This window comes from Staphylococcus sp. HMSC072E01 (genome assembly GCF_001814125.1).
Classification (GTDB): Bacteria; Bacillota; Bacilli; order Staphylococcales; family Staphylococcaceae; genus Staphylococcus; species Staphylococcus hominis.
Genome location: NZ_KV814987.1, coordinates 1 through 47,021, shown reverse-complemented (window position 1 = coordinate 47,021; position 47,021 = coordinate 1). Strand labels below are relative to the sequence as shown.

Sequence of the window (47,021 nt, the reverse complement as noted above, 5' to 3'; positions counted from 1 at the left end):
AGTGCATCTAGTCATGATGCCTTTCTTTTGGAAATCTTCAGCTAAATAATATCCAATTGAGGTACGTTTATTAACTAAGTCTAAATAATGTAATCCAATAACACCAATAAGTTTTTTATCACTCCATATTCCACAATGAAACCCATTACCATCGATAAATTGTTGTAAAGCTGAATGGATAAAGTGTTTACTATCTTCCACCCGCTTTGTATGTTCGACAAAAGGTAAAAATTCCGCTAGATATTTGCGGTTACTATCTACTAATTTAAATAATGGTTCCGCTTCTCGTTCTTCTAATATTTTTAATTTTAAGTGGTCATTAATTTGGTATCCAAACATAATTAAAACCTCCTGTATTTTTCAAAATATTCAATAAATTATAAATATAGTAACATAATTATATACATTAAAAACATAAAATTATTAAATATTTGTAAAATTTTAAAATCAATCATTATTCTTTTAACTATATATGTTAACCTTTTATACATCTGTTTTATTAAATTTGAAAGGAGTTAAATACATGGAAAACAAATCTAAACAGTTTTCAAATGTATTTATTTTTGCTTCAGTTATTGTAGGGTTACTGGTAATTATTGGAGCCATCTTCCCTAATCAATTTGGTTCAATTTCTGGAGCAATCGGAAGTTTTATTACAGAAACGTTTGGTTGGTACTATATGCTACTTATTAGCATTATTCTGATATTTTGTATCACACTTATTTTTCATCCAATTGGAAAGCTTAAGTTAGGAAAACCTGATGACAAACCAGAATTTAATACCATTTCATGGTTAACAATGCTATTTAGTGCAGGTATGGGTATTGGACTTGTATTCTATGGATCTTCTGAGCCCATTTCACATTATCTATCGCCGCCAACAGCGAATAAAGAAACAGAAGCTGCTCTAGCTGAAGCCATGCGTTCAAGTTTCTTACATTATGGACTACATCCTTGGGCAGTTTACGGTATTGTTGCATTGGCTCTTGCATATACACAGTTTAGAAAAAATGACTTAGGACTCATTTCTCGTACATTACGTCCTATTTTCGGAAATAAAGTAGAAGGTCCATTAGGTACTGTTATAGATGTTCTAGCCGTTTTTGCTACTATTATTGGGGTTGCAGTGTCACTTGGTGTTGGCGCCATGCAAATTAACGGTGGTTTAAATTATTTATTTGGAGTGCCAAACAATAAACTTATTCAAGGCATTATTATTCTTATTGTTACAGTTTTATTCTTAATTAGTGCTTGGAGTGGCTTAAGCAAAGGTATTCAGTATTTAAGTAATTTAAATATGCTTTTAGCTGCGATGTTATTTATTATTATTCTTATTGTAGGCCCTACAATTTTAATTATGAATATGTTTACATTCTCAATTGGTGAATATTTGAATACTCTTATTTTTAATAGCTTTGATGTTGCTCCACTTAACTCACAAAAACATGAATGGTTACAGTCATGGACGATTTATTATTGGGGCTGGTGGATGAGTTGGTCACCATTTGTAGGTATCTTCATTGCACGTATTTCAAAAGGTCGTTCGATCCGTGAATTCGTTATCGCAGTATTAGGTGTTCCTACAATTATTAGTATGCTATGGTTTACAGCCTTCGGTATTACAGGTATTGAAATTGGTAAGCAATCTAAACATATCTTTAGTATGCCACCTGAAACACAATTATTTGGTATATTCAATGAAATGCCTATGGGTACAATTTTGTCATTTATCGCTATTATCTTAGTAGGCTCATTCTTTATTACATCCGCAGACTCAGCTACATTTGTATTAGGCATGCAAACATCATTTGGTCGTTTAAATCCATCCGGTTTTGTTAAAATTGTCTGGGGCGTGATGTTATCAGCGATTGCCTATGTACTTTTATTATCTGGTGGATCGACAGGTCTAGATGCGCTGCAATCTGCTGCTATTATTTCAGCATTACCATTTAGTTTTGTTGTTATTTTAATGATGATTTCATTTTTCAAAGATGCAAATCAAGAAAGAAAATTCTTAGGTTTAACCTTACAACCTGATCATCAACGTAAAAAGGACTATATTAAAAATAACACAAATCAACAATCTAAAATTAAATAGGACAGAACTTGAGACATCATTAAACGTCTCAGGCTTTATATATTGATGGTAGTCGATGATTGAATTAAAAATGTATTTGTCTCAAGCTTTTTTCAATTTTAGTCCTCTTTTTTGGGGACGACACATTCAAAATGAATTCTATCTACTCTTGTAGTTTGTATAAGATATCTTCTAAAACTCTACTATAAAATAAAAGGTCACAGCGAATTGAAGACATTCGTTGTGACTTTATTTTTAAAATGTTCCTGGATTGAAGTTAGTTTTCCATTCATTAAATGGCCAATATCTCCAAACAACTTTACCTACAAGTTGTTTTTTATCTACTAGACCTACAACATCGAATCGGCTATCTATACTATTTTGTCTATTATCTCCTAAAACTAAATATTTATCTTTAGGAAGTTTCATTTCACCATTTGAACCTTTAATTTGACTTGATTTAAATGAGCCTGTTAAATATTGACCTTGTTTATGTTTCTTATTGTAATCTAAATACGGTTCAGACACTTTTTTATTATTTACATACAATTGGTCTCCCTTATATTCTACTGTATCCCCTGGTGTACCAATCACACGTTTAATAAAATCACGTTTTGAATCTTCATGAAATACAACGACATCACCATTATCAATGTGATTCATAGATTTAGAAATTTTACTTATAATCACTTTATTGCGATCTTGAAACGTTGGATACATCGAAGACCCAGATACTGTATAGGATTCGCCAATAAACTTTGTTACTACAATAACAACCAGTAGCCCCACTACAATGGATATAACCCACTCCATGATTTCTCGTTTCACATTTCATCCCGCCTATCATTTTTCTTATTCTCGATTACTTCTACTCTATCATACATACTTTTCAAACACGTTTCATTCTTCTTACGACTGATTTTTATTTGAATCTTTCACATTCGTAAGATATCCCTCTTACTTTGTAAGGTTAGATAAAGGCACCGCTTCATTCACCCTTTTAAAATAAGAAGTGTAATAGAGATAAGGAGTGATGAGATTGAAATTATTATTAAGAATCATATTAACTATTCTTGTCATTATTGTAGTCATTATAGGTAGTTTATTTGGATTAAACGCATATTCAGACCAACATCCTAACAATCGTTCTATCAATGATTGGAATAAATTAAATCCCTTAGCACCAACACATGAGTATTATGTTAAGACTCAAAAACCATCAAAAGTGGAAGTCGTTGATAAGGAAAAAGACTTCTATATCTACCATTACAATCAAACAGGTTACACCAAAGATGGTAAAGCTAAAAACATTGATTACACAGCGTCTAAAAAATTAAAACAACATCATTACTTAGTTGTAAGCGAAAAATCTCACACCATTACATCATATAAAGAAGTAAAACAATCAGACATTCCAATTAAAGCGAAAGAAAAATTATAAAACTTACAAGGAGTATGAAAATCATGCCTATTTTAAACGTTAATCATGTATCAAAAATTTATGGAACGAAACAAAAATTTAAAGCACTACACGATATTAACTTTTCAGTCGATAAAGGAGAATTCGTTGCCATTATGGGACCATCTGGTTCAGGTAAGACAACCCTTCTTAATGTTATCAGTTCGATTGATAGCATTTCAGACGGTACTGTAGAAATCAGTGGCAATGAGATAAACCAGTTGTCTAATAAAAAATTAGCACAATTTCGTAAGAGAGAACTTGGTTTTATTTTCCAAGATTATAGCGTTTTACCTACATTAACAGTTAAAGAAAATATTATGTTGCCATTATCTGTCCAAAAAATGAAAAAAGATGAAATGGAAAAAAACTATCAAGATGTCACAGAGGCACTTGATATTTATGATTTAAGTGATAAATATCCTAGTGAAATTTCTGGAGGTCAACAACAACGTACAGCTGCTGCACGTGCTTTTGTACATCAACCATCCATCATTTTTGCAGATGAACCCACAGGTGCACTGGATTCGAAAAGTGCACAAGATTTACTTCATCGCTTAGAAGATATGAACAAACAATTTAATAGTACGATTATTATGGTTACTCATGATCCTTCAGCAGCAAGTTTTGCACAACGTGTCATTATGTTAAAAGATGGCGATATTCATTCAGACATTCATCAACAAAGTAAAACAAAATCTAAATTTTATAATGAAATCATTCAATTACAATCAGCCCTAGGTGGTGTGGCAAATGACGTTTAATCAAATTACATTAAAGAATTTAAAAGGTAATATCAAACATTATATATTATATCTTTTTTCATTAATCTTAAGTATCATCTTATATTTTAGTTTTGTCACATTACAATACACACATAGCTTAAATAATGGTTCATCAAAAATAATCAATCAAGGTGCAAAAGTTGGTTCAGTTTTTTTATTCATTACGATTATCATTTTCTTAATGTATGCGAACCATCTATTTATTAAACGTCGCACACGCGAATTTGCATTATTCGAACTCATTGGACTAACACGTGGTAACATTCTTAGAATGCTTGCTATCGAACAAATCACTTTATTTATTAGTACAGGCATTATTGGCGTTATTATTGGTATTTTAGGTTCAAAATTATTGCTTTCAATATTAATAAAACTGATGCATTTACACATTCATGCATCTATAGGATTTGAAGTAGCTGCTTTAATTCAAACAATGATCATGCTAATGTTAGCGTTTATTTTAATTATGTTAGAAAATGCGATCTTTTTAAAACGAAGAACCATACTTTCTATGATGAAAGACAGTATGAAAACAGAGGCAGTAAAAGCGAAAATCACCATGCCAGAATGTATTGCTGGTATTCTTGGACTCATAATGATGATGTTAGGTTATTATATGTCTACAGAAATGTTTGGTAAATTTCAAGAATTAACGATGGCCTTATTAACACCGTTTATTATTTTATTCTTAACTGTAGCAGGCGCATATTTGTTTTTCAGAAGTTCAGTTTCAATTATTTTTAAATCTTTAAAAAAATCAAAACAGGGTCGTGTCTCTATCACTGATGTCGTCTTTACATCTTCGATTATGTATAGAATGAAGAAAAATGCGATGTCTTTAACTATTATTACAGTCATTTCAGCAGTTACAGTAACAATATTGTGTTTCGGAGCAATTAGTAAAGCAAATGCTGACTTTAATATTCAATCATCGTCACCTCAAGATATTAACTTTACTAAAGTAAAGGTGGCCCAACAATTTGAACATCAACTTAACCAACACGGTATACCCTATACAAAAAAAACGTATGAAAATGCCAATACCCATATTATTGAAAATGATGTCATTAAAAGTAAAACGGGTAATGCAATGCAAAATGAAAGTATATCGATTATGGCTGATCCTCATATCAAAGGTCATCACGCTACAATTACAAATTTACAAGGTCCACTTTCAATGATGTTTAATGTTCAAATTCATAAAGATTTAAAACTAAAAGGACAACAAGTAAAGACATTTTATGTAGATAAAAAAGATTTAAATGAAATCATTCCAATGGATGCTTCACTGGGTGGACCAGTACTTAAAATCAGTGTAGACAACTATAATGCTTTAAAAACAAAAAATCAACTTACACATCATTATGGTTTTAATATTAAGCATCATAGTGATCTTTCAAAAGCTGAAACATTAGCTAAAAAAGGAAACCAAAATGTAGTTTTAAAAAGTGAAAACAAAAAAGCAATTGATGAAAGTAATGGCATTCTTATATTTGTCACTTCTTTCTTAGGTCTTGCATTTTTAGTAGCAGCTGGTTGCATTATTTATATTAAACAAATGGATGAAACTGAAGATGAAATAAACAATTATCGTATTCTGCGACGTATTGGTTTTACGAATACAGATATGATAAAAGGATTAACTTTAAAAATTATATTCAATTTCGGTTTACCATTAGTTGTTTCTTTACTCCATGCCTTTTTTGCAGCAAACGCATTTATGATCTTAATAGGCAATTATACATTGACACCTATCTTCATTGTCATGGTTATCTATTCACTTGTATATCTGATATTTGCAGTTATTTCGTTCATTCATTCAGAACGCATCATTAAAGACGCCATTTAAATAATAGATTGAAAGGACATGTTAAAATGACTATTAAAGAAATGATTCAACACGCATATGACGATTTATTAAGTTTAAAAGTAAATTGGTTTAATGGTATCATGTTAGCTCTGATAGTATTAGTTGCTAGTAGTATTACAACGCCATTTATTGGTGTGCCGGTAGGCTTACTTGGCGGTGGCTATATTTTGAAAAGATACGAAAAAAATAACCATTAGAATAAAAAAAGAAGCTCAAAATGAATTGAGCTTCTCTTTCATTAATATTTTAAAAATATCTCTGTTAAATATATACTCAAATAACACATACATAAAAATAAACCCACTATAAAAATAAAAGATAATATACTAGTAAATATATTCCTTTTTTCACTAGATTTTACTTCGTTTGGATCTTTACCATTCATAAAAGCTACTATTCTATCGTAGTTATCTAAATTATATTTATACTTAATTTTATCAATTTGAGTACCACTATAAAAGCTAATTAAAAAAAGAATAGCAATTATTATAAATCCCCATGAATTAAAATAATATAAGAGAGGACCTATAAGTATAGAAGACAAAGTAAATCCAATAATCATAACTAACGACCAAATGTTCATTTTTCTTTTTATAGATTCTTGTTTATTTGAATTTAAATCTCCTCTAACTAAATCATCTAGTGAGATATCAAACAACTCACACATTACTAGTAAATTATGAATATCTGGATAACTCTTTTCATTTTCCCAATTTGATATTGTCTGTCTAGAAACATATAATTTTTCCGCTAAGTATTCTTGAGAATATTCATCTCTTTCTCGATATTTTCTTATTTGTTGACCGATATCCATTCATTCACCTCGTTATAAATTAAACTATTTTTATTTAATTTTTAAAATCATAATACTATATTTATAAAAGCGTTTTTTCTAATAAAAAGCTATCAATTTTCTTTTACATTATCTTAGTTTTAGTGTAAAAAATGTTTTACATTTTAGTATATCGCAATATTTTAAGATCTTTAGAACAAATATAAGCAAAGTATTGGTAATGAAACTCCTAAAGGGGTAGGACAAATTAAAGATTGAGACCTTAATCATAAATAAACATGAAAAGACTTTGAGTTGACATAAACTGAAACTATCCCCTAGGAAAGCGAAATCGTATAATACTGATTATTAATAAAAAACCCATAGATTAAAATCATCTACGGGTTATATAAGAATAAGAATTATACTCTAATTTCTTATAGTTTCAATATTTTTACTATTCAACATTATATGCATCTAAAATTACTTTTAATAACTTTTTAATATAAGTTTCATTAAGGACGTGAGGTTTAATCAATATATTAAAATAAATCGGTGAAAAAATTAAATCAATAAATAAATCTTGGTCCGCTTCGTCAATATATTTAGAAATAATAGTCTTCAATATTTTACGATTGCTATCAAAATAACCTTTCATAAATATGTCACGTGCTTCAGATGGTTGATAACTAATTAATATTTCAATCACAGCACGACCTAAATGAGTTTGATAAATATTCATAATTCTTATTAGAAAATGATACAATTCCTCGTACATCGTTTTATAATCATTTTCAAAAACGTGGATTCGACTGACAAACATATCGACAATAATAGATGATTTATCTTTCCAACGTCTATAAATTGTCGCTTTAGAAACACCTGTATTTTCAGAAATTTGATCTATTGTTATATCTCTAAAATAAGTCGTTTCTAATAACTGATCAATTTCTTTAAATATTTTTTCATTGATTGTTGGATCTTTCGGTCTTCCAGCCATCTTTTCTCCTTCTTAAACGTGAAATAAATTCTACAATTTCAAAGATAATTACTGCACTAATAAACCATACAACAAAACCAACCAAAATACTAAGTAACCACTCATGTGTAGAATATAACATTGCCCATGTTGCTAAGATACTACATAATACACCTGTCATACCAAAAACTGCACCTCTACTAACATGTTTGGCAACGACATCCCCATGTTGCATACCAGTAATAAATAAAGAAACAAGAAATACTGCAGGTAATGTGGCAAAAACGCCACCTAATTCTTTCCAAGGTAGAATAACTGAAATAATATAACTTAACATAACGGCTAAACCACCCACGAGAAATTTGATAAAAGTTAATTTCATTAAAAAATCCTCCAAATATTAAGAAATGTGTCGTACCGCAAAAATAGCAATTGAAATGACTAACCAACAAATAAATGCAAACGCTGTACCTTTTTTATAATCTCGTTTACTTATATAAATCGACGTAATAAATACTGTAATAATGCAAGAAATAATACCTATTATAGCTCCTGAACTAAGATGTATCGACATTTGAATCAGCCGTTCTCCTCGATGATCTATGGCTAAAGCAATAATAGCTGCTAGGTAGACTGCCGGCATAGTCGCAATAATGCCACCCATTTTCCCTCCTACTTTCTCAGCCATAATCGATGCAAAGGCAACAGCGATACCTCCAATCACAAAATGAAGTATCGCACTTGAAATTGATATTCCGAACACATGAAACCCTTCTTACCTTAATTATTAAACGATACGTTTCGTTTATTAATATTGTAATTCTATTTTCAAACTATGTAAATATGAAATAAAAAATCCATTATTATAAAATAATTGATAAAAAAAGAACAGGATGCTGAATGCAACATTCATTCTACCTGTTCTTTTAGTCATTAACGTTTATATAGTTTTATTTTAATTTCATAATAATCATCGTGATCTTTATCACGATGTTCAACATGAATACCTGAGTCTTCAATGGCTTGAATACTCTTACCAACTTCATCACGTGCTTGTGTCAAATCTTTAGCAAATTGGAATGTTTTTGCTTTTACTTTTTCAGGGCCTAATTTTTGTTTCACACGAGCTTCTGTCTGTTTAACATTCAATTTTTGAGCAATAACTTGTTCAATCAATTGTTCTTGATCCGCTTCTTTTAAGGATAATACTGCGCGTGCATGGCGTTCTGTAATTTTACCTTCACGTAATCGTACAATTACTTTTGGTGCTAATTTAAGTAGGCGTAATTTATTAGCAATAAAACTTTGGCTTTTTCCAAGACTTTGCGCTAACTCACTTTGAGTGGTTTGTCCAATGTCAAGTAACTTTTTATACGCTTCGGCTTCTTCTATTGCAGATAAATTTTCACGTTGGATATTCTCAATAAGGGCGACTACAGCAGTTTCTTCATCATTCATATGACGAATAATGACGTCTGCTTTAGATTGATGCAAGGATTGTAATGCTCTAAATCGTCGTTCACCAGCAATAATTTCATACATATTCTCTTCTATAGGTCGAACGACAATGGGTTGTAATAACCCATGTTCTTCTATCGACTCAGCAAGTTCTGTAATTTTACTTGAATCAAACACTTGGCGCGGTTGATAACGGTTAGGTACGATACGCTCTATTTGAATGGATTCCACACTTGAATGACGATTTTCTTCAATATAATCAACGATGTCTTCTTTATTTTTTAAACCAAATAGTTTAGAAAAAGGTTTTTTCATTGTCCATTCACTCCTCTTAAAATCAATTTTAACATGAGTAACCGAAAAATTGATTAATTTTCTAATAAAGGAGCTTTATTAGGCGTACCAGGTTTTCTAGGATATTTTTTAGGTGTTTGACGGCGCTTATCAACTATAATCATTTGTCGTTCACCTGCATCTTCTGGTAAATCAAACGTGTAAGAATCACTAAACGCTCCACCTAAGATGCTTATACCAAATTGTGCTTCTGCTAATTCTTCTTCACCTTTTGCAGACTTTAATGCAATAAACTGGCCGCCTTTTTTAACTAACGGCAAACACAACTCACTTAGAACAGTAAGTCTTGCCACTGCACGTGCTGTTACCACATCATATGTTTCTCTATTGACACCTTTACCAAATGTTTCTGCTCGATCATGAACAAAACTTACTTGGGTTAATCCAAGTTCAACTGCTAAATGATTTAAAAACTGAATACGTTTATTTAATGAATCGACAATGGTAACTTTCAATTCTGGAAAAACAATTTTTAAAGGAATGCTTGGAAATCCAGCGCCAGCCCCTACATCACAAAGTGTTAATGGCTGATTAAAATCATAGTAAAATCCAGCTGTAATAGAATCATAGAAATGTTTCAAGTAAACTTCATGCTCATCAGTAATACTTGTTAAATTCATTTTTTCATTCCATTCAACAAGCAAACGATAATAGGTTTGAAATTGTTGTTGTTGTTGATCTGTTAATTCAATACCTTGCTCACTTAACGCTTTTGTTAACCATTCGATGCCACTCATTAATTTTTCACCCTTTGTAATTTACCTTGTTCTAAATATACAAGTAAGATAGAAATATCTGCAGGATTAACACCTGAAATACGTGATGCTTGCGCAATATTTAATGGTTTAACCTCTGATAATTTTTCTCGTGCTTCAGTAGCTAAACTATCCACTTTACTATAATCTAAGTCTTCTGGAATTTTCTTTTCTTCCATACGTTTAACTTTTTCAACTTGTTGTAATGATTTATTGATGTAACCTTCATATTTCGTTTGAATTTCAACTTGTTCTTCTACCGCTTCTGGTAACTGATGCGTTTCTTCTAATATCTCTAAAATTGTATTATACGTCATTTCAGGACGGCGCAATAAATCAATGGCTAAGATACCATCTTTTAAGCGAGAACCACCATGAGCTTCAATCACAGATTGCGTATGTTCATTCGGTTTAATACGGATATTTGATAAACGGTCAATTTCATCTTGAATTTGTTGACGTTTATCATTAAAACGTGCATAACGTTCTTCAGAAATCATGCCTAAGTCATAACCAATATCAGTTAAACGTAAGTCGGCATTATCATGACGTAATAATAAGCGATATTCAGCACGAGAAGTCAATAAACGATAAGGCTCATTCGTTCCTTTTGTTACTAAATCATCAATTAAGACACCAATATAAGCATCTGAACGACTTAGAATTTTTTCGCCTGTACCTAATACGTTACCTGCAGCATTAATACCTGCCATAATGCCTTGGCCTGCTGCTTCTTCATAACCAGATGTACCATTAATTTGCCCTGCAGTGTATAAGTTTTTAATCATTTTAGTTTCTAATGTTGGCCATAATTGTGTTGGCACAATCGCATCATATTCAATCGCGTAACCTGCACGCATCATATCTGCTTTTTCAAGACCTGGAATAGTAGCCAACATTTGGCGTTGAACATGTTCAGGAAGACTGGTTGATAAGCCTTGCACATAAACTTCATTCGTATTACGTCCTTCAGGTTCTAAGAAAAGTTGATGACGTGGTTTGTCGTTGAAACGTACAAATTTATCTTCAATAGATGGACAATAACGTGGACCTGTACCTTTAATCATACCTGAATACATGGCTGATAAATGTAAATTATCATCAATGACTTTATGTGTACGATCATTTGTATACGTGAGCCAACAAGGTAGTTGGTCTAAAATATATTCGGTAGTTTCAAAACTAAACGCACGACCAACGTCATCACCAGGTTGAATCTCAGTTTTAGAATAGTCGATTGTTTTAGAATTCACACGTGGCGGTGTACCTGTTTTAAAACGCACAACTTCAAACCCAAGTTCTCTTAAGTTATCAGCTAATGAAATAGATGGAAGTTGATGGTTTGGACCACTTGAATATTTCATATTACCTAAAATGATTTCTCCACGTAAAAATGTACCTGTCGTGATGACAACAGCTTTCGCATGATACTCTGTACCTATATTCGTACGTACACCTTTAACTTCATCATTTTCAATCAATAATTCGTCTACCATGCCTTGCATGATATCTAAGTTATCTTCATCTTCAATGACACGTTTCATTTCTTGTTGATAAAGCACTTTATCAGCTTGAGCACGTAATGCACGAACTGCTGGACCTTTACCAGTATTAAGCATACGCATTTGAATATGTGTTTTATCAATGGCTTTAGCCATTTGGCCACCTAATGCGTCGATTTCACGTACTACTATTCCTTTTGCTGGGCCACCGACTGATGGGTTACATGGCATAAAGGCGATATTATCTAAGTTAATGGTTAACATTAACGTTTTAGCACCACGTCTTGCTGAAGCTAATCCCGCTTCAATTCCAGCGTGACCGGCACCAATAACAATTACGTCATATTCTTGAACCATTGAATTGACCTCCCTATTTTTCCTTAATTATTATTATTCATTTTAGACTACTGACCGTCTTAATTTTTATTATTTACCTAAACAGAACTGACTAAATAGCTGATTAATTAATTCATCACTTGCTGATTCTCCAATAATTTCTCCTAATAATTCCCATGTACGAGTTAAATCAATTTGAACCATATCCATAGGAATACCAGCTTCAGCTGCATCAATAGCATCTTGAATTGTTTGTCTTGCTTGTTTTAAAAGTGAGATATGTCTAGAGTTTGAAACATAAGTCATATCTTGATTTTGTACTTCTCCACCAAAGAACAAATCTCTGATTTGTAATTCTAATTCGTCGACACCTTCTTGTTTTAACATTGATGTTTGAATAAGTGGTGTGTCCCCTATCATAGTTTTAACTTCTTCAATATCTAATCGACGATCTAAATCTGTTTTATTAACGATAACAATCGCATCTTCATTTTTTATGACTTCATATAATGTACGATCTTCTTCAGTTAAAGGCTCGTTGTTATTTAATACAAAAAGGATTAAATCCGCTTCACTTAATGCTTTACGTGAGCGCTCTACGCCTATTTTTTCTACAATATCTTCAGTATCACGAATACCTGCTGTATCAACAAGTCTTAATGGGACACCACGTACATTAACGTATTCTTCTAATACATCTCGAGTTGTTCCAGCTACTTCAGTGACAATGGCTTTATTATCTTGAATAAGATTATTTAACATTGAAGATTTACCTACATTCGGTTTACCGACAATCACTGTAGATAATCCTTCTCTCATAATCTTACCTTGAGTACCCGTTTCTAATAATTGATCAATTTCATTTTTAATTTTTTTAGACTGCGCAAGTAAAAATTCCGTTGTGGCATCTTCAACATCATCATATTCTGGATAATCAATGTTCACTTCAACTTGGGCAAGAATTTCCAATATCGATTGACGTTGTCGTTTAATTAAATCACTCAAACGACCTTCAATTTGATTCATTGCAACTTTAGAGGCTCTATCCGTTTTAGAACGAATGAAGTCCATGACTGCTTCTGCTTGAGATAAGTCAATTCGGCCATTTAAAAACGCACGCTTAGTATATTCGCCAGGTTCCGCCATTCTAGCGCCATGTGTCATGGTAAGTTCTAGTATACGATTAATTGTCAAAATACCCCCATGACAATTAATTTCAATAATATCTTCACGTGTAAAGGTCTTTGGTGCACGTAAAACTGAAATCATCACTTCTTCTACAACTTCATCTGTCTCAGGATCTATAATATGGCCGTAATTAATAGTGTGTGATGGAACATCTTTTAATTGTTTCTTTCCTTTATATAACTTATCACCTATTTCAACCGCTTCTGGACCAGACAACCGTACAATACCAATTGCACCTTCTCCCATTGGAGTTGAAATACTTGTAATTGTATCAAAATCCATTATCCATTCTCGCCTCCCTAGTTAAGTAAAATTTCAATATAATATTGTAATAAGTTTCTAATTAAATTGCGAATATATTGTTTTATAATCTACTGGTTAGTCTTCGGTTTGTCTAACATTAGACTTCCGCCAGTCTAACTTTATTTAATTCTCTTATTAAATACCTTTGCTATTTTCAATACATGTTCTAAACTGCCTTGAATCTCTAAAGTTGACATATTTTTAGCAGGTTGTCTCGCTATTACAATAATATCTTTTGAAATCATATCTTGCTTATGCACTTTAAAGTTTTCTCTAATGGCACGCTTAATACGATTTCGAGTTACAGCATTTCCGATTTTCTTAGAAACACTAATGCCTAAACGAAAATGTTCATACTCATTTTTTAATGTATACACAACAAATTGTCTATTGGCTACAGATTTTCCCTTCTTATAGATTTTTTGGAAATCACTGTTCTTTTTTATACGATAAGCTTTCTCCATGCTTAAATCACTCGCTTACATTGTTCTTATGTTACATTGATCTATTAAAATGTATTTGTTTAAAACGAAAAAAAAGACCACTGAGAAGTCAGTGATCTTATGCTGATAAAACTTTACGGCCTTTACGACGACGACGCGCTAAAACTTTACGGCCATTTTTAGTGCTCATACGTTTTCTGAAACCATGAACTTTACTATGTTTACGTTTATTTGGTTGATAAGTACGTTTTACCATGCAAAACACCTCCATCTACATATTATATCGCGTTCACTACATCTACTTCTAATGAACCTGACTATTTTAATAGATAAATGATAATTTTTAATATCAAATAATTTCGATTTAATTCGATTTTATCTAGTCATAATTCAAGCAACTACTACAATATAACAAATTACCATTTATAAAGCAAGCAGCTTTTGAAACCAATTAATGATTTTCAAGAATGTCTTTTAGTTATATCATTTTCATTTTTAATATTTATACATTTCATTGATTCAGTAGCTTCTCAATTTTATACATATTTAATACACGTTTATAAATTATTTCCCAAACCTGTTATAGTACATTGAATTATGGTATCATTTTTTATCCACTTATTCACATATAGTATTTAATTTTTTGTGGATAATCAATAGCATATTCACAGATTTATACCAAATTTACAAACATATTCACAGCCATTTGACATCTATTGCAGTTAAAAAGTATAATTGTGTGGATAAGTCGTCTGAATCATTTATCTTATAGGATTTTTTTATAAATTCTATACGTGTTTTTACTGTGTATAAATCATAGCATATATAAAGTTATCCACCGAATGTGATTAACTTGTGGATAATTATTAACATGCTGTGATTATTTTTATCCACGCTTATAAAAACTGTGTATAAGTCTTAAATTTATAGAAAGATGGAGTTTATATATGTCGGAACAAGAAATTTGGAAAAAGGTATTAGAAGTAGCTGAGTCAGAGATTTCGAAAACAACGTTTAATACGTTTTTAAAAGACACTGAACTTAAAGAAATTCGCGACAATGTTGCTTACATCTTTGTTATTCATGAGTTTTACGCTGATTGGTTAAACTCAAATTATAAAGATGTAATTCAAACAATTATGAAAGACATCATTGGTTATGAAGTTGATCCAAAATTTTACACTGCTGAACAACTTGCTGAACTTGACGAAACGAGCCGTAAACAATCAAATACTGCAAAAAAAACCTCTGCCATTGATGATAGTCATGATGATATGGATCAATTTAATATGCATAATACGTTTGATACATTTGTGATTGGGCCTGGCAACCGCTTCCCACATGCAGCAAGCTTAGCTGTAGCTGAAGCACCTGCACAAGCTTATAATCCATTATTTATCTATGGGGGCGTAGGATTAGGGAAAACGCATTTAATGCATGCCATTGGTCATCACGTACTAAGTAATAAACCGAATGCCAAAGTGCTGTATACTTCAAGCGAAAAGTTTACAAATGATTTTATTAAATCCATTCGTAACAATGAACCTGAAGCATTTAGAGAAAAATATAGAAATATCGATGTATTATTAATTGATGATATTCAATTCATTCAAAATAAAGAACAAACACAAGAAGAATTTTTCCATACATTTAATGAATTACATCAAAATAAAAAGCAAATTGTTATTTCAAGTGATCGTCCGCCTAAAGAAATAGCAAAACTTGAAGATCGCTTACGTTCTCGATTTGAATGGGGTCTCATTGTTGATATCACACCGCCAGATTATGAAACACGCATGGCCATCTTGCAGAAAAAAATCGAAGAAGAGAACTTAGAAATTCCAGCAGAAGCATTGAATTATATTGCAAATCAAATTCAATCAAATATTCGTGAACTTGAAGGAGCTTTAACACGTTTACTTGCTTATTCAAAATTACAAGGTAAACCGATTACAACAGAGCTTGCTGCTGAAGCATTAAAAGATATCATTCAAGTTCCTAAATCTAAAAAAATCTCGATTCAAGATATTCAAAAAGTAGTTGGACATTATTACAATGTACGCATCGAAGATTTTAGCGCTAAGAAAAGAACAAAATCGATTGCCTATCCACGACAAATCGCAATGTATCTATCTAGAGAATTAACTGATTTTTCATTACCAAAAATTGGTGAGGAATTTGGAGGACGCGATCATACTACAGTTATTCACGCACACGAAAAAATTTCGAATGATATTAAGGCGGATTCAATTTTCAAGCAAGAAGTCGAAGATTTAGAAAAGGAAATACGTAAACAGTAATAGGAAATATGAATCTGTTATATAACAGTATTGCTAAAATATGACATTCAATATCAAAGATGACTGTTCTTCTAAAAAATTTTATAAATAGAGCAAGAATCTAGGAAGTGTTAAATTGTGGATAATGTGAAAAAGTAATACACATCATTAACAACTTATCCACATGTGTATAACTTTGATATAAAAGGCGTTTCATGAGATATCCACTAATCCACAAGCCCTACTACTATTACTATGATTTTAAAACCTATATAATTTAAGTATAAACGACTGGAAGGAGTTTAAATTAATAATGGAATTTACAATAAAAAGAGATTACTTTATTACGCAATTGAATGATACATTAAAGGCAATCTCACCAAGAACAACTTTACCAATTTTAACAGGTATCAAGATTGATGCTAAAGATAATAACGTTATCTTAACTGGTTCTGACTCAGAAATTTCAATTGAAATCACAATTCCTAAACAAGTAGATGGAGAAAATATTGTTGACATTACTGAAACTGGATCAGTGGTTCTTCCTGGTCGTTTCTTTGTCGACATCATTAAAAAATTACCAGGCAAAGACGTTAAATTATCAACAAATGAACAGTTCCAAACGCTTATCACATCAGGACATTCAGAATTTAATTTAAGTGGTTTAGATCCTGAACAATATCCATTGTTACCACAAGTATCACGTGATGATGCCATTCAATTATCTGTAAAAGTACTTAAAAACATCATTGCGCAAACAAACTTTGCAGTGTCCACCTCAGAAACACGCCCAGTTTTAACTGGTGTGAACTGGCTTATACAAGATAATGAATTAATATGCACCGCTACTGATTCACATCGTTTGGCTGTAAGAAAATTAAAGCTTGAAGATGAATCGGAAAACAAAAATGTTATTATTCCAGGTAAAGCATTATCTGAATTAAATAAAATTATGAGTGATAACGATGAAGACATTGATATCTTCTTTGCCTCTAATCAAGTATTGTTCAAGGTCGGTAACGTGAACTTTATTTCACGTTTATTAGAAGGTCACTATCCTGATACAACACGTCTTTTCCCTGAAAACTATGAAATCAAATTAGGATTAGATAACGGTGAATTCTATCATGCGATAGATCGTGCGTCATTACTTGCACGTGAAGGTGGAAATAACGTAATTAAATTAAGTACTGGAAATGAGGTTATAGAATTATCATCTACATCCCCAGAAATCGGTACAGTCAAAGAAGAAGTTACAGCAACTGATGTTGAAGGTGGCAATTTGAAAATTTCATTCAACTCAAAATATATGATGGACGCATTAAAAGCAATTGATAATGAGGAAGTTGAAGTAGAATTCTTTGGTACGATGAAACCATTTATCTTAAAACCAAAAGCAGATGATTCAGTCACTCAACTCATTTTACCAATTAGAACATACTAGTGATTAAAGATTAATTAAAAAGTTAAAGTAGAACAGAATTCTTATTGAATTGCTGTTCTATTTTTTTAATTCATTAAAACATTGATTTTAAACTATCTCAGAGGTTCATAATGAAGCTAAATTAAGTAAAACGATGTTTTTTATCCACGACTCATTATATTCGCTAAAATAGGCCTTAAAATTAAAAATTGAGATATTATCTCTGATTACTTTTGTCATAATTTCAAAAAATGATCTATTTTTTACATAACAAATTAAAATAACAAAAACTTATTTAAAAGTAAACGGTTTCATACTTCATTTTAAATGAAATTTATTCTTAAAAAAGGTATAATATAGTAATGATATATAAAGAAATGGAGTGATTATTTTGGTTCAAGAAGTAACAGTTGAAGGCGAGATTACGTTAGGTCAATTTCTTAAAACAGAAGGGATTATTGAATCAGGTGGACAAGCAAAATGGTTCTTACAAGATTACGACGTTTTATTAAATGGCGAACGTGAAACACGTCGTGGAAAAAAGTTAGCTGACCAAGATCGTATCGACTTCCCTGATATTCCAGATATCGATTCATTTATTATTATTCATCAAGGTGAGCAATGAAGCTTAAAACACTCCAATTAGAAAACTATCGCAACTATGAAGCGGTTACGTTAAATTGTCATCCTGAAGTGAATATTCTTATTGGAGAAAATGCACAGGGAAAGACAAATTTACTTGAATCAATTTACGTCCTTGCTTTAGCTAAAAGTCACCGAACCTCCAATGACAAGGAATTTATACGGTTTAACTCTGAGTATGCTAAAATAGAGGGTGAGTTAAGTTATAGACACGGAATCATGCCATTAACGATGTATATAACTAAAAAAGGTAAACAAGTTAAAGTGAACCACTTGGAACAAAGTCGACTAACACAGTATGTTGGACATCTAAATGTGGTTCTTTTTGCACCTGAAGATTTAAATATTGTTAAAGGTTCTCCTCAAATTAGAAGACGATTTATAGATATGGAATTAGGGCAAATTTCTGCAATATATCTTAACGATTTAGCTCAATATCAACGTATTCTCAAACAAAAAAATAATTATCTTAAGCAGTTACAACTTGGTCAAAAAACAGATAAAACGATGCTAGAGGTTTTAAATCAACAATTTGCACAATATGCACTTAATGTCACTTTAAGACGTGAGCAATTTATTGAAGAATTAGAGACTTTAGCGCAACCTATCCACGCTGGTATTACGAACCAACGTGAAACATTATCTCTAAAATATTTACCAAGTATTAAACTTAGCGATACAAGTAAAAATAAAAGTGAATTATTAGATGAAGTCATCACGTTATTGAATGAATATCAACAACGTGAAATGGATAGAGCAGTATGTTTATATGGTCCACATAGAGATGACTTAGGATTTAATGTGAATGACATGGATGCCCAAACATATGGATCTCAAGGTCAACAAAGAACAACCGCTTTATCAATTAAACTAGCAGAAATAGAATTAATGAACATTGAAGTCGGAGAATATCCGATTTTATTATTAGATGATGTCTTAAGTGAACTTGATGATTCTCGTCAGACGCATTTACTCAGTACAATTCAACATAAAGTACAAACATTCGTAACAACTACATCGGTAGACGGTATTGATCATGAAATCATGAATAATGCGAAACTTTACCGAATTAATCAAGGTGAAATTATTAAGTAATAGAAAGTGATGGTGAATACATTGTCAGATGTAAACAACACAGATAATTATGGTGCTGGACAAATACAGGTATTAGAAGGACTTGAAGCGGTACGTAAACGTCCTGGTATGTATATTGGCTCAACTTCAGAAAGAGGTTTGCATCATTTGGTATGGGAAATCGTTGATAACAGTATTGACGAAGCGCTAGCTGGATATGCGAATCAAATTGAAGTAGTGATTGAGAATGACAACTGGATTAAAGTGACTGACAATGGTCGTGGTATTCCTGTAGATATTCAAGAAAAAATGGGACGTCCCGCAGTAGAAGTTATTCTTACTGTGCTTCATGCCGGAGGTAAATTCGGTGGTGGCGGATACAAAGTATCTGGTGGACTACATGGTGTAGGTTCATCTGTAGTAAATGCGTTATCACAAGATTTAGAAGTGTATGTACACCGTAATGAAACAATTTATCATCAAGCATACAAAAAAGGCGTGCCTCAATTTGATCTTAAAGAAATAGGCAGTACGGATAAAACAGGTACAGTGATTCGCTTTAAAGCAGATAGTGAAATCTTTTCAGAAACAACAGTTTATAATTATGAAACACTTCAAAAACGTATTAGAGAATTAGCATTCTTAAATAAAGGTATTTCAATTACACTAAGAGACGAACGTGAAGATGAAGAACAACGTGAAGACACATATCATTATGAAGGTGGTATTAAATCTTACGTTGAATTACTGAACGAAAATAAAGAACCTATTCATGACGAACCTATTTATATTCATCAGTCAAAAGATGATATCGAAGTAGAAATTGCAATACAATACAATAGCGGTTATGCTACAAACTTATTATCCTATGCGAATAATATCCACACATATGAAGGTGGTACACATGAAGATGGCTTTAAACGTGCACTTACACGTGTCTTAAACAGTTATGGGACTCAAAGTAAGATTATTAAAGATGATAAAGAACGACTTTCAGGTGAAGATACACGTGAAGGTTTAACAGCAGTCGTCTCTGTAAAACATGGTAATCCACAATTCGAAGGTCAAACGAAGACGAAATTAGGTAACTCTGAAGTACGTCAAATCGTTGATCGATTATTTTCAGAACACTTTGAACGCTTTTTATATGAGAATCCAAATGTTGCAAGAATCATTGTTGAAAAAGGAATCATGGCGTCAAGAGCACGTGTAGCAGCTAAAAAAGCGCGTGAAGTGACACGACGTAAATCAGCATTAGAAATTTCAAGTTTACCGGGTAAACTGGCAGACTGTTCAAGTAAAAATCCTGACGAAAGTGAAATCTTCTTAGTTGAGGGTGACTCTGCCGGGGGGTCTACAAAAGAAGGTCGTGACTCAAAAACACAAGCGATTTTACCGTTGAGAGGTAAAATATTAAATGTGGAAAAAGCACGTTTAGATCGTATTTTAAATAACAATGAAATCCGTCAAATGATTACAGCATTTGGTACAGGCATAGGTGGCGAGTTTGATATTTCTAAAGCCCGTTATCATAAGATTGTTATCATGACAGATGCTGATGTAGATGGTGCGCATATTCGTACATTATTACTTACATTCTTCTACAGATTTATGCGTCCATTAATTGAGGCTGGGTATGTATACATCGCTCAACCACCATTGTATAAGCTAACACAAGGTAAACAAAAATATTACGTCTTTAACGATCGTGAATTGGATAAATTAAAAGTTGAACTAAATCCTACTCCAAAATGGCAAATTTCTCGTTACAAAGGTTTAGGTGAAATGAATGCCGATCAATTATGGGAAACAACAATGAATCCTGAAAATCGTATGATGTTACAAGTAAAACTTGAAGATGCAGTAGAAGCGGATCAAACATTTGAAATGTTAATGGGTGACGTTGTTGAAAATCGTAGACAATTTATCGAAGATAATGCAGTTTATGCTAATTTAGATTTCTAATTTAACTTAATGTGAACTGACTATAAAAGGAGGATATCTTGATGGCTGATTCTCTACCACAATCAAGAATTAATGAAAGAAATATAACCAATGAAATGCGCGAATCATTTTTAGACTATGCGATGAGCGTTATCGTTTCACGTGCATTACCAGATGTACGTGATGGTTTAAAACCTGTACATCGTCGTATTTTATATGGTCTAAATGAACAAGGAATGACTCCAGACAAACCTTATAAAAAATCAGCACGTATTGTTGGGGACGTTATGGGGAAATATCATCCACACGGCGACTCTTCAATTTATGATGCTATGGTAAGAATGGCACAAACCTTTAGCTATCGTTATCCTCTTGTTGATGGTCAAGGTAACTTTGGTTCAATGGATGGTGACGGTGCTGCGGCAATGCGTTATACCGAAGCAAAAATGACCAAAATCACATTAGAACTGTTACGTGATATCAATAAAGATACTATTGATTTCTTAGATAACTATGATGGTACAGAAAGAGAGCCCGAAGTCTTACCTTCTCGTTTCCCTAACCTTTTAGTGAATGGCGCTTCAGGTATTGCAGTTGGTATGGCTACAAATATTCCGCCACATAATTTAACAGAAGTCATTGACGGCGTCTTACGTTTAAGTCAAAATCCTGATGTCACAATCTCAGAATTGATGGAAGACATTCAAGGTCCTGATTTTCCAACTTCTGGCTTAATTTTAGGTAAAAGTGGCATTAGACGTGCCTATGAAACTGGTCGTGGATCGATTCAAATGCGAGCACGTGCATCAATAGAAGAACGTGGCGGTGGCCGTCAGCGTATTGTTGTGACTGAAATTCCATATCAAGTGAATAAAGCAAGAATGATTGAGAAAATTGCAGAATTAGCGCGTGAGAAAAGAATTGAAGGTATCACAGATCTTCGTGACGAAACAAGTTTACGTACAGGGGTAAGAGTTGTTATTGATGTACGTAAAGATGCCAATGCAAATGTTATTTTAAATAATTTATATAAACATACACCATTACAAACATCATTTGGTGTAAATATGATTGCCCTTGTGAATGGTCGACCTAAATTAATTAACTTAAAAGAAGCGCTTGTTGAATATTTAGAACATCAAAAAACAGTTGTACGTCGTCGTACAGAATACAATTTGAAAAAAGCGAAAGATCGTGCACATATCTTAGAAGGTTTAAGAATTGCGCTGGATCATATTGATGAAATTATTTCTATTATTCGTGAGTCTGACACAGATAAAGTGGCGATGGAAACATTGCAAGAACGTTTTAAATTGTCTGAACGTCAAGCTCAAGCCATTTTAGATATGCGTTTACGTCGTTTAACTGGGTTAGAGCGCGATAAAATTGAAAATGAGTATAATGAATTATTAAGTTATATTGCAGAATTAGAAGAGATCTTAGCAAATGAAGATGTATTACTTCAACTGGTTCGTGATGAACTTACAGAAATTAAAGAACGTTTCGGTGATGAACGTCGTACTGAAATTCAATTGGGCGGTTTAGATCACTTAGAAGATGAAGACTTAATCCCTGAAGAACAAATCGTCATCACTTTAAGTCATAACAACTATATTAAACGTTTACCTGTATCTACATATCGTTCACAAAACAGAGGTGGACGAGGTGTACAAGGGATGAATACCTTAGAAGAAGACTTTGTCAGTCAACTTGTAACATTAAGTACACATGATAATGTTTTATTCTTTACGAATAAAGGCCGTGTTTATAAGTTGAAAGGATACGAAGTACCTGAATTATCTCGTCAATCTAAAGGTATTCCAGTCATTAATGCGATTGAGCTTGAAAATGATGAAGTGATTAGTACGATGATTGCCGTAAGAGATTTAGAAGATGAGAACAGTTTCTTAGTCTTTGCTACTAAAAAAGGTATTGTTAAACGTTCTGCATTAAGTAACTTCTCTCATATTAATAAGAATGGTAAAATTGCGATTGGCTTTAAAGAAGATGATGAATTGATCGCAGTTCGTCTTACTGATGGTAAACAAGATATTTTACTTGGTACAGCACATGCCTCATTAATTCGATTCCCTGAAAATAGTTTACGCCCACTAGGTCGTACCGCTTCAGGTGTGAGAGGTATTTCTCTAAGAGAAAATGATGTAGTCGTAGGTTTAGACGTAGCCTATGCTGAAAGTGAAGATGAAGTTCTAGTTGTTACTGAAAAAGGTTATGGTAAACGGACACCTGTAAGTGAATATCGTTTATCTAATCGTGGCGGTAAAGGTATAAAAACAGCTAAAATTACAGAACGTAATGGTAATGTTGTATGTATTACAACAGTAAGCGGTCAAGAAGATTTAATGATTGTAACGGATGGTGGCATTATTATTCGACTACAAGTTGAAGATATTTCTCAAAATGGCCGTGCCACACAAGGTGTGCGATTAATGAAATTAGGCGATAATCAAGCCGTATCAACTGTTGCGAAAGTCATTGATAAAACTGAAGATGAAGCTGCAACTGAATCGGCACAACAAACAGAACATGCGAGTGCCCAAACGACAGAAAGTGCAAATGAACAAGTGATAGATGATACGACACCTGGTAACGCTTTGCATACTGAATCTGATGAAGATGATGAACGCATTGAAGTAAGACAAGATTTCATGGATCGTGTAAATGAAGATATTGAGAATGATTCAGATCAGAATTAAATATAAAAATAAGACTTCCCACATATAGGGAAGTCTTATTTTTATTATTTATCTTTCTAATTCTTTCATTACATAAGGAATTTGATTAATTAATTTTGAAGGGGGCACGACGTACATTTTTTCAGAAAGTTTTTCACCAATATAACTGTGAATATAAGTTGCGCTCGTAACGGCATCTTGTAAGCTATTAAATTGACCTACAAAACTTGTAATCATACCAGCTAATGTATCACCCATACCACCTGTAGCCATTGCAGGTGTGCCAATTGGTAATTTGTATTCTTTATCTTTAAAGAAGATTTCTGTACCGTGTTTTTTTAGTACTACAGTAGCGCCTAATTTATCCACAGCTTCTCTATTTCTTTCATACGTTTGTTCTTCAATAGGAATACCACTTAGACGTTCCCATTCTTTTTGATGTGGTGTAAAGATAACACGACATGTAGGAATATCAGGTTTAAGTTTACAAAATATTGTAATTGCATCACCATCTACAATTAAGTTTTGATGAGGTTGAATATTTTGTAGTAAGAAAGTAATCGCATTATTTCCTTTGAAATCAACGCCAAGACCTGGTCCAATTAAAATACTATCTGTATTCTCAATCATTTTTGTTAACATTTTAGTATCATTAATATCTATTACCATTGCTTCAGGACAACGTGAATGAATGGCTGCATGATTAGTAGGATGTGTGGCTACAGTAATTAAACCACTTCCACTAAAAAGACATGCACGTGCAGCTAACATGATTGCTCCGCCTAAATTTGCACTACCACCAATTAAAAGAATTTTTCCATAATCACCTTTATGCGTTTCGTCATTACGTTTAGGAATTGTCACATTAGTTAATGTTTCCATATGATGAATCCTCCCTATTTAGATTCGAAAGTCATAACTTCTATATATTAAATCAATGAAATGATGAGTTATTAAGACAAGCGAAAATATCATGTGCGTTTTAAGTACAATAGAAAATATTATACCTGCTTAAGCGTTTCGTCAACACTATTTTAAATAAATTTATAAATGCTAAAATTGATAGATATTAACGTATATAGTTTGTTATATTTGGAAAAGGTAACTGCTTGAAAATTATATATGACTTTGCTATATTAAAATTAAGTTAATAAAGTATTGTTCGTAGGCTAAGTAACATAAGGGTATTAATTTCAGAGAGCTTGTGGTGAGTGTAAACAAGTAATTAATTTTTATGCGAATCTACCTACTTATATTGAACAATCGGTTTTAACCGTTATCGATAGTGGAGTGCAATTTAGTTTATTTAATTAAATTGTTAAATAGGGTGGCAACGCGTAGACCACGTCCCTTGTATGGGGATGTGGTCTTTTTTTATTTTAAATCGCTATGGTCACTCAATATAAATTTTTTGGAAGGATGAATATGATATGTTAGACATCAAGCAATTCAGAGACGAAACGGACAAAGTTAAGAGCAAAATTGAATTACGAGGAGATGATTCAAAGGTCGTTGATGAAGTATTAGAATTAGATAATCAACGTCGTGATTTAATTGGTAAAACAGAAGAAATGAAAGCACGTCGTAACAAAGTAAGTGATCAAATTGCTGAAAAAAAACGTAACAAAGAAGATGCTGATGACGTCATTAAAGAAATGCGTGAATTAGGCGATGAAATTAAAGAAAATGATGCAAAATTAAATGAAGTAGATAATAAAATTCGTGATATCTTAATTCGTATTCCAAATTTAATTGCAGATGACGTACCACAAGGTGCTGACGATACTGAAAATGTTGAATTAAAAAAATGGGGCACGCCTCGTGAATTTGATTTTGAACCAAAAGCACACTGGGATTTAGTAGAAGAATTAAAAATGGCTGATTTCGAACGTGCTGCAAAAGTATCAGGTGCGCGCTTCGTTTATTTAACTAAAGACGGTGCTTTATTAGAACGTGCATTAATGAACTATATGTTAACCAAACATACAACACAACATGGTTATACAGAAATGATGACACCTCAATTGGTAAATGCAGATACAATGTTTGGTACAGGCCAATTACCTAAATTTGAAGAAGATTTATTCAAAGTTGAAAAAGAAGGCTTATATACAATTCCAACTGCAGAAGTGCCATTAACAAACTTCTATAGAAATGAAATTATCCAACCGGATGTGTTACCAGAAAAATTCACTGGTCAAACTGCATGTTTCCGTAGTGAAGCGGGATCAGCTGGTAGAGATACAAGAGGTTTAATTCGTTTACATCAATTCGATAAAGTTGAAATGGTGCGTTTTGAAAAACCTGAAGATTCTTGGGATGCATTAGAAGATATGACTCAAAATGCCGAAGCAATTTTAGAAGAATTAAAATTACCATATCGTCGCGTGAACTTATGTACTGGAGATATTGGTTTCAGCGCAAGTAAAACATATGACTTAGAAGTATGGTTACCAAGTTACAATGACTACAAAGAAATTAGTTCTTGCTCAAACTGTACTGATTTCCAAGCTCGTCGTGCTAACATTCGTTTCAAACGTGATGCTTCTTCTAAACCAGAATTAGTACACACATTAAATGGTAGTGGACTTGCAGTAGGTCGTACATTTGCAGCTATCGTAGAAAACTACCAAAACGAAGATGGTTCAATTACAATTCCAGAAGCACTTGTACCATTTATGGGCGGCAAAACAGAAATACGTCCAGTCAACGAATAATTAAATAGAATTCAACTCATAAAGTGATAGAGTGACGTAGTCCTCTATCGCTTTATTTATTTTTATATTAAATAAGACTGCCCTAAGAAAGGTAACTTTCAAAATATCAAAAATTTCTGATATTTTGAAAGTATTGAAGTTTCAATATTTTAAAACACCCTTCTCTCTAACCTCACTCAAACGGACGTCTAAAGATATTGAAGCGTCTCTTAGATTATATTAGACTGAATTTAATTATATTATATAGTCAATTTGAAAATACATATATAAAGGGGGAGCTAACATGACATCACATGTAACATTTCAACAAGGGGTCAAAGAATGTATTCCAACACTACTAGGATACATCGGTATAGGACTATCATTTGGCATCGTGGCAGCTTCTCAAGATTTTAGTGTTCTAGAAATTCTTCTGTTATGTTTACTGGTTTATGCAGGCGCAGCACAATTTATTATTTGTGCTTTAGTCATTACTGGTACACCTATATCAGCAATCGTGTTAACAACGTTAATTGTGAATTCCCGCTTCTTTTTATTGTCTATGACATTATCACCTAATTATAAAGATTACGGTATATGGAATCGTTTAGCTTTGTCTTCTATTCTTACTGACGAGACATTTGGCGTTGCTATAACGCCACACTTAAAAGGGGAAACAATTAATGACCGATGGTTACATGGATTAAATATTACTGCTTATTCATTTTGGGCAATAGCTTGTGTGTTAGGAGCAGTCTTTGGGAAATACATCTCTCATCCTGAAATGTTAGGGTTAGACTTTGCGATTACAGCCATGTTTATTTTCTTGGCTATGGCTCAATTTGAAACGATTACACGTTCCAAAGTAAGTATATATATCGTATTAATTGCGTTCGTTATTGTAATGATGTTCATTTTAAGTTGGTTGATGCCCTCTTATGTGGCCATTCTTGTTACATCAATTTGTGCTGCAACACTTGGGGTGGTGATGGATCGATGACGATAACAGGACATATGCTTTTACTCATCGTTTTATGTGGATTAGTGACATTAATTGTGCGTGTTGTCCCATTTTTAATGATTTCACGTATTCAACTGTCAGAAACAGTCATCAAATGGCTGTCGTTTATTCCCATTTCATTATTCACTGCGCTAGTTATTGATAGTTTTATCGTTCAACATAAAGGTATGCAAGGCTTTGAATTAAATATTCCATTCATTGTAGCAACCATTCCTACAGTCATTATCGCAGTTGTGACGCGTAGTCTAACCATCACTATTATTGTAGGTATTGTATTCATTGCAGGTATACAATGGTTCTTTTAATCCATTTATTTACTGCGCATTGAAGTTAACCAGACAATTGTATTAAAATAAATTTAAATTAAACCATTCAATCAATATATAGATACTCTTATTTTGAGAAGTAGAGGGAATTGGCCCTATGAAGCTTCAGCAACCGACAAATCATTTGTACGGTGCTACAACCAACGAGATACTCGAATGATAAGTACTAAAGTATTATCGCTTCATACTTTTAAAATTAAGAGTAGAAGCGATTTTTTTATTCTAAGGAGGCATAGCATGACAAATTATACAGTAGATACATTACATTTAGGTGCTTTTACAACAGAATCAGGTGAAACGATTGAGAATCTAAAATTGCGTTATGAGCACGTAGGTTATTCGGGACAGCCGCTTGTTGTGGTTTGTCATGCTCTGACTGGGAATCATTTAACTTATGGTACAGATGAACATCCTGGATGGTGGCGCGAAATCATCGATGGTGGTTATATGCCGATCTATGATTATCAGTTTCTTACTTTTAATGTTATTGGAAGTCCTTTTGGTTCAAGCTCCCCTTTAAACGATGCTCATTTTCCTAAAACCATCACATTAAGAGATATCGTTAAGGCAATTGAATTGGGAATCAAGGCTCTTGGATTTACTAAAATTGATATTTTAATTGGTGGCAGTTTAGGTGGCATGCAAGTAATGGAATTATTATATAATCATCGATTCGAAGTAGATAAAGCAGTCATCTTAGCAGCTACAGATAAAACCTCTTCATACAGTCGTGCCTTCAATGAAATTGCACGTGAAGCGATTCATATTGGAGGTAAAGAGGGACTTAGTATTGCAAGACAACTTGGATTCTTAACATATCGTTCTTCAAAAAGTTATGACGCGCGTTTCACACCAGATGAAGTAGTCAATTATCAACGTTATCAAGGTAATAAGTTTAAAGAATCCTACGATTTATCGTGTTACTTAACGATGTTGAATGTCTTAGATAGTCATCATCTTGATCGTCAGCGCAATGATGTGGATGAGGTCTTCCAATCTTTAAATACAAAAGTACTAACGATGGGCTTTACAGATGATTTGTTATATCCAGATGATCAAGTCAGAGCAGTAGGAGAACGTTTTAAATATCATCGTCACTTTTTTGTTCCAGACAACGTAGGCCATGATGGTTTTTTACTTAATTTTAATGACTGGGCGCCTAACTTGTATCATTTTTTAAAAGTTTCGAAATTCAAACGAAAATAATAGATAAGAGAACAGTTAACACATTTGTTTAATTTGAATATAGAAGGTAAAATAGACCTTATAGTCAAAAAAGTATAGGAGTGGCGAATGTGTTTTCAAAAGTACATCCTAAAGCAATGATTATAGGAACTATCGTGCTTGTAGCAGTTGCTTTAGTTACGTATGTATTGCCAATAATTGGTCTGATTCTATGTTTATTCGCTACCATTCCAGGGATTATCATGTGGCATAAATCAATTGCTACATTTGGAATTGGAGCTTTACTCACTGTAGTCATCACGACCTTATTAGGGAATACCTTTGTATTAAGTGCCATGATTCTAGTTTTATTACTAAGTTTTGTAATTGGCCAATTATTAAAAGAACGTACATCTAAAGAACGCATTTTATATATTACAACAATGTATATAAGTATTGTGACGTTAATTGCATTTATGTTATTACAAGCGTTCAAAAAGATTCCAAATACTGAAGTATTGATTAAACCAGCAAAAGACGCAATGAACAATGCGATTGTAAATTCAGGCGTTGAATCAGATTATAAGGTCATCTTAGAAGAAGGATTTCGTCAAATGGCTGTTCAACTTCCAAGTTACATCATTATTATTGTTTTTCTTTTAGTTTTAATGAATATCATCATTACATTTCCAATTTTACGCAAATTCAAAGTAGCAACACCTATGTTTAGACCTTTATTTGCTTGGCAGATGAATCGCACATTATTATGGATTTACATGATTGTGCTAGTATGTGTGATGTTTGCGATGAAACCAAGTATATTCCAAAGTATCGTATTGAATTTCGAAGTTGTGTTATCATTATTAATGTATATCCAAGGATTGAGTTTGATTCATTTCTTTGGAAAGGCTAAACGATTACCTGATGCGGTATCCATATTATTAATGGTCGTGGGGACAGTGATTTCACCCTTTACGCATATCGTATCATTACTTGGCGTACTTGATTTAGGAATTAACTTAAAACGAATGATAAAAAAATGACTTTAAAAAGTGAATAGAGGTGGAAGAATGAACCGTCAATCCACTAAAAAAGCATTGCTTATTCCTTATATTTTGATGGTGCTTACGGCAATTACAATTGTTATTGTAGGGTTTATATTTAAACCTTTAATGGCAACGTTTACGGCGATTGCTTTAATCATTATGATTGTCATTAGTGCGGTATTGATTAAACAAGCATTATCAAAAATGGATCATTATGTGGATAATCTGAGTGGTCATATTTCAGCAGGAAGTAATAAAGCAATTAAACGCATGCCAATTGGTTTAGTTGTGATTGATGCTGACGATCACATTGAATGGATTAACCAATATATGTCTGAACATCTAGAAACGAATGTCATCTCAGAACCAGTCAATGAAGTTTTTCCGAATATTCTTAAGCAACTTGAAAGAATACAAGAAATAGAAATCGAACATGGTCAGTACCATTATCATGTGCGTTATTCTGAAGAAGAACGTTGTTTATATTTCTTCGATATTACAGAAGAAGTACAGACAAATGAATTATATGAAGAATCAAAGCCTATCATTGCAACGTTGTTTTTAGATAACTACGATGAAATTACCCAAAATATGAATGACACACAACGTTCTGAAATCAATTCAATGGTGACACGTATTATTAGTCGATGGGCAACTGAATATAACATTTATTTTAAACGTTATAGTTCAGATCAATTCGTAGCTTATTTAAACCAAAAAATCTTAGCAGAAATAGAAGATTCTAATTTTGACATTCTAAGTCAGTTACGTGAAAAAAGTGTAGGCTACCGTGCACAATTGACATTAAGTATTGGTGTTGGTGAAGGTACCGAAGATTTAATTGAACTTGGTGAATTATCTCAATCAGGACTTGATTTAGCCTTAGGTCGTGGAGGAGACCAAGTTGCAATTAAAAACATGAATGGTAATGTTCGTTTTTACGGAGGTAAGACTGACCCGATGGAAAAACGAACACGTGTTAGAGCACGTGTTATCTCTCACGCATTGAAAGATATCTTAACTGAAGGCGACAAAGTGATTATTATGGGACATAAACGTCCTGACTTAGATGCGGTTGGCGCAGCTATTGGAGTATCTCGATTTGCGTCAATGAATAATTTAGAAGCATATGTGGTACTTAATGAAGAAGATATCGATCCAACATTAAGTCGTGTGATGGAAGAAATTGATAAAAAACCTGAATTAAAAGAACGATTTGTGACATCTGATGAGGCTTGGGATATGATGACGTCAAAAACAACGGTTGTTGTGGTAGACACACATAAACCTGAAATGGTATTAGATGAAAATATTCTAAATAAAGCGAATCGTAAAGTAGTCATTGATCATCATAGACGTGGAGAAAGCTTTATTTCAAATCCATTACTCGTTTATATGGAACCTTATGCAAGTTCAACTGCAGAACTTGTCACAGAGTTATTAGAATATCAGCCAACAGAACAACGGTTATCACGTTTAGAATCTACAATTATGTATGCAGGTATTATTGTTGATACACGTAATTTTACATTACGAACAGGGTCAAGAACGTTTGATGCGGCAAGTTATTTACGTGCGCATGGTGCGGATACAATCTTAACGCAACAATTCCTTAAAGATGATGTTGATACGTATATTAATCGTTCTGAATTGATACGCACAGTGGAAGTGCAAGATAACGGTGTCGCAATTGCTCACGGTTCTAATGATAAAATCTATCATCCTGTAACAGTTGCACAAGCTGCGGATGAATTGTTAAGTTTAGAAGGCATTGAAGCTTCTTACGTTGTAGCGAAACGTGAAGATAATCTTATTGGTATTTCAGCACGTTCATTAGGCGGTATTAATGTTCAATTAACAATGGAAGCCTTAGGTGGCGGAGGTCACTTAACAAATGCTGCAACGCAAATAAAAGGTGTCACTATAGAAGAAGCAATCGAGCAATTACAACAAGCAATTACTGAACAAATGAGTAGGAGTGAAGATACATGAAAGTAATATTTACACAAGATGTTAAAGGTAAAGGTAAAAAAGGTGAAGTTAAAGACGTGCCAGTAGGTTACGCAAATAACTTTTTATTAAAAAATAAATATGCTGTTGAAGCAACACCAGGTAATTTAAAACAATTAGAACAACAAAATAGACGTGCTGAAGCGGATAGACAACAAGAAATCAATGATGCTAAAGCATTAAAAGCAAAATTAGAAGATATCGAAGTTGAAGTAAGTGCTAAAACTGGTGAAGGCGGTAAATTGTTTGGTTCTATTAGTACAAAACAAATTGCTGACGCTTTAAAAAATCAACACGATATTAAAATTGATAAACGTAAAATGGATTTACCACACGGTATTCACGCGTTAGGTTATACTAATGTACCTGTTAAATTAGACAAAGAAGTTGAAGGTACAATTCGCGTACACACTGTAGAAAAATAAAAAAATTTGGGACACACATAGGTAGTCCACTCTTTTAAAAACAATTCATAGAAATAGATATAATGTTGCACTAGCATGTCGAAAATTTTAAGATGGATGGGTGTAATGATTGATGGATAATATGTATGATCAAAGACAAATGCCCCATAACAATGAAGCTGAACAGTCTGTCTTAGGTGCAATTATTTTAGATCCAGAATTAATAGGTTCGACTCAGGAGGTATTACTTCCTGAGTCGTTTTATAGAGGTGCACACCAACATATCTTTAGAGCAATGATGAACTTAAACGAAGATGCTCATGAGATTGATGTAGTCACGTTAATGGAACAATTAACGAAAGAAGGTACATTAAGTGAGGCTGGTGGCCCTCAATATTTAGCTGAATTATCGAATAATGTACCGACGACACGTAATATTGAATACTATAGAAATATAGTTGCTAATCTTGCGCTTAAACGTCGATTAATTCAAACAGCTGATAGCATTGCGAATGATGGGTATAATAATGAGCTTGAATTAGATGCTATTTTAAGTGATGCTGAAAAACGTATTCTTGAACTCTCAGCAAACCGTCAAAGTGATGGATTTAAAGATATTAGAGATGTCTTAGGTCAAGTATATGAGACTGCAGAGGAACTTGATCAAAATAGTGGGCAAACGCCGGGTATTCCTACTGGATATCGCGATTTAGACCAGATGACTGCGGGCTTTAATAGAAATGATTTAATTATTTTAGCAGCCCGTCCTTCTGTAGGTAAGACTGCCTTCGCACTTAATATCGCTCAAAAAGTAGCCACTCATGAAGATAACTATACAGTAGGTATTTTCTCACTTGAAATGGGTGCCGATCAACTTGCGACACGTATGATTTGTAGTTCAGGAAATGTAGATTCTAACCGTTTAAGAACAGGGACAATGACAGAAGAAGACTGGAATCGATTTACGATTGCAGTAGGTAAATTATCGAGAACAAAGATTTTTATTGATGATACACCAGGAATTCGTATTACAGATTTACGATCAAAGTGTCGTCGTCTTAAACAAGAACATGGTCTTGATATGATTGTCATTGACTATCTACAACTTATTCAAGGGAGTGGCTCACGCTTTTCAGATAATAGACAACAAGAAGTCTCTGAAATCTCACGTACGTTAAAAGCCATCGCTCGTGAATTAGAATGTCCCGTTATCGCACTGAGTCAGTTATCTCGTGGCGTAGAACAACGTCAAGATAAACGACCAATGATGAGTGATATTCGTGAATCAGGATCAATTGAGCAAGACGCAGATATTGTTGCGTTCTTGTATCGTGATGATTATTATAATCGAGGCGATGGGGAAGAAGATGACGATAGTACGCAGTTCGAACCTCAATCCAATGACGATAATGGTGAGATTGAAATTATTATTGCAAAACAACGTAACGGCCCTACAGGTACAGTGAAGTTACACTTTATGAAACAATATAATAAATTTACAGACATTGATTATGCACATGCAGACATGTCATAAAAATATTTTTACCGTACATTATTATTATTTTTAATATAAATGTACGGTTTTTATTTTATTTTTGAAAAATAAAGTTAAGTGAAGTATGTGTATTAAACATTTGTAAAACTGCTTTGAAATACTGGTAAATTAACAATATTAAAGGTTTTTTAATAAAATATACGTATTGATTCGACTGATGTGAATGCTATTTTTAATGTTCGATTTTTATTTGCATTATATGAAACGTATTGATAGAATACTTAGTGGTTAATTGAGAAAACTTTGGAGGTGCTCACATGTCATCAATCGTAGTAGTTGGGACACAATGGGGAGACGAAGGTAAAGGTAAAATTACAGATTTCTTAGCAGAACAAGCAGATGTGATTGCGCGTTTTTCAGGTGGAAATAACGCAGGTCATACCATTCAATTTGGTGGAGAAACATACAAATTACATTTAGTACCATCAGGTATTTTTTATAAAGATAAATTAGCAGTGATTGGTAATGGTGTGGTTGTAGATCCTGTTGCATTATTAAAAGAATTAGACGCTTTAAATGAACGTGGTATTTCTACAGATAATCTACGTATTTCAAACCGTGCGCAAGTCATCTTACCGTATCACTTAGCACAAGATGAATATGAAGAACGTCGTCGCGGCGATAATAAAATCGGTACAACGAAAAAAGGTATTGGACCAGCTTACGTAGATAAAGCACAACGTATTGGTATTCGTATGGCTGATCTATTAGAAAAAGATACATTTGAAAGACGTTTAAAAGAAAATATTGAAATTAAGAATGCCTATTTCAAAGGGATGTTTAATGAAACGTGCCCACACTTTGATGAAATATTCGATGAATACTATGCCGCTGGTCAACGTTTAAAAGAATTCGTTACAGATACAGCTAAAATTTTAGATGACGCTTTCGTAGCTGATGAAAAAGTTTTATTTGAAGGTGCACAAGGAGTTATGTTAGATATCGACCATGGTACATATCCTTTTGTAACGTCAAGTAATCCTGTCGCAGGTAACGTGACAGTAGGAACTGGCGTGGGTCCAACCTTCGTATCTAAAGTGATTGGGGTATGTAAATCCTATACCTCTCGTGTAGGTGATGGCCCATTCCCTACTGAATTATTCGACGAAGATGGTCATCATATTAGAGAAGTAGGTCGTGAATATGGAACGACAACAGGACGTCCTCGTCGTGTAGGTTGGTTCGACTCAGTTGTATTACGTCACTCTCGTCGTGTAAGTGGGATTACAGACTTATCTATTAACTCAATTGACGTGTTAACAGGTTTAGATACGGTTAAAATCTGTACAGCATATGAGTTAGATGGTGAAACAATCACAGAATATCCAGCAAACTTAGACCAATTACGTCGTTGTAAACCAATTTTCGAAGAGTTACCTGGTTGGACGGAAGACATTACAGGTTGTCGTACATTAGAAGAGTTACCTGAAAACGCACGTAAATACTTAGAACGTATTTCTGAATTATGTGGTGTTCATATTTCAATCTTCTCTGTAGGCCCTGACCGTGAGCAAACAAATCTATTAGAAAAATTATGGTAAGAAAAGCGTATAAACATAGAGCAATAACGTGCTAAGAGCGAAAATCGGCTTTTGATTTTAAGATGAGCATACGATTGACGAGCGGGTTGCTTTTCGAAGCCCATTAATAATAAAGCATTTAATGGTATACATTTAACGTTGTTAAAGTCACTTACTTTAGCAACGTTTTTTATATACATAAAATAAGATAATGATAACCGTATCATTTAAATCTGAATTAATAATGTAAAAGTAAATAAAAAAAGTATATTGTTATGTAATATACCTTCAAAACAACTCTTTTTTTCTAAAAATTAAGGAATTATAAAAAAATATTAAAATTATGTAAAAAAGTTCTTGTCTTTAAAATAAAAGCTATGCTATAATCTATCTTGTGCTTAAGAACGGCTCCTTGGTCAAGCGGTTAAGACACCGCCCTTTCACGGCGGTAACACGGGTTCGAGTCCCGTAGGAGTCACCATTTAGGTCTCGTAGTGTAGCGGTTAACACGCCTGCCTGTCACGCAGGAGATCGCGGGTTCGATTCCCGTCGAGACCGTATTGCTTATCCAAAAGGGTAGGCATTTTTTTTATGTTTTTTTAATATCGCTTCTTTATGTTTATAAATATATAGACGTTATCATGAGTAAAGCGATGTGTGTATTACAAATAGATGACGTCGCAATATATTTTTAATACTTCTCTCTTTTTTTATACATCTTTTATATATCACTCTTAATTTTCAACGACTATCTACTATCATCATTTTGTAACATTGTACCGTTTCAGTCTTCTTACGACTTTTGTGCAATATTTAAGAAGCTCAACTTATTTGTAATATAAAACGAGCGTGGTAAACTTTAAATTAATATTATTCTATAATTTTAAATATGAAAATAGAATTAAGTGAATATTAATGTTAAATTATATAGTAGATAAACGTGCGTTAAGACGTAAGATAGCGCCATATAATACAGTTAATGTTTTACTCAAAATATAATAAACATTAAGGTTTGAACTACAATTTGAGAAATGAGGTTTATAGATATGGCTAGAAAAGTTGTTGTAGTTGATGATGAAAAGCCAATTGCGGATATTTTAGAATTTAATTTAAAAAAAGAAGGCTATGAAGTTCATTGCGCTTATGATGGTAATGATGCCGTCGATTTAATTTATGAAGAAGAGCCAGACATCGTATTGTTAGACATTATGTTACCTGGTCGTGATGGTATGGAAGTATGTCGTGAAGTACGTAAAAAATACGACATGCCAATTATTATGTTAACAGCGAAAGACTCAGAAATTGATAAAGTATTGGGCCTTGAATTAGGTGCTGATGATTATGTGACGAAACCATTTAGCACACGTGAATTAATTGCACGTGTGAAAGCAAATTTAAGACGTCACTCCGCTCAACCTGCGCAAGAATCAGAAGGTACAACGAATGAAATTGCGATTAAAGATATCGTAATTTATCCTGAGGCTTACTCAATTAAAAAACGTGGTGAGGATATTGAATTAACACATCGTGAATTTGAATTATTCCACTATTTGTCAAAACATATGGGTCAAGTTATGACACGTGAACACTTACTACAAACGGTTTGGGGATACGATTATTTTGGAGACGTGCGTACAGTGGATGTAACCATTCGTCGTTTAAGAGAAAAAATTGAAGACGATCCATCTCATCCAGAATATATAGTGACACGTCGAGGCGTTGGATACTTCCTCCAACAACATGATTAGGGGTTGCAAACGATGAAGTGGCTGAAACAACTCCAATCCCTTCACACAAAACTCGTTATTGTTTATGTCTTACTGATTATTATTGGAATGCAGATTATTGGTCTGTATTTCACTAATAGTTTAGAAAAAGAATTAACCAATAATTTCATGAAGAATATTAAACAATATGCGACACAACTCGAAGTCAATATTGAGCGTATTTATAAAGATAATCCTTCAAATGCACAAAAGGAAGTTCAATCGCTACTGAATGAATACGCTAACCGACAGGAGATTGAAGAAATTCGCTTTATTGATAAAGACCAAATTATCATGGCTACAGCGAAGTTATCCTCACATAGCTTAATTAATCAAAAAGTGAATGATAATTCTGTTCAAAAAGCAATCTCTCTTGGCGAAGCAAATAGTCATAACGTCTTAAAAGACTATGGTAATGGTAAAGAACGGATTTGGATTTACAACTTGCCAGTTAAGAATAGCAATGATGTGATCGGTAATATTTACATAGAGTCAAATATTAATGATGTATATAACCAGCTTAACAATATCAATCAAATCTTTATTATTGGTACGGCTATTTCCTTATTTATCACGGTCATACTCGGTTTCTTTATTGCGCGAACGATTACGCGACCGATTACAGATATGCGTAACCAAACAGTTGAAATGTCAAAAGGGAACTATACACAGCGTGTTAAGATTTATGGCAATGACGAAATTGGTGAACTTGCGCTTGCGTTTAATAACCTTTCTAAACGTGTACAAGAAGCCCAAGCGAATACAGAAAGTGAAAAACGTCGACTCGATTCTGTCATCACACATATGAGTGATGGTATCATTGCGACGGATCGACGTGGTCGTATTCGTATTGTGAATGATATGGCGATTAAAATGTTAGGTATGGCGAAAGAAGACCTCATTGGTTATTACATGCTAAATGTTTTAAAAATAGAAGGCGATTTTTCATTAGAAGAAATTCAAGAGAATAATGATAGTATCTTAATTGATATGAACGAAGAAGAAGGTATTATTGCACGTGTCAACTTTAGCACGATTGTACAAGATACAGGATTTGTTAATGGTTATATCGCCGTATTACACGATGTTACAGAGCAACAACAAGTGGAACGTGAACGTCGCGAATTCGTTGCCAATGTATCACACGAATTACGTACGCCATTAACCTCAATGAACAGTTATATTGAAGCACTTGAAGAAGGCGCTTGGAAAGATGAAAATCTTGCGCCATCGTTCCTTTCAGTCACACGTGAAGAAACAGAACGTATGATTCGACTGGTCAATGACTTACTTCAATTATCTAAAATGGATAATGAGACAGAACAAATTACAAAAGAAATTGTCGACTTTAATATGTTTATTAATAAAATTATTAATCGACATGAAATGGCAGCGAAAGATACAACGTTTGTACGTGAAATTCCAAATGAAACGATTTTCACAGAAATAGATCCAGATAAGATGACGCAAGTATTTGATAACGTCATTACGAATGCGATGAAATATTCTCGTGGAGATAAACGTGTCGAGTTCCACGTGAAACAAAATGCACTTTATAATCGAATGACCATTCGTATTAAAGATAATGGCATCGGTATTCCAATTAATAAAGTGGATAAAATCTTTGATCGCTTCTACCGCGTAGATAAAGCACGTACACGTAAAATGGGTGGTACGGGTCTTGGACTGGCCATTTCAAAAGAAATTGTCGAAGCACATAATGGTCGTATCTGGGCAAACAGTGTTGAAGGACAAGGCACATCGATATTTATTACGCTTCCATGTGAAGTGATAGACGACGGTGATTGGGATGAACAGTAAGGAACATATTAAATCAGTTATCCTTTTTCTTTTAGTCATGATGAGTATTGTCCTTACGTATATGATTTGGAACTTTACTCCAGATTTAAATAATTTAGACAGCGCGGATAGTAAAAAAAATAATACTAAAACCATTGGTAAACCTTTAGCTGCAAAGATGGACACAGTGATTTCACCTTATCAAGTTGTGTCAGTTAAAGGGGATAAAGTTAAAGGATTTGCACCATCAAGATCTCAACTCGCTCAAGTTATTGATCCACTCAAAGATCATGAAGTGAGTAAAGTAGAATTGATGCAAAAAGGGTATAATTTACAAACCCCGATATTAGACCATGATTTTGTCGTATTGGATTTTACGTATGATATGCCATTAACCACCTATTTAGGTCAAGTACTTAATAACTCAGCTAAAATTCCTAAACATTTTAGCTTTAATCGGATTTTAATGGATAAAAATTCTAAGGGTGATCTAGAACTATATGCGCTGAGTAAACATCATCAACAAGTCATGAAAGTGACGATAGACGCTAAGGCAACGCCATTTACTAAAACCATTCATCATTTAGAAAAAGATATGGAAACCTATTCGGAAGTGATTACGAATAAGACAACGATTGATAAATCAACGCATATTTTTGCGCCGAAACATCCAAAAGACCTACACTCATATCGCATGGTATATGATACGATTTCAGTCGAAACGATGAACTCAATTTTATTTGATGATTCGGTCATTATTCGAAGCGGAAAAAGTGGTTCAACCACATATAATAATAATACCGGCGTCGCAAACTATAATGATGACAGTAAAAAGTACCATTATAAAAACTTATCGGAAGATGAATCAGGTTCGAAAGATATGGATATTTCCATCCCAAGTACATTCGAATATATTAATAATCATGGTGGTTTCTTTAACGATGATTTCCGTCTGTTCGATACGGAGAATATGTCAGGAGAATTAACCTATCAATTATTCCTCAATGGACATCCTACATTTAATGACCAGCAGTTAAATGAAATTAACGTGACTTGGGGAGAAAAAGGAATTTATGACTATAAACGTGCCCTTCTACGTTCAAGCGTGCCTTTAGAAGGTGCAACGACATCATTAGATAGTTTGGAAACGGTGCGTGCGTCACTTGCGAACAATCATAACATTGATTTTGAAAAAGTATCGAATATGATTGTTGGCTATAAAGAAGATGATCAACCAGATAAAGATGACATCGAAGTACAACGCAATAGTGAATTTATTCCAACGTGGTATGTTGAGTATGATGGTGAGTGGTATGTATATCAGGATGGGAGGCTTGAATAAATGAACTGGAAACTAACCAAAACATTGTTTATTTTCGTGTTTGTTCTAGTCAATATCTTTCTCATTCTGATTTATATTAATAAGGTGACTAAATCGCAAATTAATGAAACTGAAAGCGATAATGAAGTCAACTTCCAGCAAGAAGAGATTAAAGTATCGACAGATGTATTAAATAAAGATGTAAGTGGTACGAAGATGCAAATGATTACTGTTACTTCTAAGAACTTTAAATCATACGCTGAAAATAAATCTTCATTAGAAACAAGTGATTCTGGTTTCACATTAAGCGGTGAGGTAGATAATACTGTAAATGTAAGTGATCGTAATCTTAGTGATTTAAAAGATTACATTATCAATCATATTTATAATGGTAAGGTCTATCAACTTGGCGATATGAATTCAAATACAGTCACTTACGAACAAACATATGATGGATACCCATTGCTTAATAACAATAAAGCACGGCTTCGCTTTAATATAGACGATGGTAAAGCGACTACGTATAAACAAACATTAATGAGTAAAATTGAACCTGCAAAAGGTGACAATAATCCTAAGAAGCAAGTCATTACGCCGCGTAAAGCAATTGAAAGCTTGTATTTCAATCGTTACTTAAAAGCTGACGATGAAGTATTAGATGCTAGACTAGGATATTACTCAGTAGTAAGAGAAACCAACGTTCAATTACTACAAGCAAACTGGGAAATCAAAGTGAAACATAAAGGTAAAGAAGAAACGAAAAAATATTATGTTGAAGCCACTTCAATCAATCCCAAAGTGATTGATAACTAGAAAAGTGATTCATTTTAAATAGAGCAAAATAGCGGTCAAATTTGCCCGTTATTTTGCTCTTACATATTTAATATAAACAGAGAATTGGAATTTCTAGTTACAGGTTGGTATAGTATACTATAAAAGTACTTTTAGAGCGGAAGTTTCGAACAAAGATACAAGTTCGAAACTATATTTTTTTAGAAAAAAGAGCAAATATAAAATATCTAGACTGAAGGCACTCTAAATAATTGAAATTTAAGATAATGAGAAAGGATGAACCATCTTGATTCGAATGAGCGTATTAGCAAGCGGTAGTACAGGAAACGCGACTTATGTAGAAAGTGAGAAAGGCAGTCTATTAGTAGATGTCGGTCTTACGGGTAAAAAGATGGAAGGTTTATTTAGTCAGATTGATAGAGATATGAAGAATCTGAATGGCATCCTAGTGACACATGAACATAGCGATCATATTAAAGGACTGGGTGTCATTGCACGTCGATATGGTTTACCTGTGTATGCGAATGAAAAAACGTGGAAAGCGATTGAGAAAAAAGATGATAAAATTCCGATGGATCAAAAATTTATTTTCAATCCATATGAAACAAAGTCTATTGCAGGTTTTGATATAGAATCGTTTAATGTCTCTCATGATGCGATTGATCCACAATTTTACATTTTCCATAATAACTATAAAAAATTTACGATGATTACAGATACCGGCTATGTGTCAGACCGAATGAAAGGTATGATTCAAGGTAGTGATGCATTTATGTTTGAAAGTAACCATGATGTGGATATGTTACGTATGTGCCGTTATCCTTGGAAGACGAAACAGCGTATTTTAAGTGATATGGGACATGTATCAAATGAAGATGCAGGACATGCGATGGCGGATGTGATTACAGGTCATACGAAACGTATCTATCTGTCACATTTATCTCGTGATAATAATATGAAAGATTTAGCACGTATGAGCGTTGGACAAGTATTAAATGAACATGATATCGATACTGAAAAAGAAGTATTACTATGTGACACAGATAAAGCACAAGCGACACCGATTTACACGTTATAAAATTGATATGAAGTATGAAGCTTAATGAAAGCCTTAAGAAAATATGAGGTTTTTATTAAGCTCTTTTTTTGGAAAAATTAAAGATATGATCTAATAATTTGGACTATACATGAATATTCATTAAAAGGTGGATAATTGGAGTGATTTACTTAGAATCTGTGAATAAATATAAAAGACGGTCGTGAAGTTATCCCCAAATTTAGAGAAAGTTATCCACTATTGTGAATAATACACACAGAAATACTCACATTATACACAGACTTATCCACAAAAATAGTGTATACATGCCATTTTTTGTATATAAATCTCAAATTTTCCACAGAATTTATATACATTCTTGTTATAATTAGAGGGAATTCTGTTAACAAGTTGATAACTTGTGGATAAGTCGAATAACTACTATCAACATGGAGGTTTATAATGAAGATTACTATTTTAGCTGTCGGCAAATTAAAAGAAAAATACTGGAAACAAGCGATTGCTGAATATGAAAAAAGACTCGGAGCATATTCTAAAATTGAGATGATTGAAGTGCCGGATGAAAAAGCACCCGAAACTATGAGTGATAAAGAAATTGAACAAGTCAAAGAAAAAGAAGGACAACGATTATTAGCCAAAATTAAACCACAAGCCACCGTTATTACATTAGAAATACAAGGTAAAATGTTGTCATCGGAAGGGTTAGCTAAAGAACTACAACAACGTATGACACAAGGACAAAGCGACTTCGTCTTCGTCATTGGGGGATCAAACGGACTTCATCAAGACGTCTTAAATCGCAGCAACTACGCACTCTCATTCAGTAAAATGACCTTCCCACACCAAATGATGCGCGTCGTCTTAATCGAACAAGTATATCGAGCATTTAAGATTATGAGAGGCGAAGCATATCATAAATGATGCGGTTTTTGAAATAATAGAAGTTCAAATGAAATTTTGAGTAGATAGTACTATAATATGAATAGAAATATAATTATTTAAAAGGTTTAATGGAGGGTAATAATTATGAACTACGATGACTTTAAACAAGTGTTAGATGATACATTGTTTACTGATGCAAAGGTAACATTGTTAAAGAATTTAAAAAAACATCCATCAAGATATGTTGGGATTTTTAGAGCTTCAACGCCCAAAGGTAAACTTATTCAAAATTTTACTCAATCTTTAGAAATCAAGTACGGTGATGCCTTAGAGAGTGCATTTAGAGAGATGTTTAGTGATTATGGGTTAGAAAAGTTGCCACAAGATTATAAAAATCCAATAAATGGTAAAGACTTAAATGTAGATCAAGTTTTTAAATATGGTAATAAAGTTATTTTTATAGAACAGAAAATAAGAGATGATCATGATAGTACTAAGAAAAGTGGTCAATTTACCAATTTTAAAGATAAATATAACGTATTAAAAAATTACTATAGAGGATACAAAATAATTGGCAGTATGTGGTTTATTGATGATAGTTTAGTAAAAAATAAAAAGTACTATATTACGGAATTGGAAAAATTAGAGAAATCAGATGATGAGTTTTGTTTGGCATATGGTGGAGAAATATTTAAATTTTTAGCTAATGAATTAGATATTAATGAGTTACCTGATATGTGGTATAAAATTTGTAAATATCTAGAATTATGGAAAAAGGATATTCCCGATTTGCCAGAATTAAATTTTGATAAAGATCCAGAAGAAACAATGCGCGCCTTTATTACTATTATTGAAGAAGAAAGTTTATCATTTTTGAATAAATTATTTGAAAATGATAAAGTGGTTGATTATATTTTCCCAATTATATTTCCTGAAAAGAAATCACTTTTACTCTTAAAACAATTTATTAATGCACAAATTGAAGAAAATGATTTTAATAATAGAAAAATGAAAAATTATAAGAAAATTAATGAAAATCTAAAAAAAATAATAAAATAGCCTGTACAGGCTATTTTATTTTGAGTATTTTTCACGATATAAATTACGATAATGATCGATAGAAATATATTTATTATTACGTTTAACATACCAATAATTCCAACCGTTAGCTCTTTCTAAGCCTTTTAAAATCCCGGCTAATGAGTGAATAGAATAATGTTTTCCTTTGTATAATAATTCTTTAACATCTGAGATAACTGCATATTCTTCAGTATTATTAAAATAAATATATTCATTCTTATCTATAAAACCTTCTTCTACTAGTTTTATAAAGGGTACACGTATTAATTTTTTATCAAACACTGCATTTACATAATCGTCATCAATAACGACTTGATTTTTAATTCTTTGTTCAGCGTAGTGTATATATTTTTTATCTTGTTCGATACCAATATAATTTCTACCGAGTTTTTTTGAAATTGTAGCTGTTGTTCCGGTTCCTAAGAAAGGATCTAGGATAATATCACCTTTTTTAGTACTAGAAATAATTATATTGTAAAGCAATTTTTCGGGTTTTTGTGTTTGATGTAATTTATTCCCATCAATATCTTTTAACCTTTCTGAACCACTTGCAACTGGTATTTTCCATATGCTTGTCATTTGTTTTCCATTATTTATATTTTTCATTGTTTTATAGTTAAAAGTATATTTTGTTTTTTTACTAGGCGTTGCCCAAAGTAATGTTTCTTGAGCATTAGTAAACTTCGTACCTCTAAAATTTGGAGTTGGATTACTTTTTTTCCAAATAATATCATTAATTAACCAAAATCCTAATTCTTGTAACAAATCACCTATTATATGAATATTTTGATATGAACCTATTATCCAGATTGAAGAGTTTTTACTTTTTAGTATTCTTTGGCATTCTATTAGCCATTTTCGACAAAAATCTTTGTACGCTTTTATACTATCAAATTTATCCCAGCTTTCATTAGAGACACCATTAAAACTACTTCCGTTTACACGAGTTAGTTCTCCTTGTATTTGCATATTGTAAGGAGGATCTGCAAAAATTAAGTCTATTGAATTTGACTCAATTAATTTTAATTTTTCTATACAATCACCTTCTAATATAGAATTAATATAATTGTTTTCCATTGTTTTATTTACCTCCCTATTTAAAATTAATATGAAATTCTTACTATCCTGATACTTAGAGTATTAGGTTGTAAATGAGAATTTTTAAGATAACTATAATGATATCACATTTTTTTAATAGGATAGCGCTTGTATGATGATAAAATGTGTTATCTTAGTAAATTTTTTACTTGCTTAAACCTACTGTGTATTACTTAGTGACTATTTCATAAAAATTTAGTGTCAAATTGATAGCGTATTTTGAATAAAGTAATTAATCTATTGAAAAAATGATATAACATTAATATAATTTTACTCTTTGAATTCAAACAAGTATTATAATACGTTCTCGTAGATTTTAGTAATTTTAAATCGTGAATATAGAGGAGTAAATACTCATTTTTATTACCATTATTTGAATTTGTTGGTTTCTTTTCTGATTACTGTATTTATCATTCTTTGATAAAATATAATTTTTGAAAGTTCTTGTGATTACAGAGTTACAATTTACAATTAGACTAGCAAGTTGTCAATACTGTTTTAATTATTAACATACCTAAATTTGGTATAAAAGTAATTTTTTATTTATTTATATATTCATTTCTTTCTTGCTTTCGAATTAAGTGGATGTATGATTTCATTTGTTACTGGATTAATGAGGTGTTTCACTTTCTTTTTATGAGAAATTAATGTTTCTAATCATGCTTCAACTATTGTTTTTTTTAGCGTAAGTACCTCGGGATAATATTATTTCGTCTGTTTCTTTCACAGCCCTCATAATTTGAATAATTGTATACTTATCGTAGACATTTTCTGAATACTTGAGATTGGTAAACGTGGTAATATTAAAATATAGATTTATAAAAATAATTGAACCAAATACTTCCATTTCTGAAATTCTGTCATAATGAGTTGAGTTGTTAAATCAATATTAAGAATACCATCATAGCGCATCGTTATGATGGAAATTGTTTGTTTTTCACTGTACTGTCCCATATTTCTTGAGTAAATAAGCGTTGCTGTTCATGTGTAACTGACAGTTTATTATTATTTTCTTGTAGTCTAAAAATATGCAGGTGATTTGTTTGAAATTGGTTATTCTATTCTTTTAACATGTTTCAAAGTGAGATTTGAAGGTTCTGTTGCAAAGTAAAAAAATATAGCTAACCACTAATTTATCATGTCA

General features: G+C 32.7%; 41 protein-coding genes, 2 tRNA genes, 1 pseudogene, 1 riboswitch and 1 other annotated feature. Of the genes and pseudogenes, 29 read left to right on the top strand and 15 right to left on the bottom strand.

Features of this window, described 5'->3' with window-relative positions; translation table 11 throughout:
- A partial coding sequence (locus tag HMPREF2953_RS11680; protein ID WP_256263327.1) for a GNAT family N-acetyltransferase occupies positions 1-339 on the bottom strand: 339 nt, incomplete at its 3' end.
- A gap of 184 nt (positions 340-523) precedes the next feature.
- Between HMPREF2953_RS11680 and HMPREF2953_RS08190 the strand changes: the two genes are divergently transcribed.
- A complete protein-coding gene (locus tag HMPREF2953_RS08190; protein WP_070672792.1) occupies positions 524-2,098 on the top strand; it encodes a BCCT family transporter in 1,575 nt (524 codons plus the stop codon).
- A 234-nt stretch (positions 2,099-2,332) separates the two neighbouring features.
- On the opposite strand, the gene lepB is transcribed toward HMPREF2953_RS08190, so the two are convergent.
- The gene (gene lepB / locus HMPREF2953_RS08185; RefSeq protein WP_002447986.1) at positions 2,333-2,905 is read right to left on the bottom strand and encodes a signal peptidase I; all 573 of its coding nucleotides are present in this window, start codon (positions 2,903-2,905) and stop codon (positions 2,333-2,335) included.
- A 205-nt stretch (positions 2,906-3,110) separates the two neighbouring features.
- Here lepB and HMPREF2953_RS08180 point away from each other — a divergent pair, with 205 nt between their 5' ends.
- From HMPREF2953_RS08180 to HMPREF2953_RS08165, 4 genes are read left to right on the top strand one after another with little or no spacing between them, the layout of a single operon-like run.
- Positions 3,111-3,518: a YxeA family protein gene (locus tag HMPREF2953_RS08180; RefSeq protein ID WP_049420442.1), complete on the top strand. Its 408-nt coding sequence runs from the start codon at positions 3,111-3,113 to the stop codon at positions 3,516-3,518.
- Positions 3,519-3,541: 23 nt separating this feature from the next.
- Positions 3,542-4,300 carry an ABC transporter ATP-binding protein gene (locus HMPREF2953_RS08175; protein ID WP_070672789.1) on the top strand — a complete coding sequence of 253 codons (759 nt, stop codon included), beginning with the start codon at positions 3,542-3,544 and terminating at the stop codon, positions 4,298-4,300.
- The gene (locus HMPREF2953_RS08170; RefSeq protein WP_070672786.1) at positions 4,290-6,170 is read left to right on the top strand and encodes an FtsX-like permease family protein; all 1,881 of its coding nucleotides are present in this window, start codon (positions 4,290-4,292) and stop codon (positions 6,168-6,170) included. The genes HMPREF2953_RS08175 and HMPREF2953_RS08170 overlap by 11 nt, the downstream gene beginning before the upstream one ends.
- A gap of 26 nt (positions 6,171-6,196) precedes the next feature.
- Complete coding sequence (locus tag HMPREF2953_RS08165; protein ID WP_019834699.1) at positions 6,197-6,388, top strand: VraH family peptide resistance protein; 192 nt, start codon at positions 6,197-6,199, stop codon at positions 6,386-6,388.
- 41 nt (positions 6,389-6,429) lie between these two features.
- Here HMPREF2953_RS08165 and HMPREF2953_RS08160 read toward each other — a convergent pair whose 3' ends face one another.
- The 10 genes from HMPREF2953_RS08160 to rpmH all read right to left on the bottom strand — a co-directional run bounded on the left by HMPREF2953_RS08160 (position 6,430) and on the right by rpmH (position 14,537).
- On the bottom strand, positions 6,430-7,005 hold the full coding sequence (locus tag HMPREF2953_RS08160; protein ID WP_017175631.1) for a helix-turn-helix transcriptional regulator: 576 nt from the start codon (positions 7,003-7,005) through the stop codon (positions 6,430-6,432).
- 415 nt (positions 7,006-7,420) lie between these two features.
- A complete protein-coding gene (locus HMPREF2953_RS08155) occupies positions 7,421-7,963 on the bottom strand; it encodes a TetR/AcrR family transcriptional regulator (RefSeq protein ID WP_049335806.1) in 543 nt (180 codons plus the stop codon).
- A complete protein-coding gene (locus HMPREF2953_RS08150; protein ID WP_070672783.1) occupies positions 7,929-8,324 on the bottom strand; it encodes a DUF3147 family protein in 396 nt (131 codons plus the stop codon). Before HMPREF2953_RS08150 ends, HMPREF2953_RS08155 begins: the two co-directional genes overlap by 35 nt.
- Positions 8,325-8,342: 18 nt before the next feature.
- Entirely contained in the window at positions 8,343-8,705 is a 363-nt protein-coding gene (locus HMPREF2953_RS08145) for a DUF3147 family protein (RefSeq protein ID WP_017175628.1), read from the bottom strand.
- 170 nt (positions 8,706-8,875) lie between these two features.
- Complete coding sequence (gene noc / locus HMPREF2953_RS08140) at positions 8,876-9,715, bottom strand: nucleoid occlusion protein (protein WP_054105621.1); 840 nt, start codon at positions 9,713-9,715, stop codon at positions 8,876-8,878.
- 53 nt (positions 9,716-9,768) lie between these two features.
- Entirely contained in the window at positions 9,769-10,491 is a 723-nt protein-coding gene (gene rsmG / locus HMPREF2953_RS08135; RefSeq protein ID WP_002447968.1) for a 16S rRNA (guanine(527)-N(7))-methyltransferase RsmG, read from the bottom strand.
- A complete protein-coding gene (gene mnmG / locus HMPREF2953_RS08130; RefSeq protein ID WP_002447946.1) occupies positions 10,491-12,368 on the bottom strand; it encodes a tRNA uridine-5-carboxymethylaminomethyl(34) synthesis enzyme MnmG in 1,878 nt (625 codons plus the stop codon). The genes rsmG and mnmG overlap by 1 nt, the downstream gene beginning before the upstream one ends.
- A 69-nt stretch (positions 12,369-12,437) precedes the next feature.
- The gene (gene mnmE, locus HMPREF2953_RS08125; protein ID WP_070672780.1) at positions 12,438-13,817 is read right to left on the bottom strand and encodes a tRNA uridine-5-carboxymethylaminomethyl(34) synthesis GTPase MnmE; all 1,380 of its coding nucleotides are present in this window, start codon (positions 13,815-13,817) and stop codon (positions 12,438-12,440) included.
- A gap of 140 nt (positions 13,818-13,957) precedes the next feature.
- Positions 13,958-14,302 carry a ribonuclease P protein component gene (gene rnpA, locus HMPREF2953_RS08120; protein WP_002488120.1) on the bottom strand — a complete coding sequence of 115 codons (345 nt, stop codon included), beginning with the start codon at positions 14,300-14,302 and terminating at the stop codon, positions 13,958-13,960.
- A gap of 97 nt (positions 14,303-14,399) precedes the next feature.
- Positions 14,400-14,537, bottom strand: coding sequence for a 50S ribosomal protein L34 (gene rpmH, locus HMPREF2953_RS08115; RefSeq protein WP_000240855.1), 138 nt, complete (start codon positions 14,535-14,537; stop codon positions 14,400-14,402).
- A gap of 691 nt (positions 14,538-15,228) precedes the next feature.
- Between rpmH and dnaA the strand changes: the two genes are divergently transcribed.
- From dnaA to gyrA, 6 genes are all read left to right on the top strand, one after another.
- Positions 15,229-16,581, top strand: a complete 1,353-nt coding sequence (gene dnaA, locus HMPREF2953_RS08110) for a chromosomal replication initiator protein DnaA (RefSeq protein WP_049335792.1) — start codon at positions 15,229-15,231, stop codon at positions 16,579-16,581.
- Between the two features lie 289 nt (positions 16,582-16,870).
- Positions 16,871-18,004: a DNA polymerase III subunit beta gene (gene dnaN / locus HMPREF2953_RS08105; RefSeq protein WP_103288253.1), complete on the top strand. Its 1,134-nt coding sequence runs from the start codon at positions 16,871-16,873 to the stop codon at positions 18,002-18,004.
- A gap of 361 nt (positions 18,005-18,365) precedes the next feature.
- A complete protein-coding gene (gene yaaA, locus HMPREF2953_RS08100; protein WP_172457903.1) occupies positions 18,366-18,608 on the top strand; it encodes a S4 domain-containing protein YaaA in 243 nt (80 codons plus the stop codon).
- A complete protein-coding gene (gene recF / locus HMPREF2953_RS08095; RefSeq protein WP_070672778.1) occupies positions 18,605-19,720 on the top strand; it encodes a DNA replication/repair protein RecF in 1,116 nt (371 codons plus the stop codon). Before yaaA ends, recF begins: the two co-directional genes overlap by 4 nt.
- Before the next feature lie 9 nt (positions 19,721-19,729).
- On the top strand, positions 19,730-21,664 hold the full coding sequence (gene gyrB / locus HMPREF2953_RS08090; RefSeq protein WP_070672775.1) for a DNA topoisomerase (ATP-hydrolyzing) subunit B: 1,935 nt from the start codon (positions 19,730-19,732) through the stop codon (positions 21,662-21,664).
- 41 nt (positions 21,665-21,705) lie between these two features.
- The gene (gene gyrA, locus HMPREF2953_RS08085; protein WP_070672772.1) at positions 21,706-24,360 is read left to right on the top strand and encodes a DNA gyrase subunit A; all 2,655 of its coding nucleotides are present in this window, start codon (positions 21,706-21,708) and stop codon (positions 24,358-24,360) included.
- A gap of 48 nt (positions 24,361-24,408) precedes the next feature.
- Here gyrA and HMPREF2953_RS08080 read toward each other — a convergent pair whose 3' ends face one another.
- Complete coding sequence (locus HMPREF2953_RS08080) at positions 24,409-25,221, bottom strand: NAD(P)H-hydrate dehydratase (protein WP_002454556.1); 813 nt, start codon at positions 25,219-25,221, stop codon at positions 24,409-24,411.
- Positions 25,222-25,490: 269 nt separating this feature from the next.
- Positions 25,491-25,694 (top strand) — a binding site (T-box leader).
- 75 nt (positions 25,695-25,769) lie between these two features.
- Here HMPREF2953_RS08080 and serS point away from each other — a divergent pair.
- The 18 genes from serS to HMPREF2953_RS07990 all read left to right on the top strand — a co-directional run bounded on the left by serS (position 25,770) and on the right by HMPREF2953_RS07990 (position 44,758).
- Positions 25,770-27,056, top strand: a complete 1,287-nt coding sequence (serS, locus tag HMPREF2953_RS08075; RefSeq protein ID WP_070672768.1) for a serine--tRNA ligase — start codon at positions 25,770-25,772, stop codon at positions 27,054-27,056.
- Positions 27,057-27,339: 283 nt separating this feature from the next.
- The gene (locus HMPREF2953_RS08070) at positions 27,340-28,035 is read left to right on the top strand and encodes an AzlC family ABC transporter permease (protein WP_070672765.1); all 696 of its coding nucleotides are present in this window, start codon (positions 27,340-27,342) and stop codon (positions 28,033-28,035) included.
- A complete protein-coding gene (locus tag HMPREF2953_RS08065) occupies positions 28,032-28,361 on the top strand; it encodes an AzlD domain-containing protein (protein ID WP_070672763.1) in 330 nt (109 codons plus the stop codon). Before HMPREF2953_RS08070 ends, HMPREF2953_RS08065 begins: the two co-directional genes overlap by 4 nt.
- Before the next feature lie 85 nt (positions 28,362-28,446).
- Positions 28,447-28,548, top strand: a riboswitch (SAM riboswitch).
- Positions 28,549-28,619: 71 nt separating this feature from the next.
- Complete coding sequence (locus tag HMPREF2953_RS08060) at positions 28,620-29,588, top strand: homoserine O-acetyltransferase MetX (RefSeq protein WP_049437103.1); 969 nt, start codon at positions 28,620-28,622, stop codon at positions 29,586-29,588.
- Positions 29,589-29,677: 89 nt separating this feature from the next.
- The gene (locus tag HMPREF2953_RS08055; RefSeq protein ID WP_049335777.1) at positions 29,678-30,589 is read left to right on the top strand and encodes a YybS family protein; all 912 of its coding nucleotides are present in this window, start codon (positions 29,678-29,680) and stop codon (positions 30,587-30,589) included.
- Between the two features lie 27 nt (positions 30,590-30,616).
- The gene (locus HMPREF2953_RS08050) at positions 30,617-32,584 is read left to right on the top strand and encodes a DHH family phosphoesterase (RefSeq protein WP_070672760.1); all 1,968 of its coding nucleotides are present in this window, start codon (positions 30,617-30,619) and stop codon (positions 32,582-32,584) included.
- A complete protein-coding gene (gene rplI, locus HMPREF2953_RS08045; protein ID WP_049437098.1) occupies positions 32,581-33,027 on the top strand; it encodes a 50S ribosomal protein L9 in 447 nt (148 codons plus the stop codon). Before HMPREF2953_RS08050 ends, rplI begins: the two co-directional genes overlap by 4 nt.
- 112 nt (positions 33,028-33,139) lie before the next feature.
- On the top strand, positions 33,140-34,540 hold the full coding sequence (gene dnaB / locus HMPREF2953_RS08040; protein ID WP_002449507.1) for a replicative DNA helicase: 1,401 nt from the start codon (positions 33,140-33,142) through the stop codon (positions 34,538-34,540).
- 278 nt (positions 34,541-34,818) lie between these two features.
- Positions 34,819-36,102, top strand: coding sequence for an adenylosuccinate synthase (locus HMPREF2953_RS08035; RefSeq protein ID WP_049335768.1), 1,284 nt, complete (start codon positions 34,819-34,821; stop codon positions 36,100-36,102).
- Between the two features lie 385 nt (positions 36,103-36,487).
- Positions 36,488-36,562: transfer RNA gene (locus HMPREF2953_RS08030), tRNA-Glu, on the top strand.
- Positions 36,563-36,566: 4 nt separating this feature from the next.
- Positions 36,567-36,639: transfer RNA gene (locus tag HMPREF2953_RS08025), tRNA-Asp, on the top strand.
- Positions 36,640-37,127: 488 nt separating this feature from the next.
- Positions 37,128-37,829, top strand: a complete 702-nt coding sequence (yycF, locus tag HMPREF2953_RS08020) for a response regulator YycF (protein ID WP_049437896.1) — start codon at positions 37,128-37,130, stop codon at positions 37,827-37,829.
- A 12-nt stretch (positions 37,830-37,841) separates the two neighbouring features.
- Positions 37,842-39,668, top strand: a complete 1,827-nt coding sequence (gene walK / locus HMPREF2953_RS08015; protein ID WP_070672757.1) for a cell wall metabolism sensor histidine kinase WalK — start codon at positions 37,842-37,844, stop codon at positions 39,666-39,668.
- Positions 39,658-40,989 carry a YycH family regulatory protein gene (locus HMPREF2953_RS08010; RefSeq protein WP_070672754.1) on the top strand — a complete coding sequence of 444 codons (1,332 nt, stop codon included), beginning with the start codon at positions 39,658-39,660 and terminating at the stop codon, positions 40,987-40,989. The genes walK and HMPREF2953_RS08010 overlap by 11 nt, the downstream gene beginning before the upstream one ends.
- Positions 40,990-41,781, top strand: a complete 792-nt coding sequence (locus HMPREF2953_RS08005) for a two-component system regulatory protein YycI (protein WP_070672751.1) — start codon at positions 40,990-40,992, stop codon at positions 41,779-41,781.
- Between the two features lie 274 nt (positions 41,782-42,055).
- Positions 42,056-42,838 carry an MBL fold metallo-hydrolase gene (locus tag HMPREF2953_RS08000; protein WP_103288301.1) on the top strand — a complete coding sequence of 261 codons (783 nt, stop codon included), beginning with the start codon at positions 42,056-42,058 and terminating at the stop codon, positions 42,836-42,838.
- A 420-nt stretch (positions 42,839-43,258) separates the two neighbouring features.
- Positions 43,259-43,738, top strand: a complete 480-nt coding sequence (gene rlmH, locus HMPREF2953_RS07995) for a 23S rRNA (pseudouridine(1915)-N(3))-methyltransferase RlmH (RefSeq protein ID WP_048760983.1) — start codon at positions 43,259-43,261, stop codon at positions 43,736-43,738.
- A 105-nt stretch (positions 43,739-43,843) separates the two neighbouring features.
- Positions 43,844-44,758, top strand: a complete 915-nt coding sequence (locus HMPREF2953_RS07990) for an HpyAIV family type II restriction enzyme (protein WP_049330298.1) — start codon at positions 43,844-43,846, stop codon at positions 44,756-44,758.
- Between the two features lie 15 nt (positions 44,759-44,773).
- Here HMPREF2953_RS07990 and HMPREF2953_RS07985 read toward each other — a convergent pair whose 3' ends face one another.
- Both HMPREF2953_RS07985 and HMPREF2953_RS11675 read right to left on the bottom strand, forming a co-directional pair.
- Entirely contained in the window at positions 44,774-45,856 is a 1,083-nt protein-coding gene (locus HMPREF2953_RS07985; protein WP_049330300.1) for a DNA-methyltransferase, read from the bottom strand.
- Positions 45,857-46,432: 576 nt separating this feature from the next.
- Positions 46,433-46,819 (bottom strand): annotated as a pseudogene (locus HMPREF2953_RS11675) (DUF1643 domain-containing protein); the annotation flags it as partial.
- Between the last annotated feature and the right edge of the window lie 202 nt (positions 46,820-47,021).

Bases quoted from the DNA above. Each gene is read 5' to 3' on its own strand.
- rpmH (WP_000240855.1), bottom strand. From the start codon at position 14,537: ATGGTAAAACGTACTTATCAACCAAATAAACGTAAACATAGTAAAGTT.
- HMPREF2953_RS08035 (WP_049335768.1), top strand. From the start codon at position 34,819: ATGTCATCAATCGTAGTAGTTGGGACACAATGGGGAGACGAAGGTAAA.
- mnmG (WP_002447946.1), bottom strand. From the start codon at position 12,368: ATGGTTCAAGAATATGACGTAATTGTTATTGGTGCCGGTCACGCTGGA.
- rnpA (WP_002488120.1), bottom strand. From the start codon at position 14,302: ATGGAGAAAGCTTATCGTATAAAAAAGAACAGTGATTTCCAAAAAATC.
- HMPREF2953_RS08010 (WP_070672754.1), top strand. From the start codon at position 39,658: ATGAACAGTAAGGAACATATTAAATCAGTTATCCTTTTTCTTTTAGTC.
- gyrB (WP_070672775.1), top strand. From the start codon at position 19,730: ATGGTGAATACATTGTCAGATGTAAACAACACAGATAATTATGGTGCT.
- rplI (WP_049437098.1), top strand. From the start codon at position 32,581: ATGAAAGTAATATTTACACAAGATGTTAAAGGTAAAGGTAAAAAAGGT.
- walK (WP_070672757.1), top strand. From the start codon at position 37,842: ATGAAGTGGCTGAAACAACTCCAATCCCTTCACACAAAACTCGTTATT.
- dnaA (WP_049335792.1), top strand. From the start codon at position 15,229: ATGTCGGAACAAGAAATTTGGAAAAAGGTATTAGAAGTAGCTGAGTCA.
- mnmE (WP_070672780.1), bottom strand. From the start codon at position 13,817: ATGGATTTTGATACAATTACAAGTATTTCAACTCCAATGGGAGAAGGT.
- HMPREF2953_RS08190 (WP_070672792.1), top strand. From the start codon at position 524: ATGGAAAACAAATCTAAACAGTTTTCAAATGTATTTATTTTTGCTTCA.
- yycF (WP_049437896.1), top strand. From the start codon at position 37,128: ATGGCTAGAAAAGTTGTTGTAGTTGATGATGAAAAGCCAATTGCGGAT.
- HMPREF2953_RS08155 (WP_049335806.1), bottom strand. From the start codon at position 7,963: ATGGCTGGAAGACCGAAAGATCCAACAATCAATGAAAAAATATTTAAA.
- HMPREF2953_RS07990 (WP_049330298.1), top strand. From the start codon at position 43,844: ATGAACTACGATGACTTTAAACAAGTGTTAGATGATACATTGTTTACT.
- HMPREF2953_RS08170 (WP_070672786.1), top strand. From the start codon at position 4,290: ATGACGTTTAATCAAATTACATTAAAGAATTTAAAAGGTAATATCAAA.
- HMPREF2953_RS08050 (WP_070672760.1), top strand. From the start codon at position 30,617: ATGAACCGTCAATCCACTAAAAAAGCATTGCTTATTCCTTATATTTTG.
- HMPREF2953_RS08165 (WP_019834699.1), top strand. From the start codon at position 6,197: ATGACTATTAAAGAAATGATTCAACACGCATATGACGATTTATTAAGT.
- HMPREF2953_RS08060 (WP_049437103.1), top strand. From the start codon at position 28,620: ATGACAAATTATACAGTAGATACATTACATTTAGGTGCTTTTACAACA.
- HMPREF2953_RS08150 (WP_070672783.1), bottom strand. From the start codon at position 8,324: ATGAAATTAACTTTTATCAAATTTCTCGTGGGTGGTTTAGCCGTTATG.
- HMPREF2953_RS08005 (WP_070672751.1), top strand. From the start codon at position 40,990: ATGAACTGGAAACTAACCAAAACATTGTTTATTTTCGTGTTTGTTCTA.
- HMPREF2953_RS08175 (WP_070672789.1), top strand. From the start codon at position 3,542: ATGCCTATTTTAAACGTTAATCATGTATCAAAAATTTATGGAACGAAA.
- recF (WP_070672778.1), top strand. From the start codon at position 18,605: ATGAAGCTTAAAACACTCCAATTAGAAAACTATCGCAACTATGAAGCG.
- HMPREF2953_RS08000 (WP_103288301.1), top strand. From the start codon at position 42,056: ATGAGCGTATTAGCAAGCGGTAGTACAGGAAACGCGACTTATGTAGAA.
- gyrA (WP_070672772.1), top strand. From the start codon at position 21,706: ATGGCTGATTCTCTACCACAATCAAGAATTAATGAAAGAAATATAACC.
- HMPREF2953_RS08080 (WP_002454556.1), bottom strand. From the start codon at position 25,221: ATGGAAACATTAACTAATGTGACAATTCCTAAACGTAATGACGAAACG.
- rsmG (WP_002447968.1), bottom strand. From the start codon at position 10,491: ATGAGTGGCATCGAATGGTTAACAAAAGCGTTAAGTGAGCAAGGTATT.
- HMPREF2953_RS07985 (WP_049330300.1), bottom strand. From the start codon at position 45,856: ATGGAAAACAATTATATTAATTCTATATTAGAAGGTGATTGTATAGAA.
- dnaB (WP_002449507.1), top strand. From the start codon at position 33,140: ATGGATAATATGTATGATCAAAGACAAATGCCCCATAACAATGAAGCT.
- HMPREF2953_RS08160 (WP_017175631.1), bottom strand. From the start codon at position 7,005: ATGGATATCGGTCAACAAATAAGAAAATATCGAGAAAGAGATGAATAT.
- rlmH (WP_048760983.1), top strand. From the start codon at position 43,259: ATGAAGATTACTATTTTAGCTGTCGGCAAATTAAAAGAAAAATACTGG.
- serS (WP_070672768.1), top strand. From the start codon at position 25,770: ATGTTAGACATCAAGCAATTCAGAGACGAAACGGACAAAGTTAAGAGC.
- HMPREF2953_RS08180 (WP_049420442.1), top strand. From the start codon at position 3,111: ATGAGATTGAAATTATTATTAAGAATCATATTAACTATTCTTGTCATT.
- HMPREF2953_RS08070 (WP_070672765.1), top strand. From the start codon at position 27,340: ATGACATCACATGTAACATTTCAACAAGGGGTCAAAGAATGTATTCCA.
- HMPREF2953_RS08065 (WP_070672763.1), top strand. From the start codon at position 28,032: ATGACGATAACAGGACATATGCTTTTACTCATCGTTTTATGTGGATTA.
- noc (WP_054105621.1), bottom strand. From the start codon at position 9,715: ATGAAAAAACCTTTTTCTAAACTATTTGGTTTAAAAAATAAAGAAGAC.